Raw genomic sequence first — 57,671 nt, forward strand, 5'->3', positions numbered from 1 at the left:
GTATTCGTCGCAATACTCATCAAAGGCGGTTTTGCTAATTTTCTCTGCTTTTTGGTGGGCGAGTTCTGATTGGATTTCTTCGATAACATCCCAAGCGGCGGCGCATTCTTCGGAACGCACACCTTTTTGAGCGCAGACAGCACGGGCTTTTTTAATTTCGTCTTGTAGTTGTTGCTCTAGCACAACTGTTCGGGGTAGTTCCAAAAATTTACTTTGAGCCAGGATGTCTGTCAGAGAAATTATCCCTAACAACTCCCCTTGAATCACAGGAGCGCGGTGTAAATTATAGTCAGCAAATAATCGGGCTACGTATTCTAAACCCAGGTCAGGATTGACGGCTATGCAAGGCTTAGTCATGACTTCGTAGACTCGGACTTTACCAGGGTCTTTCCCATAGGCGATAACTTTATACACAATATCGCTTTCGCTAATAATGCCATAAGCGTCTTGTTCGTGGCGACGATCTACAATTAATGCTCGCCAGTCTCTAGCACGCATTAAATTCACCGCTTCGGCTACAGTGGCGGAACTGCGAATCGTTGCCACATCTTTTGTCATCACATCTGCTGCTTTTAACATAATTACCCCGACAGGAGAATTCAAAATTTACGGGAGTGGGGAGTGGGGGAGATGAGGGAGATGAGGGAGATTTATTCAAAAATTCCAGAATTTTTGAATTTTGAATTTTGAATTTTGAATTTATATCCCCCATTACCCAAACTTAATCAACTCACGCCCTTCTAGGTGTGGTTTTTCTCCTTTTAATAATGGTTCTAATGCGGCGCGAATGCGTGTAGCTGAGGGTGGACAACCGGGTAAATAAATGTCAACTGGTACGATAGCGTGTACAGGTGTCACTTGATCTATTAACGGGGGGACGATACCCGGTTCTTGGGGAATCTGAGCATAAAGATCAGCTGTTTGGATGTAAGAACGTTGTAGAACTGGTTCAGCACTACCGACGGGATTACGTAAGGCGGTAACATTACCAGTTACAGCACAGTCACCAAAAGAAATTAATATTTGAGAACGCTCTCGGACAGTCTGGATTGTTTCCAAGTGTTCTTCATTAGCGATCGCACCTTCTACCAATACCACGTCTACATCCTCTGGATATTTTTTAATATCCGCAAAGGGACTAAATACGACATCTGCCAGAGAGGCTAAATCAATCAGCCATTCGTCTAAATCCAAAAAAGACATGTGACAGCCAGAGCAGCCACCTAACCATACTGTTGCTAATTTCAATCGAGACATAAGAATTTTGTAATTTATAATGTGGGCATTGGTCATTAGTTATTAGTCATTAGTCATTAGTCATTAGTCATTAGCTTTTCCCCTCCGCTTCCCTGCTTCCTCAACCCTCTCCACTCCCTACTCGTTGCCATTCTTGGACGACGCGCAAGGGGACGGAGATGTTAATGGAGCGATCGCCCGGTTGAGGTATGCTTAAGACTAGAGGTTCTGTTGGTAATTTTGGCAAAATATCTTGAAAGTCATACTGACCGATGGTGGGTGCTGGTGCTTCATCTAAGAAAACATCAGCCGCAGACAAGACTTTACCTGTAGCAGTGGTAATTTTTAATGGTTGGGGATGAATGAGTTCGGCGGAACCAGGAAACCCCACCAGCCGCAGGTTTAAAGTTTCGCCTTCACCGGGATAAACTTGTTTAAACAGTATCACCTGCCAAACCTTGCCTGATTGATCATCTAATCGTGTTTGTGAGCGATAAAGAAGTTCTGCTGTTGCTGTTTGTTGTTGCTCAACAGCCGCAATTACCGTTTCTGTAGACAAGCTTCCTAAACCCAGGAACATAAAAAACGTCAATATCCCCAACAACAGTAGCCACCAAAATACACTTTTGATAGAAGTTGGTGACAGACACACAGAAAACCTGGGTAAATTTTTCCGGTTCCTTGTGTACTGGTTCGCTTTGCGTCTGATTTTCATCATCAGATTTACCTCCTAGTGTGCGTAAGAATGGGATGAGGGAGTGGAGGAGCGGAGGAGAAAAACTAATGACCAATGACTAATAACTAATAACTAATGACTAATGACTAATGACTAATCCCCACTATAGATTCCATTGCTGTTTTTCCCGTGCGGTAACTAAGAAATCGAGTTTGGCGCGATCGTGTTTCATTTCGCCGACGCTGGAACCTTGGTAAAATAGCGCACCTGTAGGACAAGCACTTACGCATTTACCGCAGGATGTACAAGTTTGGGAAGTTCCCCAAGGTTGGCTCAAGTCAGTGATAACATGGGAATTTGTTCCCCGTCCTGCCATATCCCAGGTATGTGCGCCTTCTATTTCATCACAAACACGGACGCAACGAGTACAAAGTACACAACGGTTATGGTCTAAGCCGTAACGCTCATGAGATAAATCAACTTTGCGGTCGGGGAAATGGTAGGCTAAACGTACATGATCCATCCCCATTTCAATGGCTAGGTCTTGCAGTTCACAGTTACCGTTAGCTACACACACCGAGCAGATGTGATTTCCCTCTGCAAACAGCATTTCGATAATTGTACGCCGATAACTTTGCAGGCGATCGCTCTTAGTCTTCACCTCCATACTCTCTGTAACTTTCGTCACACAAGCCGGAAGTAATCTATTCATCCCCGCGATTTCTACCAAACACAGACGACACGCACCCACATCTCCCACACCTTCTAAATGACACAGCGTAGGAATATGAATACCTGCTTCTTGTGCCGCCTGTAGTACGGTGTCTTCCTCGCGCGCACTCACCATCTGACCATCAATTGTTAGTGTTTTTACGGTCATAATAAATATCCATTAAAACTTGGGCATTGGGGACTGGGGACTGGAAGGGACTGTTGACTGTTGACTGGGAAAATATCCTCTCTCTCATCCCCCTCATCTCCCTCATCCCGCTCATCTCCCTCATCTCCCCTACTCCCGAACCAAAGCCAAATATTCATCACGGAAGTAGCGCAAGGTACTAAAGACAGGATTGGGTGCAGACTGGCCTAAACCGCATAAGCTGGTGTGCTTCACCATGTCGCACAGTTCTTCTAGGAGTTGTAAATCAGCCTGTGATGCTTTACCTTCGCTAATCTTGGTTAATAATCCATGTAACTGCACAGTTCCGACTCGGCAAGGAATACACTTACCACAGGATTCATCCATGCAAAATTCCATAAAGAAGCGGGCGACATCTACCATGTTAGTAGTTTGATCCATGACGATCATCCCACCGGAACCCATCATCGAACCCAGACTGGTTAAGGATTCATAATCTACAGGAGTATCAAACGCGGAGGCGGGAATACATCCCCCAGAAGGGCCTCCTGTTTGTACTGCTTTGGCAATACCACCATCGGGAATACCGCCACCCATTTCTTCTACTATTTGCCTTAAGGATGTCCCCATTGGCACTTCGATTAAACCTGTGTTGCGGATTTTGCCAGCTAGAGCAAATACTTTTGTGCCTTTGCTTTTGCCAGTGCCGACACTAGCAAACCACTCCGCACCTTTACGGATAATCGGCGCAATATTGGCAAAAGTTTCTACATTGTTAATTAAGGTCGGATGTCCCCATAAACCAGATTCCGCCGGATAGGGGGGACGAGGGCTAGGAAGACCACGTTTACCTTCGATAGAAGCCATTAACGCTGTTTCTTCACCGCAAACATAAGCCCCTGCACCGATGCGGATATCAATTTTAAAATCAAAGGGAGAGTCAAAGATTTGACTGCCTAAAAGACCGAGGCGTTGGGCTTGATGTATGGCAGTTTGTAAGCGTTTGATGGCAATGGGATATTCTGCCCGGACATAAATATAACCTTGACTTGCACCCACCGCATAGGCAGCGATCGCCATTCCTTCTAATACCCGGTGGGGATCACTCTCCAACACACTCCGATCCATGAATGCACCAGGATCTCCCTCATCGGCATTACAGATGACAAATTTGCGCTGTCCTTTCGCCTTAGCAACTGTCGCCCATTTCAAACCTGTGGGATAACCAGCACCACCCCGTCCCCGCAAACCACTGCGGCTAACTGTATCGACAACTTCCGCCGATGTCATCTCCCGCAGGACATGATAAAGAGCCTGATAACCCCCAGTAGCAATATAAGACTGAATCCTTTCTGGGTCAACTTTGCCACTGTTTTCTAACACTATCGGCTTCTGATATGTAAAAAAGGGCTGCTCTAGCTTCACCACCGACAGATGAGACTCTTTTCCTTTCAGCGTCCCAATAATTGATGTTGCATCTTCAGGAGTCACTTTTTCATACAGAGTTTCTTGAGTCTCGCCTTTCGACTCTCCACTCCCCACTTTCTCAACTTCCACTAAAGGCCCCTGACAGCACAAGCGCATACAACCCACGCCTGAAACTTGTACTTCCTTCTCCAAACCTTCTGCTTTTACAGCTGCTTCTAGTTGTTGTTTCACCGCTTGAGAGTTAGAAGAAAGACAACCAGCCGCCGTACAGCAACGTATTTGTACTGGTTTGGCTTGAGAACGTTCTTGTCGAGATATTTCTAATAATTCAGTTAGTTCCATGTTTTATACCAACTCTTCAAAAGCGGTCACGTCGCTGCGCTCCGAATTCTTGCATAGCCTACGGCATCGCGTAGCGTCCCGTAGGGAAGGCTTACGCCTACAAAATTCTTGCATTCAATACCCCCACGGATAAATCCGGGGGCTTGAATTAATGTTGTTTCACTTTTTTTCTTCTCCATAAATCAATTTAGGCGGCTCAGATCCTTGTTTTCTTCGGTCAACAGATGTCAACCTGAGAACCCTTATCATGTCTACTGTTCCGAATTTTGAATTGCTGTTAACCATCCTTGTATATGTTGCTCTACTGTTTCCGGGGTTTGATTACCTAAAACCGCACCATCAAACACCACCGCCGGCGCAATGCCACAAGCACCTAAACAGCGTGCCGTGAGTAGTGATAATTCACCATCAGCAGTAGTTTCACCAGGGTGAATGCAGGTAGATTTTTCCAAATTTGTTAAGATGGCTTGCGCGCCTTTGACATAACAAGCTGTACCTGTACATACCACACAAGTATGCTTACCCTGTGGTGCTAAAGAAAATAAATGATAAAAAGTTGCTACCCCATAAACCCTACTAGGTGGTAGTTTCAAGCTATGGGCGATATACAGTAATAAATCCGTTTCCAAGTAGCCAAAGATTTCTTGAGCTTTATGCAGAATTTCAATCAGGGCATCTTGTTGATATTGATGACGCTTGATAGTTGCATCTAGCATCTTCAATCGTTTATCCCCACTAGGATGAGTTTGGTTTGGTTTGGTTGTAGTTGTCATCAGAACCTCCCAGGAGACTCCCGCTTATCCTGACAAGGAAAGCGGTGAGAGGAATGGGAGGTGAATTGTAAAACGTCCCATGAACACATTTTTGTGTTAACAAAAACAGTGATTGGGACAGTTGAACAATTCACAAATTCTCTACATGGCATAAGCATAACCATCTTTTTTGTGAATAGTTTTACAGTATTTATTGCTTTTTAGTTAGGGAATGAGGACTGGGGATTGGGAACTGGGGATTGGGGATTGGGGATTGGGTAAAAGTTTTTCTTCCTCCGCTCCCTCCGCTCCCCTGCCCCCCTGCCCCTCCGCTCTCCTACACCCCTACACTTTCTTGCGTATCTTCTTTGACAGTGGTTTTGGCTGGATTTGCACAATGGACTATGTGAACTGAACAGGGGGCATGGTGGAGGACATAGTTACTTACACTACCTATAACTAATTCTTTAAATCCAGCTAAACCCCTATGTCCCATCACGATTAAATCCGCATTCCACGTAGTCGCGAATTTACAAATTGTGCGTCCAGGGCTGCCTAAGATTTGTTGAAATTCTGTAGATACATCTGCGGTGTTGGCTTTAGCACTGAAAGCTTGTAACATTCTCAAGCCTTCATCTTTAAAGCGATCCCACTGTTTTTGATATACCTCAAAGGTTTGACCGCTTATTCCTGGATAGTAATCATAATTTGTTACCATAGGTATATTAGGACTACCGTCTTCTTCTGCTGACAACACGTGTAACAAGAATAAGCTGGCTTGTGTGGCTTTTGCTAAGGTTAATGCTTGCTCAAAAACCTGTTGTCCTGTTTCCGAGCGATCCAATGCCACTAAAATTTTTTTGAGCATATAGACCTCTGTTATTATTTATTGAGGTTTTTGGTTTAAAATTAAGTTCTTCTATAGGAATCCGATTTGATTATTGAAATTACTTGTTTAGTTAGGGAACAGGGAACAGGGAACAGGGAAAGAGGGAGCAGGGAACAGGAAAAGAGGGAACAGGGGTGTACTGAGTTGTTTTCAGAAATCAAATATGATTCCTATAGTAGTTAGTTTTAGTGAACTGCTGAAAGGCTAGAGGTTAGATATGAGAGTCTATGAGCTAGGATTTTTTACTGAAAATCAGCATCAGCTATAGTCTGAATATACTAACAGCACTCAGCAAAGACTCATTTGCCTCACACTATTGCTTATAAGACAAAAATTTGAGGAACTTGTGAGGAAAATAGCCACTCTTATTTCATCTATAAAAGATGATTGATGTTGATTTTTTGGAAAATATCTACACAGTTTGTGAATATTGCTCGTAAACAGGTAACAAAAATCTTTTAATATTAAGATGTATTGATTTTATTTGTGGATAACGCCAAAACCCTGCTAGTTAGATATTGATATCTTAAGTGTGAATCTATTTCTAAAGTTTGATAAATATTGATATTTGTTAATTAAAATTAATATTCAAGAGTTCCATCATCTAATATAAGTTTAAGTACCAAATATTACTAATTTAGAGTTATCAGTTAGACCATTTGTTGATGATTGTTTAAATCTTAATTTAATATGAAAATTTTAATAGTAGAGGATGACGAATTAAACGCTTATGCGCTAACAGCCGTTCTCACTAACCAAAACTATGTGGTGGAAGTAGCGGCTGATGGTGATGCAGCTTGGGATTTAGTCCAAACCTATGACTATGATTTAATTCTTTTAGATGTGATGCTGCCAAAGCGGGATGGAATTAGCCTGTGTCGGCAAATTAGGTCAAATGGTAAACAAATGCCTATCCTGTTATTAACAGGTTGCGATAGTAGTCACGAGAAAGCAATAGGTTTAGATGCGGGTGCAGATGACTATGTAGTGAAACCCTTTGATGAGGAGGAATTGGTGGCGCGTGTGCGTGCGCTGTTGCGGCGAGGCGCGACAAATTCCCAACCAATTTTAGAATGTGGCGACTTGCGGCTTGACCCTAGCAGTTGTGAAGTGACTTATGGACAAGAGTTACTCTCTTTAACTCCAAAAGAATATGCGCTATTGGAGTTATTTTTACGCAATCGTCGCCGGGTGTTTAGCTGTTCGATGATTTTAGAGCATCTTTGGTCTTATGAAGATACTCCCGGAGAGGATGCAGTTCGCACCCATATTAAAGGATTGCGAATGAAGTTGAGAAATGTGGGAGTGCCTAGTGATTTAATTGAAACTGTTTATGGGATTGGCTATCGACTCAAGCCACAGGAGGAAAGTAAGGGAACAGGGGAGCAGGGAAATAAGGGAGCAGGAGAGAAGAAAAAATCTCCCACATCTCATAGTAAATCTCAAACAGAAACAACACTCACGGCAATAGCGGGAGTTTGGCAGAAATTTTATGGACGGGTGGATCAGCAAGTTAAAGTTATCGAACAAGCTGCATTAGCAATTACCCAAGAAGCTCCTGATTTAGAATTATATTCGCAAGCTAGACAAGAAGCCCATACTTTAGCCGGTTCTTTGGGGACGTTTGGTTTACCGGAAGGCTCAAAACTAGCACGCCAAATTGAGCAGCTATTGAAATCTGGTACAAGTTGGACACCAAGAGAAATTAGCAAGTTGCAAAATTGGGTGCAAGCATTACGTCAAGAAGTTGCAGCGCCAAAACCCGCAGCATCTTCACCGTCTGTGACTAATTCCCTTCCCTTGGTATTGGTAGTTGATAGGGATGCTACTTTAGCTGAACAGTTAACACAAGCATCTGCTGACTGTGAATTTCAAGTGACTACTAGCACCAGTCTGAAGCAAGCCAGAAAGATACTCTACCAAGAGCATCCAAGTGTAGTGCTGCTTGATCCTCAAGTTGCGCCTCATCAAGAAGATAGTTTGAGTTTCTTAGCAGAACTAGCCCAATGTAAACCGTCTATACCCGTTATAGTGTTTACAGAACAGACAGGTTTTCAACATCGCCTACAACTAGCGCGTCATGGGGAACACACCTTTTTACAGAAACCCCAAGGGATATCTGAGGTATTGGGGGCGATCGCTCACATTTTACAACAAGTTCCCCACGCCGAAGCCAAAGTCTTAGCTGTAGACGACGACCCCAAAATTCTCGCCCTATTGCAAACTCTCCTATGTCCTTGGGGTTTGAAAGTCATTACTTTAGATGATCCCCGGCGGTTTTGGGAAACATTAAAAGCCGAAACACCAGACTTATTAATTCTGGATGTAGAAATGCCCCATACAAATGGTATTGAATTATGCCAAGTAGTGCGTAATGATGCTGAGTGGGGTGAGATACCTATATTATTCCTCACAGTTCACAGCGATGCCGAAATAGTTAACCAAGTCTATAGCGTCGGTGCTGACGACTTCGTGAGTAAACCCATCATCGGCCCGGAATTGGTGACGCGAATTATTAATCGTTTAGAACGAGTGAAATTATTAAGGCGAGTCAGTCAAAGGCATGGAGCAGGGGAGCAGGGGAGCAGAGGAGCAGGGAAGCAAGGGAGCAGAGGGGAAAAATCCCATACCCAATCCCCAATCCCCAGTCCCCAGTCCCCAGTCCCCAGTCCCTTTTTCACCAACGGACGCGCAATTTTTGATACACAACCAGAGTGTGTGACAATTGTGGCGGCTGATGGTACTTTATTAGAAATTAATCCCGCAGGTGTGGCGATACTAGAAGCGGATAACGCCGCCGCATTGGTGGGTAAATCTATATATAATCTGATTGCGCCGGAGTACCAGCCAGCTTTTCGCCAATTGCATCAAAGTGTGTGTCAAGGACAACAAGCTAGTCTGGAATTTGAGTTGATTACTTGTGAAAATCATCGCCGGTGGATGGAAACTCAGGCTGTACCTTTGCATAACGCCGCCGATGGTAGCTTAGTCCAACTAGCAATTACACGGGATATTACTCATTACAAACAAGTAAAAGCAGAAATACAGCGAGTTTATCGCACATTGCAAACCTTGAGTAATTGTAATCAAGTGCTAGTTCGGGCTGAAGACGAGGATGATTTACTACATCAGGTGTGCGACATTATTGTTCACGTTGGGGGTTATCGTTTGGCCTGGGTAGCCTATGCTGAAGATGATACCATGAAAAGTATCCGCCCGGTGGCGCAAGCAGGTTATGAAGAGGGATATTTGCGATCGCTCAATCTCACTTGGGCTGACACAATTCATGGTCAAGGGCCGACAGGAACCGCTATCCGTACCGGAAAAACTACAATTATTCAGAACATTTTGACTGATAGCCGCTATGAGATTTGGCGGTGTCAAGCCATCAGTCGGGGTTATGCTGCTGCAATTGCTCTACCAATGCTGGCTAATGGTCAAGCCTTTGGAGCTTTAAATATTTATGCCGATGAAGCCGATGCTTTTGATGTCAATGAGGTGAAACTGTTAGAAGAGTTAACGGCAGACTTAGCCTATGGGATTTTAGCATTACGCAATCAGCGCGATCGCCAATTAGCAGAAGCCGCCCTCCAAGAAAGTGAAGAAAGTTTAACCCTGGCTCTCGAAGCCGTTAACCTGGGTATTTGGGATTGGAATCTTACCACCAACCACATCACCTGTTCTGATAGTCATGCGCGGTTATTTGGGTTGGAGCCTGGTAAGTTTAATGGTGCTTATGAAATCTTTAAAGCCTGTATTTCTCCAGAAGATTGGCCGGGCTTAGAGCGAGCATTCCAGACAGCCCAACAGCAAAAAACGGATTTTAATCATGAATTTCGCGTAGTTTGGCCTGATGGCAGTATTCACTGGCTGGAGGGTACTGGCAAACTCTACTATAATGAGCAGGGCGCAGCTGTACGCATCCTGGGTACAACCAGAGATATCAGCAATCGTAAACAAATTGAAGCCGCCCTACAAACCGCGAAGAACGAACTAGAGTTAAGAGTAGCAGAACGGACTGTTGAATTAGTCAACGTCAATCAACAGTTGCATTCTGAACTAGAAGAACGTCAGCGAGTAGAAGCAGCATTACGGATTTCTCAAGTCCGACTCGCCCGGATTTTAGATATTGCCGATGATGCCATCATTTCTATTGATGGTAATCAAAAAATTACTATATTTAACCAAGGAGCCGAGAAAATCTTTGGCTACTCGGCTCAAGAAATTATCGGACAACGGCTGGATGTTCTCTTACCCCAGCGTTTTGTCGAGGCTCACCGTCAGCACGTTACCGGCTTTAGACAAGCTCCCAGCTTGGCGCGACGCATGGGAGAACGGCGAGAAATCTATGGTTGTCGCCAGGATGGAACGGAATTCCCCGCCGAGGCTTCTATCTCGAAACTGCATATAGATAACGAATTAATTTATACAGTTATTTTGCGTGATGTTACAGAACGCAAACAAATTGAGCGCATGAAAGATGAGTTTGTGTCTGTAGTTAGTCATGAACTCCGCACCCCTCTAACCTCCATTCATGGCTCCTTGGGAATGCTCACCAGTGGTTTATTACCAGCCGACTCAGAGCAAGGTAAACGCCTGTTGCAAATTGCTACTGATAGTACAGAGCGTTTAGTCCGCCTGATTAATGACATCCTAGACATTGAACGCATCGAGTCAGGTAAGGTAAAAATGGAAAGAGAAACCTGCAACCTGACCGAGTTGATTGAATCAGCCGTCAGTATTATGCAACCCTTGGCGAATAAAGCAGGTGTAAAACTCTCGATTTCTAGCCCATCGGTACAACTATGGGTAGATCCAGACCGCATTGTGCAAACCTTGACAAATTTGCTGAGTAATGCTATTAAGTTCTCTGCACGGGATAAAACTGTTTGGTTAGTGGCTCAACCATACGGCGATGAAGTATTACTGACAGTCAAAGACACCGGGCGTGGGATTCCGTCTGATAAACTCGATACTATCTTTGAACGGTTTCAACAGGTAGATTCTTCAGATTCCCGTAATCATGATGGTACGGGTTTAGGTTTGGCGATTTGTCAGAGTATTGTACAACAACATGGCGGGCGGATTTGGGTAGAAAGTATTGTAGGTGAAGGTAGCACCTTTTACTTTACGCTGCCGATTTTACCAGTTTCCCCCAGTGTAGAGTTAGTAGATTCTTTGCCTTCCCACTCCCCACTTTCCACAACCCACTCCCCACTCGTCTTAGTTTGTGACGATGATCCGGTGATTCGCCTGGAAATACAAACACTGTTAGAAACAGGGGGATATCGAGTCATGACTGTAGCTAGTGGTGAAGATGCGATCGCCTTAGCATCTGAGGAACATCCTGACGTGATTTTACTAGATTTGCTCATGCCAGGGATGAATGGTTGGGAAACAATGGCACTATTGAAAGAACGAAGCGAAACTAAAGACATTCCGATTGTAATTTGCAGTGTCTACAAGCAAACCAGCACTAGCCAAAACAGTGCAGATTTTGTGGATTGGGTGAGTAAACCAGTCCAAGAAAGCTATCTGTTAGATTCTCTCAGAGGCGTGATTACTAAATCTTCTCAGCGAGCCAGGATTTTGATTGTAGAGGATGATCCTGATTTAGCAGAACTACTCACTACCCTGTTTGAACGCCATGATATTGAAACCTTCCAAGCTAGAACCGGACGAGAAGCGATTCGTCTGAGCCAGGAAGTGAAACCAGATTTGTTAATTCTGGATTTGATTTTACCAGAAAGTGATGGCTTTGCGGTAGTAGATTGGCTACAACAACACAATCACCTGTGTAACATTCCTTTGGTAGTATATTCAGCCAAAGATTTGGATGAATCAGAACGGAAAAGGCTTAAGCTAGGAAATACAGAATTTTTGACTAAAGGACGTGTTACCACCCAGGAATTTGAACAACGAGTCATAGAACTACTTCAGCGAATTACGCACAACTCACAAGAGATAAGCCGTCATGAAAACCAAGCGAATTCTAGTAGTTGATAACGAGCAGTATATTCAAGAAGTCGCCAAAATTTGCTTAGAAACAGTCGCAGGCTGGGAAGTAGTAACGGCGAGTTCTGGTAAAGAAGGGATTAACCAAGCCGCAGCTTGTCAACCAGATGTGATTCTTTTAGATGTGATGATGCCAGACATGGATGGTATCACTACCTTTGAGCAACTGCAAGCTAATCCAGATACCAAAGACATCCCCGTGATTTTATTAACCGCCAAAATCCAAGCTAGCGATCGCCGGCGTTACTCACAACTGGGCATGGTGACAGCGATCGCTAAACCATTCAATCCGTTAGAATTAGCTGGACAAGTCGCCACAGCACTCGGTTGGAATTTAGACAACAAAAATTAAAATCTGCATCGATTTCCAGCTGAAAAAACAGAGTTAAGCTAAAATTAAATCAACTAAAACAGGGGGTTAAAAACATTATGTCAGTTAAACTTTTACCCGACCTGGGCGATTTAGTAGAAGGATTAGGAATTACAGGTATTGTCGGGATAGTTCTCATCCCAGTATTGTTACCAGTCATAGGTAGTGCAGGTAGACCAATAGCTAAAGCCATTGTCAAAAAAGGCATTGCTTTCTATGAAAATAATAAACACACCATAGCAGACTTAGGAGAAACCTGGGAAGACATCATTGCCGAAGCTAGGGCGGAAGTTGGCGAAGAACGCATGAAATCAGCCGAACCTACCCCTTAAAATCTTGCTGATATCTCAAAAAATTAGTCAACATAACTCTTGCGTTCTTCTGTACGCCTCTACTTGCTCAAAAATCAATCATTTGAAATTTTGTAGCTTATTTTGCTGCGGAGGGGTAAACCTACCCACAGGGTATTTTGAATTTTGACTCGATATCATTCCTGTTTGCAACCATTGATCCATTTCTGGGGGACGTTGAACACGATAAAGACGCGATCGCAATTCTTCCCCTTCCAAAATTTCTTTCTCTAACAAAATTTCGGCTGTTTCTCGCAACAGTGCTTGATTCACCTGCAAAATTCTCAACGCCATCTGGTGCGCCCCATCCACTATTTCTGTCACTTCTATATCAATAGCTTCAGCAATTTTTTGACTCACAGCCCGGCGAGGATGGCTCAAACCTTCCAAAAATTCTTGTTGTATCTTCTCAAAAGCTACTGGCCCTAATTTATTACTCATACCATAAAGTGTCACAAAACGTTCCGCCAAATCAGTAGCTTTTTGAATATCATCACTCGCCCCAGTGGAAGCCTTACCAAAAGTTAACTCCTCTGCGGAACGTCCACCCAAAAGTGCGACAATTCGCCCCCGGATTTCATCTTCTGTCATCAAAAAGCGGTCTTCTTCGGGTAACTGGAGGGTGTAGCCCAAAGCACCCACACCACGAGGAACTACAGAGATTTTTTCGACAATTCCCGCACCGGGAAGTAAAGCCCCAATTAAGGCGTGACCAACTTCGTGATAGGCAACGGTTTTTTTCTCTGTCTCATTCAACACCCGTGATTTTTTCTCTAACCCTGTAATCAGACGCTCAATAGCCTCATTAAAATCAGCCATTGTCACCGTTTCATGATTGCATCGGGCTGCTAACAATGCCGCTTCATTAACCAAGTTAGCTAAATCTGCGCCAGCAAACCCCGGAGTTCTGGCAGCTAACCTAGATAAATCGACATTTTCCCCTAATTTCACTTGTTTAGCGTGGATTTTAAGAATTGCTTCTCGACCACTTTTATCGGGACGATCTACCATAATTTGGCGGTCAAATCGACCAGGACGACGCAAAGCAGGGTCTAAAACCTCTGGACGGTTGGTTGCAGCCAGGAGAATCACCCCAGTATTGGGATTAAATCCATCCATTTCCGATAGTAATTGATTTAAAGTTTGTTCGCGCTCATCATTACTACCAATCATCGGCCCACTACCAGCACGAGACTTACCCAAAGCATCCAACTCATCAATAAATACAATGCAAGGTGCTTGTTGCTTGGCTTGCTCAAATAAATTTCTTACCCGTGCAGCACCAATCCCCACAAATAATTCAATAAATTCTGAGCCAGAGATACTAAAAAAAGGAACACCCGCCTCACCAGCGATCGCCTTGGCTAATAAAGTTTTACCCGTACCTGGGGGGCCGATTAACAAAACACCTTTCGGGATTTTCGCCCCTAATCGCTTATACTTGGCAGCATTTTTGAGAAAATCTACAATTTCTTGCAATTCAACCTTAGCTTCCTCCACACCAGCCACATCAGCGAAAGTTACGCCTGTAGTGCCTTCGGAATAAATCCGCGCATTACTTTTACCAATATTTAAAGCAGCCGGGCCACTCATTTGACTGCGACTGAGCAAAAAGCCCCAAATACCGAGAAAAATCAATGGTGGTAAAATCCAAGCGAATAAAGTAGAAATCCAACCAGTACGACTAGGAGGTTGAGCAGAATACTCAACATTATGCTGTCGGAGAATTTGAGGTAATTGCGAATCTGTCGGCAGAGGGATAGTAGTAAACACCCGATTGCTTTTGTCCTCAGATGTCTCAGCATTAGGTGCTGGTTTTAATTCATATTCAATTTTGTCAGAACCGATAACAACACGAGCCACCTTACCAGCTTCCACCTGAGAGACAAAATCACTGTAAGGTACTTGGGGATAGCGAGGTGAGCTAAACAGAATGACATTTAAAAATATTAAAAATGCTAACCACAATATAAAACCACCCCCAAACTGTCTAGGTTCTGGTGCTTTAGTATTGCGATCGCCATTAGTTTTCATAGGCATAGTAAATTGCTCCTGTGTTGGGGACTCTTGACTGGGAAAAAAGGGGAAAGTCCTCTCCCCTTGCTCCCTGCTCCCGGCTGTGAAAGCCTCCCCTGCCCTACATCCCGGCTTCACCTCAAAGACATAGAATGTAGATGTAAATCTCGTGGAGCCAAAGAAGAGAGATAATGTTTAAACCATTGACTAGCTAAACGTCCTACTTCTTCCATCGCTCCAGATTCACCAAACTGGTGAGTTGCGCCGGGAATAACTTCTAACTGCTTGTGTTGTGTAGCAATCTGAGCGATCGCATCTTCATTCATCGCAATAATAGGTAAATCATTCTCCCCAACAATTAACAAAGTGGGAGTTTGTACACAAGAAAGTGCCGTACTTACCAAATCAGTTTGTCCACTGCGGGAAACAATCGCCCTTACCGCCATTGGACGGGTTGTAGCTGCCAATAATGCGGCACCACTACCTGTATCTGCGCCAAAGTAGCCAACATTAAGATTGTGAGTAGTAGGATTTTCCAACAACCAATCAGTGATGCCCACAATGCGAGCAGCCAGAAAAGCCATATCACAACGGAAATGTTTAGTACGTTGGTCAATAGCTTCCTCTTCCTTCGTCAGCAGGTCAACTAATAAAGTCGCCAACCTTCCTTCCTGACGCAAAACATGAGCCAAATAATGATTATAGCTACTATATCGACTGCTGCTACCGCTATGTGTAAACAGCACAATTCCCTCAGCATCAGTAGGTAAAACCAATTCTCCTGTCAGATGAATCCTGTCTAATTCCAGAATCACAATTTGCTCTTCAACATTGGATAAAGGTGTCTTATTCATGGCAATATCTCAAAAAATGAAAGTAACCGCAGCAAAAAATCCTATTTTATTCCCTCATCCCACAATTAATTTTGCAACTACCAAACCTTTGCGTTCCTCCGCGTTTCCTCCGCGTCCCTCCGCGTTAAAAAAATCTCCACCTAGAGGATGCTCCTTATTTACTGTAGCTATAAATAACTGCCCAAACCAATTAGCTGTTAGTATGAATAACGAATTGCCAAATTAAACCTTTACCGAATTATTGATAAGTCACTTAGCAATAATTTTCATCCTCAAGATAGATTGCAAATCCTAAAATGAGCATCTAAATCAGATTAAATCTATCTACATAAATGGGAGTCAGCTTTTTCTCTATATTAGCTTTGACTCATATCTACTACCGATATTAGAGGAGACTCTTAATGATGTATCAGAGAATTTTAGTAGCGATAGACCCATCAGAAATAGAAAAGTATATTTTTGAGCAAGGTATATTTGTAGCGAAAGCAACCAATGCAGAAATGATGTTGCTGCATGTGCTTTCACCATTAGAAGAACCTTATGTCAGCCCTATATTCATGCAGCCAGATGCTATATATCCAACCGTACCACCTGAACAGATGGACACATATTTGCAGCAATGGGAAAAACTGAAACAACAAAGACTAGATTGGTTGCGATCGCTCACCAACACCGCCATCAGCGCAGGTGTCAAAACCGGCTTTACCCAAAACGTCGGCGATGCTGGGCGGATCATCTGTGAAGTAGCCCGCAGTTGGCCGGCTGACTTAATTATGCTCGGTCGTCGCGGTCGTGCGGGACTGAGTGAGTTTTTCTTAGGTAGTGTGAGTAACTACGTAGTTCATCATGCACCTTGCTCAGTCATGGTCATCCAAGGAAAAATGCCTACCACAACTGAAATGCTCACATAACCGTACATCTTTGACAGATGGTAAAATGAGTTTTAAATTTTACTCCTCATTAGCCAGGTCTTGGTGATTCCTTAACTATGGACACACTTGCCTACTTGCATCTCGCCGAGAGTTACGCAGCCTCTAGCAATTCAGAACCAGCAACTGTTACTGATTCGGATTTATACATTCCGCAACCAGCTTGGATAAAAAACCACAGTGGAGCAATCATACTAGCGGTTTCTGTAGCTTTGGGTGCGGTGAATTTATCTAACCAAGCTATGGCACTCAAACGAGGTGACAGCAGTTCTCAAGTGGTGTCCCTCCAGCAAAAGTTACAAGCTGCTGGATACTTACAACACAAACCCACAGGATATTTTGGCTCAATCACAGAAACCGCCGTCAGAAATTTTCAGAAAGCCAAAGGTTTAACACCTGATGGCATTGTCGGGCCGAAAACACTGGCGGCTCTAGAGTCTAGTTCTGGGTGGGATAAAATAGCCTCATCTTCCTCCCCACCCACCACCTCGCCAGATGTCGCCCAGCAGCAACAATCACCACCAACATCACAACGATCGCTCAGACAAGGCGACAAAAATGATCAAGTCATCTCCCTACAACAACAATTGCAAGCGATCGGATACTTTAAACAACCCATCACAGGTTACTTTGACGCAGCAACACAAGCCGCAGTCATCAAATTTCAGCAAGCAAAGCGGCTGACTATTGATGGTATCGCAGGGCCGCAGACATTTTCTGCCCTCAAATCCCACTCTAGCAACTTAGCCTCTGCACCTGTTGTCACCACAAAAACTCAAGTGCAAGTCAAACCGCCAACAGCTACTACTTTCAAACGTTCCCAGGGAATGAAGCACATCAAAACCATTTCTGGGAATATTTCCCCTAAATCAGTGGTTTATTCGGGTAATGGGTTATTTTTTGCCCAAAACATGATGTACAACCACACCATCACTGTATACAACCGCAACTATGAATTAGTTAAAGAAATTTCCGATGCAGTAGATTTATCACAATACGGTTATAGCAAGGTCAAAGGGAAATATAGAGGCGCACCAGTTGAGGCGAGTTTTTCCCATAATGGCAAGTATGCTTGGGTGTCTAACTATAAAATGTATGGCCCCGGTTTTAATAACCCTGGTAGCGATAACTGTTATCCTGCTCAAAAAACCGACAAGAGTTTTTTATATCGCATTAATACAGAAACTCTCGATATTGATCAAGTAATTCAAGTGGGTTCTGTCCCCAAATATGTAGCAACCTCAGCCGATGAGCGACTGATATTAGTCAGTAATTGGTGTTCTTGGGATTTGAGCGTCGTTGATGCGGTGAAAAATCAAGAAATCAAACGCATTAAATTAGGTAAATATCCTCGCGGCATTGCCGTAGATGGAAATTCCGAAACAGCCTATGTTGCTGTCATGGGTTCTTATGATATTGCACAAGTCTCTCTCAGAGATTTTTCGGTGAAATGGCTCAAAAATATCGGTCGTTCACCAAGACATCTCAACATAGATCCCAGTGGTGAATATCTCTATGCTTCTTTAAATGGTGAAGGAAAAGTTGTCAAAATTAGTTTACCCCAAAGAAAGGTTATAGATAAAGTCTTTACAGGTAATGCTCCGCGTAGTATGGCGTTATCTGATGATGGTCAAATCCTTTATGTTGTTAACTACAAAGAACATACCGTGAGCAAAGTTCGGACTAGGGATATGAAAGTGTTACAAAAAGTAAATGTAGAAGCTAATCCCATCGGCATTACTTACGATCCAAAAACTAGAGAAGTTTGGGTAGCTTGCTATTCTGGCAACATCATGATTTTTCAAGATTAAAAAGTAGTGGCGTAGCAAATATCAAATAGTGCAGCATTTAAACTTAACTAAACGTGTAAAAACATATAGTGTCAAAACTGTCTATTTCTAAGCCGATAAATACTGCTCAGACGGATATTTGTGAATGCAGTATTTTAAACCAGTCTTGCTCATCCGGTAGTTTTAAAGAAATATCTGCTTGATATTAGATTATTTAAATGATGTTTTAATTAATTTAACGTTATTAGGTTTGATTTTCTGTTTAAATTTGCTTACACGTAATTTTTATTTAATTATAGAAAATATACTAAAATTTATAGTTGTCATTAAGAATTGTAAATATATTAACTAAGTTAGAATTTTTGGAACCATTTGCCCAAAACTCATATATATTGCGGAAGTATATGATTTTTCTTCTCAAGAAAAATCAGAATTTGTACGGATATAAATTAAATTAACAATCTCTACAATAGTTACATCAAATAAATCTATCTGTATATTGGAGTCTAGACAAAGGTGTAACATTTTTTTTTATTTAATAGAGAAAATTTAACGGTAATTTCCACTATTTGAAGAAAAAGTGTTGCATTCTGTTGGCATCAGCAGGATTAATGTCTGGCATTTACAGTTAACTGAATATTTTTACTCTTCAGTCAAGTCTGTTAGATGCCCAGTCAAAGAAAATAAACAGGCTGATATTCAACATATTTAGCCAAATAAACCGATACAGATAAATAATCCTGCTTAAAAAAATGGCTAGGTTGGGTGTTGAAAAGGCTGATGGACAAAGTAAAGGTAGAAGGTATGACCCACCCGGAACTGATGGTATCAAATAACATTTTGAATGAATTTAAAACTTGTACTCAACTACAGTACAACGGACAGTTAGTGATTAGTAGCCCAAAAGGAAACCGATGGGTTTTTTACTATCGCTTAGGCCGGATAGTGTGGGCGACTGGCGGAAAACATCCTTTTCGGCGATGGCGTAGACATATAGCTCAACATTGTCCACAGATTGATGTGGATAAAATGCAGCTACGTCAACAAGATACTGTAACTGAGTATTGGGATTATCGTCTGTTGGAAATTTTGTATAAAAGACAAAAAATTCAACGAGAACAGATTAACACCATTGTAGAGAACACTTTGTCGGAAGTTCTCTTTGACATAGCCCAACAGACAAATTTTGTGTCTGTGAGTTGCACTCGCAACCAAGAGGTGATTCTGGAAACACCCATGAGTTTCACCAGTGCAGATTTGTCAATCAAACAGATGCAGGATTCATGGCAATCGTGGGCAGAGGCTGGTTTGGCGAATGTTTTCCCTGACTTAGCACCAATAATTAGAAGACCAGAACAGCTACAGCAGCTAGTTAGTCCATCTGTTTACAAAAACTTTGTCAGTTTGATTAATGGTAAACAGACATTGCGAGACTTAGCCGCCAGAATGAAGCAGAATGTTGTAGCTATCTCTCGTTCATTGCTGCCTTATGTTCTCAAAGGTATTATCGAATTAATAGAAGTACCTGATTTACCTTTAGCTATATTAGAAACTGCCAACAAGTCTATATCTGCACAACCCAAAAAATCTCATCTGCCGTTGGTGGCTTGTGTGGATGATAGTCCTCAAGTTTGTCAAATCATGGAGGAGATTATCACTTCCCACGGACTGAGGTTTATCAAGATTCAAGATGCGGTACAAGCTTTACCAACTCTCATCCAAGAGAAACCAGACTTAATTTTCTTAGACTTGGTTATGCCTGTGGCTAGTGGTTACGAAATCTGTACTCAGTTGCGGCGTATCTCCTCTTTTGCTAATACGCCTGTGATTATCTTAACTGGCAATGACGGGCTGTTAGATAGAGTCAGGGCGAAAGTGGTCGGTTCTACAGATTTTCTGACTAAACCTGTAGCTACAGATAAAGTATTGAGTATTGTTCGTAAATACTTGCCTGTACAGGCGCAATCTCAAGCCAACAGCAACTCAGGTTTAGGAGTTGTGCGTGAACGTATAGCTTGAGGTTGGCAAAAATCAAGATTTTCATGAGTTGTGGAGATGTTTTCTTCAGCTTTAATTGTTGCGGAATTTTAAAGCTGTGACATATTTTAACAAATATGCGCCAAATCAACCATTTGTAGAGATGCGAGTCATTGTGTCTCTCAAAGTATTTTGGTGATTATTCATGAGATAGGCATTAAATCAAGAAATGTAACAGTCAGTATTTTTACTGAACTAAATTCAGCAGAAACAAATCACAATATAACAAGATAAAAGCCTGTTGGCATCTGGATGCAAGGGCTATTGATTTGATTGTCTGACCACTAATAATTTTTCTAGGTAATGTCTATGACTACTGTTTTAGTAATTGAAGATGGCTTAACTGATATGGAGATTATCAGCCGTTATTTGCAACAAGCTGGCTGTTCTGTAATTAGCGCAACCAGCAGTGAGGAAGCGAAAGTCAAAATCGATAGAACTAAGCCAGATTTAATTTTTCTCGATGTCATTCTGCCGGGTAAAAGTGGATTTGAAATCTGTCGAGAACTAAAAAGTAATCCAGATACGAGCAAAATACCTGTAGTTTTTTGTTCAACCAAAAATACTGATGTCGATAAAATGTGGGGAAATATGCTAGGAGCAGAGGCTTATCTTTCTAAACCGATAAATCAAGAAGAGTTGGCATTAACACTGAAGCAATTCTGTAAATAGGCAGTGTTGTCACTCTAGTAAAGGATAACATCAAAGGACAAATAGCTTTGGATAGTCAGCAAAAGTTTTTAAGTTTTCATTTAGGAGCCAGAGATACAGCAGTAATTTCTTTAGAGAATATCACAGAAGTTTTGCAGGTATCTTTGGGTGATGTATGTAGTATGCCTCAGATGCCTAGTTGTATATTAGGTGTTTATAACTGGCGCGATGAAATGCTGTGGTTAGTGGATTTAGAGGAGATGTTAGGGTATCCGCCTTTGCCACCAGCCACAAATCTGATGACAAAAATGATGACGATTGTATTAGAAAAAAATGGCAAGCATTTAGGGCTATTAGTTAGGCAATTGATGGATATTGAATGGCTAGATATGGAGCAAATGAAAGCACCATCTGCGGAATTATTTTCTCAATCGATATCGCCTTTTTTGCAAGGATACTTTATTAACGACGCAGAGAGAATGATGTTCAATCTCGATGCTGATGCTATTATTCATTCCCCGATGTGGGCTACACATAATTGAGATTTGGGTAATGGCTTTAAAAATTCATTACTAACATTATTAAACTAATAAATGGCTAGAGGTCTATAAAATGACAATTGCGTATCATAACAGTCATGAAAGTGATGATTTAGTTTCTACAGTAGAACCGTTAGAAAAAACTAAAGATGGTGTGAATTTAAGTCATAATTCTCATCATAATGTATCTAGTGCAATTACTCAAGAATTTAAAACTTGGAGACAGCAACTACAAGACATTACTAACCAGATGCGCCTAGCATCAGATAAAGATGCAGTCTTAAAGGTTACGGTAGCGAAAGTTAGAGAAAAAATTACTTGCGATCGCGCGGTAATTTATCAGTTTTTAGCATCAGATTCTGGGACAGTATTATCAGAATCGCGTACTCTCGGTTGGACACCGGCTGTAGGTGAAATTCTCCCTGGGATTCTATTTGGTTTATATACCAATCAAGACTATGTAGAACCAGTCACAATTGATGATGTGAAGCAAGTACAAGTAACTCCCTATCAAAAACAACTGTTCGATAAATTTCAAATCAAAGCCAGTTTAAGTTTACCGATAGTGGTAGAAGGGAAAGTTTGGGGATTACTCGCAGTACATAGTTGTGCTTGTGCCAGACAATGGCAAGAATTAGAAATTACCTTACTATCGCAAGTTACCACAGAATTAACCTACAGACTCCAGAGCTTTGAACTGCATAAAGAATTGCAATTGCAGACTCAGGCTAAACAATCAGTAGCCAAAGTTATCGATAAGATTTTACATATAAATGATATCGAGAAAATTTTCCAAACCACTACCCAAGAAATCAGACAGTTATTGAAGTGCGATCGCGTGGGTATTTATCGCTTCAATCCTGATTGGAGTGGTCAATTTATTGCCGAATCAGTTGGTAGTGGTTGGGTAAAAATAGTGACTCCCGACTATAAAATGGTTTGGGAAGATACTCACCTGCAAGAAACTCAAGGTGGTCGATATGCTAAAGGTGAAAGCTTTGTGGTTAATGATATCTACAAAGCTGGTCATTTTCAGTGCCACATTGAGATTTTAGAACAATTTGAAGTCAAAGCTTACATGATAGTTCCTGTATTTGCAGGTCAACAATTATGGGGATTATTAGCAGCATATCAAAATAGTGGGACTCGTGATTGGCAAGAGTGGGAATTGAGCTTTTTAAATCAGATTGGCTTGCAGTTTGGTGTAGCGATCGCTCACGCCGAATATTTAGACCAAATGCGTTTGCAATCTGAACAATTAAAGCAAATTGCCGAACAAGAAAAAGCCTTTACCAAGATAGTTAACCGCATCCGTCAAGCGCAAGATGTTGATAATATCTTTAAAACCACCACCCAAGAAGTACGGACAGCATTAAAATGCGATCGCGTGGCTGTTTATCAGTTCAAACCAGACTGGGGTGGTATGTTTGTGGCGGAGTCAGTCGGCAACGGTTGGACAAAATTAGTAGGGCCAGATATCAAAACCGTGCTAGACGATACCTACCTGCAAGATACTAAAGGCGGTCGGTATGTCAGAGGTGAAAACTTTGTAGTCAATGATATTTATCAAATAGGTTTAGCCCCCTGTCATATAGAAATATTGGAGCAATTTGAAGCCAAAGCTTACATCATAGTGCCGATATTTTTTGGTGAACAACTCTGGGGTTTATTAGCAGCGTATCAAAATTCTGGCTCACGGGAATGGCAATCATGGGAAGTCAACTTTTTAACTCAAATTGCCTCACAATTTAGTTTAGCCAAATCACAGTTAGACTATCTAGAAGAAGTGCGAATCAAATCTGAGAAACTCGCTCAGATAGCAGAACAAGAAAAAGCCTTGACTAAGATAGTTAACCGCATCCGCCAAGCCGTAGATATAGAAGAAATCTTCAAGATTACCACTCAAGACTTACGGCAATTATTAAGATGCGATCGCGTGGCTGTCTATCGTTTCAACCCTGATTGGAGTGGCGAATTTATTGCCGAATCAGTTGGTCATCTGTGGGTGAAATTAGTCGGGCCAGATATCAAAACCGTCTGGGAAGATACCCACCTGCAAGAAACCCAAGGCGGTCGCTATGCTAAAGGTGAAAGCTTCGTAGTTAATGATATCTACAAAGCTGGTCATTTTCAGTGCCACATTGAGATTTTAGAACAATTTGAAATCAAAGCTTACATGATTGTTCCCATCTTTTTCGGTGAACAATTGTGGGGACTATTAGCAGCTTATCAAAATTCCGGCGTGCGTGATTGGGAAGAGTCACAAGTCACCCTGTTATCCAGAATTGGCGACCAATTAGGACTAGCATTACAACAGACGGAATACCTGCAAAAACTGCAAACACAATCAACCCAACTAGCAGAAGCCGCCGCACGGGATAAAGCCGCCAAAGAGTTATTACAACAACGTTCTATTCAACTGCTGATGGCGGTTAGACCAGCTTTACAGGGGGATTTAACAGTACGTGCGCCGATTACAGAAGATGAATTAGGCACTATCGCCGATGCTTACAACAACACCCTGCAAGCATTGCGCCAGATTGTATTGCAGGTACAGTCATCATCTCAAAAAGTTGCCCAAACTTCTAGCGACAGTAATGCTTCCTTGGCAGAACTAAATAACCTTGCCAAACAACAGTCGGATGAGATTAACATCGCTTTGGGTGAGATTCAACAAATGGTAAACGCTACCCAAGCTGTAGTTAATAGTGCAGATTTGGTACAAGAATCAGTCAAACAAGCCAACCAAACCGTTGAATCTGGCGATGCAGCCATGAACAAGACTGTACAAGCCATTCAAGCGATTCGAGAAACCGTAGCGCAAACTAGCAAAAAGATTAAACGCCTCGGTGAATCCTCACAAAAAATCTCTAAAGTAGTGAATTTGATTAGTAGCTTTGCTACCCAGACAAACGTACTGGCTTTGAACGCTGCCATTGAAGCCACACGCGCCGGAGAATACGGTAAAGGCTTTGCAGTCGTAGCTGATGAAGTGCGTTCTTTGTCTCGCCAATCAGCAGCAGCGACAATTGAGATTGAAAAATTAGTTCAGGAGATTCAAGAGGAAACTGGGGAAGTTGCGGTAGCAATGGAAACAGGAATTCAGCAGGTAGTAGAAGGCACAAACTTTGTTAATGACACCCGTCAAAACTTAAATGCCATTGTGTCTGCAACTGCGGAAATTAGCCAGCTAATTCAACGTATTACTGACGCAACCCAAAAACAAATGGCGCAATCTGTTTCAGTAACTAATTCCATGAAAGATGTTGCAGACATTGCTAACAAAACCTTTGGCGAATCCCAAGAAATTGCGGCTGTATTCCAAGATTTATCAGATATGGCGCAAGAGTTGTTAACAACTGTCAGTAAGTTCAAAGTGAATTAACAATCAGGGAGTGGGGAGTAGGGAATAGGGGAGCGGAGGAAGCGGAGGAAGCAGGGGAAGCGGAGGAAGCGGAGGAAGAAGAATTTTTACCCAGTCCCCAATCCCCAATCCCCTGTTCCCATTCGCAACTCTCCAATACCCAGTCCCCAATACCCAGTCCCCAATACCCAGTCCCAGATTATGATTACAGATACTGAAATTCGTGAGCAGGGCTATATTTATTTCATAGCAGAAGCCCCTGAATTATTGGAAACTATTGAACAGGAATTATTAAATTTATCGACAAGTTATAACAAGGGGACAGTGCATAACTTAATGCGCGCTACCCATACGATTAAAGGTGGTGCTGCTACTGTTGGCTTAGAAGTAATTAAGACCATAGCCCACTCCTTAGAAGATATATTTAAATCTCTATATAATCCAGATGTATTGATAGATTCGGAACTACAAACATTTTTACATCAAGGTTATGAATGCTTGCATTTAGCCTTAACCGCAGAAATCACTGGTAGCGTGATTAATCATGAGGAAATTTTAGAAAGAGCCGCTTCAGTATTTGCCAAAATTCAGGCTAAATTAGGTGATGCTTTTGGTGATGAGCATCATATTCCTACTTCCGAAGAATTGGGTTTTGATATTGTCCAATCTATATTTGAGACTGGTGTTAAACAACGGTTAGAAAATATTGCTGAAGCTATTGAACATAGTTTAAGTCCAACTGAATTCAGCGAGTTGTTAACTGAACAAGCTGAAGTATTTATTGGCTTGGCAGAATCTTTAAATTTACCAGGGTTTGGGGAAATTGCTCAAACAATGCTGTTAGCTTTACAAACTAATCCTGAGCAAGTAGAGCAGATAGCTAAGATTGCTCTGGTTAATTTGCAGGAGGCACAACAAGCAATTTTAGCAGGCGATCGCACCCGTGGCGGTGAACCATCTACGGCGTTACAACAACTCACATTAACTACACAGGCTGTCAATCCTCAATCTTGCGATAGGGAAGCAGAATTTTATCAATTTTTAACAACATCCGGCAAAAATAAGCAGGAGTGCATTCAACCCACAACCGCTAAATTTTATTTAAAAGTTGTGCGCTGTATGCTGGGCTGGTTTAATCATGAAAGGGCAATACCAGAATCAGAATTATCGCTGGAGATGTTGATTACCAATCCTGAAGGCGAAAATTTGCTGAGTTATGTTGATAGCTGGCTGAGTCAATTTTTAGAGTATATTCGTAGTGATGATGATAGTGATAGTCTTTGTCTTTATCGCCACGGAATGATTGCTATTATTCTGCTAGCAGTTGCTAAATTTCACTATTCAACTAAAAAATCTGAGTATATTATTCCTTTTATTCAAGCATTACAAAATAAAATTAGTTTACTAGCAGCAGAATATAAAAAACATCCGCCTGTAAATGCTGAAGATAAAAATTGGTCTGATAGTCCTAAGTTACAAACACTATTAGTTTTTCAACCCATATCAAAGCCTGAATCTATTGCAAATGATCAACTCCTAGAAGAACTATGGGGAGGAGAAACTGAGGAAAACTTAGCAGATGAGCCAGTTAATCAAGATAACAATGAGCAAACAGCTTTAGTGGTGAGTGAACCCACCACTACAGAGATGACAGAAACAGCAATTGATGTTGTGAATGAACCATCAGAAGATAAATCTCTGTCTTATCAAAATAGGAAAAATCAACAGCATACATTTATTCGTGTTGATGTAGACGGACTGCAACGCCTGAATTACTTAGCTGGTGAATCATTAATTTATCAAAAACGACGTACTTTAAATGATGAACAAACTCAAGACATTTTAGAGGGATTGTTGCAACGTCTGAGCAGACATCAAGAAACTTTAAATAAATTACGGGATTTACCGTTACAGATGCAAAGTCTCAATGGACAATATAGCCAAGATTTTGCATCGGTGAAATTTGACGCATTAGAAATGGATGCTTATACAGAATTTCAGTTGACATTACACGAAGCGATAGAAGAGACACTACAATTACAAGAAACTACAGAATCAATTGATTTACTTCTCAAACAAGCTAGCCAAATCAACGACAAGCAACAAAATTTAGCTTTGACAATGATTGATAATTTAGTCGAAGCTAGGATGTTACCTTTAGGTAATATTTTGAATCGCCTTCCTCAGATGGTGCAGAAATTGGGGAATGTTTATCAAAAATCAGTGGAATTGCGCCTGACTGGTACAGGGTTACTGGTAGATAAGGCGATCGCGGAAAAACTTTACGATCCGATTGTACAATTAGTGCGTAATGCTTTTGACCACGGGATCGAATCGCCGCAACTACGCCGGGAACGTGGTAAACCAGAACAAGGTGTGATTGAAATCTGCGCCTACCATCAAGGTAGTCAAACAGTGATTGAAGTTCGAGATGATGGACAAGGATTGAGTTTAGAAAAGATTCGCAAAAAAGCTAATGAACTGAATTTTAACCCAGACAATGAACACTGGCATGAAGCAGATTTATTAGATGTGATGTTTGCGCCCGGATTTTCCACTGCTGAACAGGTGAGTGAAATTTCTGGGCGGGGAATGGGGTTAGATATTGTGCGTTCTCAAATGCAAACTCTTAACGGCTCAATTGCAGTTCAATCCTTACCCAATCAAGGAACAACATTTATCCTGAAAATTCCTTTTTCTATGACTACCGACCAATTAATGTTAGTCCAAGCTGGTGGTACTATTTACGCTTTACTATTAGATAGTATCGACAAAATTGTCATTCCCTTCCCGCAACAAATCAAAGAATTTGAAGGTAAAAAAGTTCTGCACTACCATACAGGGGATGATGAAAATATGGTCAGCCTCTATCAACTATCAGAGTTGATGTCTTATAATAATTCTTTTGATTACAATGTAAATAATCGCTATTTACTGAGTGAGAATAACACAGAAGTTATGAATAATCCTGTGTTAGTGTTGCGGCGAAATCATGGTATTTTTGCTTTAGAAGTTGACCAAATTATCGGCGAACAAGAATTAGTTATTAGACCTTTAGGAAATGCGATCGCACCTCCCAAATACATTTATGGTTGTAGTAGTTTGGCTAATGGTACTCTCATCTTAGTAATTGATGGTGCTTTGTTGCTACAATCTATTGAGATGCAAGCCACACTAGATGTAGGCGCATTACCAGCAGCGAATCCTGCCGATGAGCAAGCCTTACCACAGTCAGAGTCTAACCTAAAACCAATACCACTATTGAGTGCTTCTCAACCGACAAATACTATCAAAGAACCTCCCAACCAATCGATAGAAGCACCGCAGAAAACACCACCAGTAATTTTAGTAGTAGATGATGCTATTAGTCTGCGCCAAACTCTTTCTTTAACGCTGCAAAAATCTGGGTATCAAGTTATAGCAGCACAGCATGGGATAGAAGCTTTAGAACAGTTACAACGACATCCCGAAATTCAAGTTATCATCTCGGATTTAGAAATGCCACGGATGAATGGATTTGAATTATTAAGTAATATTCGGAAAAACCCCAACCTATCCCAACTACCTATAGTTATTCTGACTTCTCGCAGTGCAGAAAAACATCGCCAACTAGCTGAAGAATTGGGTGCTAAGGGTTACTTAACCAAGCCTTATTTAGAACATGAATTGTTAGCTATGATTGAGAAATTACTGCATACAGAACAACAGAAACACCATCAGTTAGTTACTCTGTGAATTATGTAGAGACGTTGCATGCAACGTCTCTACATTTTGTAGATAGTCTCTACTACAAACTTATGCCTTTGGTGTGGCTTCACCAAGTCTAATGAGGAGAGCGATCGCAATACTGACAGCTAAAATTAACGTCATACTCAAAGCTGAACCAAACCCCCAGTTTTGAGTCACGCCCAGAAATTGATTATAAACTAATCGCGCCGCCGTCATACTAGCAGCACCACCTAATAATTCTGGATCGATAAAATCTCCTAATCCTGTGATCAAGACTAGCAAAGAACCAGCCGCAATTCCTGGGAAAATTTGCGGAATCGTCACTTTCCAAAAACTCTGTACTGGATTTGCACCTAAATCGGCTGCTGCTTCTAATAAACGCTTGTCTAACTTTTCCAGGGAAGCATATAAAATTAACACCATGTAGGGTAACAAGCTGTAACTCATGCCAATTAATACAGCCGGCACTCTGTTGAGTAATTCTAGCGTAGGTAAGCCTACACTACTAAGCAAACTATTTAGTAACCCAGTAGGGCGTAAAATTGTAATCCAAGCGTAGGCACGCAGTAGGGAAGAAGTCCACAAAGGTAAAACAAAACCCAATAATAGCAAGTTGCGCCACCGTTGCGGTGCTATTTGAGCTATCCAATAGGCGACAGGGAAACCCAACACTAAACAGATGATAGTTGTACCAACTGCCAACCCAAGCGATCGCACAATCACCTGTAAGTATAAAGGGTCAATTATACGGATATAATTATCAAAACCACTAGGGTTAACTATATCACCTGGTCGAATATTTGGGACTAAACTTAATTGCAAAATTATCAGTGTTGGTAACACCAACAAAAGTAACAACCAAACACCAGCCGGCGCAAGTAATATCAAAGGTTGTAGCCAATTAAATCGGGGGCGATTTAGTTCGTTCTTGTCAAAATTACGAATTTCAGTAGACACGATTTTTAGAAACTAATGACTAATGACTAATGACTAATGACTAATGACTAATGACTAATGACTAATGACTAACTTTAACTGCTAGTTAATTGAGTCCAATATCGCTCATAAACTTCTTCAAAATTACCCAAGGGGCTAATGCGTTCACACTTTTCTAAAATTGCATCGGGAGGAAAAAAATTCACATTATTTTTAATGTTATTTGGCAATAGTTCAAACCCTGCTTGATTAGGTGTAGCAATTTTTAATCTTTGGCTGATGCTAGCTGCTATTTCTGGCTGTAACATAAAGTTAATCCAAGCATAAGCACCATCTATATTTGGTGCTGATTTTAGAATTACCATTGTGTCAGTCCATAATGACGAACCACTGCGAGGAATTACATATTTTAGCTTGGGGTTTTCCTTACTCACTCTGATGGCATCTGCGGAATAACACATTGCGATCATTAAATCACCTGCCAAGATTTGATTTTGCCAAGCGTCAGTATCAAAAGCTGCGATCGCAGGTTTTAATTCTGTTAATTTTTCATAAGCTTGTTTGATTTCATTTTCATTTTGTGAGTTATACGAATAACCCAACATTCGCAATACAGCACCCATAACTTCCCGCACATCATTTAATAATGTCATGCGTTTATTGAGGATATCTTTATTTTGCCAAAGATAATCCCAATCTTCAGGTGCTTGTGGCAAAACTTCCGAGTTATAAAGTAACCCAGTTGTTCCCCAATTAAACGGGATGCTGTAACGGTTGTTAGAGTCATAACTAGGATTTTGAAACTGAGGAAATAAATTCTCTAAACCAATTAGGCGATCATGTTGTAACTCTATTAATAAATTCCTGTCTACCATCTTCTGCACCATATAGTCAGATGGGTAAATCAGGCTATAAGTACCACCACCTCCCGCTAACAATTTTGCTAACATCACTTCATTAGAGTCATAAACATCTACTAATACCTTCAGCCCCGTTTGAGTAGTGAAGGTTTGTAATAGTTTTTGATCAGAATATTGTGTCCAAGTGTATATATATAATTGATCGGTGCGCCCAGAGTTAGTAGAAGCCCGCACATCAGCCAACCTCCAGCCACAACCAGCTAAAGATAAAGTAGAAAGTGCTGTTACTCCTTGGATAAAATTACGTCTTTTAGTCATTAGTTATTAGTCATTAGTTATTAGTCATTAGTCATTAGTCATCTGGAATATTGCCGATAGATTTTAGATAGGCGTTTAATTGAGGTGCTAAATCATTAATGATTAGACTTAGTGCTTTTATTTGTTCAGATGTTAACAGATTACGTCTATATGCTCTTCTTAGCCAGTGTTGTGTCTCATACAAAGAACCTCTTGCCATTCTGACAAATCTTCTATTATCTTGATAACTACCTCGACCTACTCCTTCAGCAATATTTGCACCAATGCTATCTGCTGATCGAATAATTTGTCTACCTATTGTATCTTTCGGTAATGACTCCCACTCATTGACAATTTTCCAGATATTATCAGCTAATTTTTCTGCCAATTGATAAACTCGTAACTCTTAAAACCTCCCATGCGGCATTTTCCAGCTTAACCCATAATTAATGACCAATGACTAATGACTAATGACTAATTGCTAAACAATCTTCTTTTGCCCACCAAGCATAAATGGGGGTGTCACGGTCTGGTAAACTGCCAAAAGTATTGGGTTGTAAAACATTAATATTGATACCGTTAATTAATTCCACAACATAATTAACGTGAGTTCCTAAATACATCACATTTACTAGCCTTCCCTCAAAGCAATTGTTGACTGTGCTAGGCTGATATAAGGAAAGCTGAATTTTTTCTGGACGTACACTTACTGCTACAACTTTTAATAATTCTGTGGGTGTATCTTCAGTACGATGCACTGCAATAGTGAGTCCAGTTTTTGTCACAACTTGCACTGTTGAGGCTTCTACAGATGTAATTTCACCACTAAATAAATTGGTATCGCCAATAAAATCAGCGACAAAAGAGGTTTTGGGACGTTCGTAAATTTCGCAGGGAGTACCAATTTGCTCAATTTTACCTTGATTCATGACAGCGATGCGATCGCTTAATGATAAAGCCTCTTCTTGGTCATGCGTCACCATAATGAAAGTTAAACCCAGGTTTTTGTGTAAATTAGATAATTCAACCTGCATTTCCTTGCGTAGTTTTAAATCTAACGCCCCCAAAGGCTCATCTAACAGCAGCACAGCCGGACGATTGACTATAGCCCTGGCCAATGCTACCCTTTGCTGTTGACCCCCAGACAGTTGACCAGGAAAGCGCGATCGCAAACTTTCCATTTTTACGAGTTGTAAAGCTTCCTTGACGCGACTTTCAATTTCTGCCTTACGGAATTTTTTTAAGCGTAGTCCAAAGGCGATGTTATCCCACACATTCAAATGGTTAAACAAAGCATAACTCTGAAATACTGTATTCACGGGGCGACGGTAAGCAGGTACATTAGTCATCGGCTGACCCTGAATCAATAACTTACCCGCATCAACTGTTTCAAACCCAGCAATCAGACGCAGTGTGGTTGTTTTCCCGCACCCAGAAGGGCCCAAAATACTAAAAAACTCCCCCTGTCTGATGTCCAAATCTACACCGTGTACTGCTGGTTCTTGCTTGAAAAACTTGAACACATTACGCAATTCCACATCAAGCGGCTGAAAAGCCAAAATTCCTTTCTGGTGCTGGGTCACAGTTTGAGCCATAATCTTCAGTAGAATGCCACGAGTTTACGTGAATTTGTCACCTAATGTAGCCTATTAAGTAGAACAAAAATCACACTTGGGTTTATTGTATCTGCCGAAAACCACTGTGCATCAAAGAATGTTCCCAATTGTGTCACACTCAACAGGATATGGCAGTTTCTAGGAACTCTATACAAAGAATAGTGATCACTTGTGCTGTCTTTTGTGGTTGACTTTACCTCTGAGTCATGTTTTGCAATACTAGGCTCACAATTATTAGATTTAGCTCATCTCTCAGTTGATAGACTTGTGGAATAAAGGCAATTCCTGATTTGGCATCATCAATTGAGCCATAATTTTGAGTAAAATCCTAGGGCAGAGCGATCGCAATTTCTTTGATTATCAATAATTGACAGGATGTTAACAGCATCTTACCCAAATCGTAATAACTAATAAATTCTCTCTTATGACTTTGTTACAACCACTTTCTCCACTTGGCGGACAAAAAAATACCCGTACAGTCGGACGTAGTTATCAATCTATATTTTTGATTATCTTTACCCTGTTAATGACGACTGGGATCGGTGTCCGCTTGGCATATTTACAAATTGTGGAAGGAGAATACCACCGCAAGCGAGCCGAAGCTAATCGGATTCGGACACTGCCTAAACAACCAGAAAGAGGTAATATTTTTGACCGAAATGGCAAACTTCTCGCCAGTACACGTTATCCCCATTCTGTATATTTATGGCCAATGGCACATACTAAACCCGCTTGGGCTGTCGTCGGGCCGCGTCTATCCCAGGTTTTGGATATCCCCCAAGCAGAAATCGAAAAGAAACTCGAAGAAGCTGGTGCTAACTCCTCTTCATTGATTCGGATTGCTCGTGATTTAAATGAAGCCCAAATCACAGCCATGAAAGAGTATGAAAACGAACTCCCAGATGTAGAAATACATACAGAAGCCGTGCGCTATTATCCCCACGGTCGAGAATTAGCTCATGTATTGGGATATACACGAGAATTAACTCCCGAACAACTCAAAGAAAAGAGAAAAGAGGGCTATCGTTTGGGAGATGTGATTGGGCAAATGGGGGTAGAGAAAGCCTATGAAACCTTACTGAGAGGAGAATGGGGAGGTCAGCAAGTAGAAGTAGATGGGGCTGGGCGACCATTGCGGGTATTGGGAGAAAAACAAGCCAAAGCTGGTAATGATATTCGCCTCACCATAGATTTAAATGTACAACTGGCAGCAGAGAAAGCCTTGGGAACTCGCAATGGTGCAATTGTCGCCCTTGACCCCAAAAATGGTGCAGTCTTAGCAATGGTGTCTCATCCCACCTTTGATCCCAATATTTTCTCCAAGCAAAAACTCTCACAAAAAGACTGGCAATCTGTACAAGGCGAAGAACATCCTCTAGTTAATCGCGCCCTCAGTGCCTTTCCACCCGCCAGCACCTTTAAAATTGTCACCAAAACCGCAGGGCTGGAGTCCGGGAAGTTTTCTCCCAACACAGTCCTACAAACCTACGGTTCTTTAACTATTGGTGGAACTCGATTTGGTGAATGGAATCATGCTGGTTTCGGCCCATTAGGTTTTGTGGGAGCAATGCAGTGGAGTAGTGATACTTTCTTCTATCAAGTTGGTAAAGCCATCGGCGGCCCTACTTTGATTGAATGGACTCGCAAGTATGGTTTTGGCAAGAAAACAGGCTTTGAGTTTGTCTCAGAAGAATCCAGAGGTTTAGTCCCCGATGACAAATGGAAACAGAAAGCCTGGAAGATGCCTTGGACTGTAGGCGATACGATTAATATGTCTATTGGTCAAGGTGCTTTACTTGCCACACCTTTGCAAGTGGCTGTCATGTTTGCTGTACCTGCTAATGGTGGTTATCGCGTCCAACCACATTTACTTAAAGACAATGAAGAAGCCAGAAGTTGGCGAGAAGCTGTCAAGATGAAGCCATCTACTATCAAACTTCTGCGTGAGGGGTTGCGTAAGGTAATCACTGAAGGGACTGGCAAAGTTTTAAATAAACCCACAGTTCCCCCAGTCGCAGGTAAAAGTGGCACAGCTGAAGCATGGAAGGGTCGGATCAAACAAAATCATGCTTGGTTCGGTGCTTATGCTCCTGCTGATCAGCCAGAAATCCTTATTGTCGCCTTTGCTGAACATTCCGGTGGTGGTGGCGGTAGCGTTGCCGCCCCGATGATTCTCCAAATTATGGAAGACTATTTCCAACGCAAGTACCCTGGCAAGTATCAAAAACCAGCAAGTAATTAGTCATTAGTCATTAGTCATTAGTCATTAGTCATTGGGGAAGGTTGACGGTTGAATGGGTAAAAGTTATTCTCCCTCCGCTTCCCCTGCCTCCCCTGCTCCCATTCCCCACTCCCTGATTACTGCTTTTGAGTGGCGATCGCTAGTTTTGCCCCCTTGACTTGTCTTACCTGATCCATCACGGCTACAACTTTACCGTGTCCTACTCTTTCATCAGCATTAATAATTACCACAACCTCTGAGTTAGAACCAGCTAAATTACGTATCTGTTCGGCTAGAGAATTCACTAAAATTGGTTGACGATTTAGGCTAACTTCTCCTTTTTCGTCCACCGTGATTGTAACTTTTTCAGGTACTTGCTGTTGATTGGCTGTAGCTGCCTTTGGTAAATTAACTGGTAATCCTTCTGACCTAGTTAAAAATAGCGTTGACATAATAAAAAATGTCAAAATCGCAAAAATTACATCAATCATCGGCACAATATTGATTTGTGCTGGCAGATCCGGTTCATCTTGCAGACGCATGGGCTTTTTCTCCTCGTTCATAGCGACGACGATAGAGTAATTCTAACTGTCCTCCGTATTCCTGAAACAAAGCCATCTGTCGGCTATAAAGTCCCCGGAAGGAGTTGGAGAACAACAGTGTAAATATAGCAACCACTAACCCGGCGGCTGTAGACACCAAAGCTTCACTAATCCCAGCAGTCACACCTGCGGTTTTCGTACCTCCGACATCACCAATATCCAAAGAAGCAAAAGACGTAATCAAACCTAATACAGTCCCAAGTAGACCTAATAATGGGGCTAAACCAATGATGGTGTCAAAAATATTTTGAAAGCGTTTGAGTATAGGTATCTCAGCTTGTGCTTCACTTTCTAAAGCTAAACGAAATTCTTCCGGCGTGGGTTCTTCTAATTCCAACGCTGCTAAAAAAATCCGTGCAAGCGGCAAATCTGCATTTTTTTGCAGTTTATCCATTGCACCCACTAAATTGTCTAATCGATAGAGTTTCAATACCTCTTTAATCACACGGCTTTGACGGTTATGGATTCTCAACCAAAACTTAATACGTTCAATAATTAACGCCACTGCCAATATAGAAAATCCCAATAGCGGCCACATGACTATGCCGCCAGCCGTGAACAGATTCTGAATTACCATGCAAAGCCTCGTAATCCCAAACACACAAAAACTACTAGCATCCTCAGCTAAGTTGAGAGATATTGTCAAGATAGTTTCAAGAAATCTGCAAATTTTTTTGCAATTATTTGGGAAGAATTTTCACTAAAAAATCGCTAAAAAACCCTCTATAACTATTTTATAGCCATTTTATACAGCTAAAATCTTAACAAACTAATTACTTGATATTTCTATCTGAGCATTCTACTATGTCTAAGTTAGTAATATTGACTCGCAATAAATCATGACCTTTTCGGGCATAGCTGTTGAACAGCGTTCCAAAGAAACTAACGCTCTCAGGTCTTTTCTGGTTTACAGTCTAATTGGCTCGGTAGCGTTGCATATTGGTATAGTAACTATAGGTATAAGTACGTTATTGCGTAGAACTTCTGAAGTTGAAGTTGAACCTCTAGAGGTAACAATACTTGATTCTCCGATTGAAGAAACAGAACCAACACCACAAGAAATTAAACCAGAACCAAAACCTGAACCAGAAACTCCTTCACGCCCAGTTAAAGCAGATGTCAGCAATAACAGAGAAATTGCATTAGTATCTCCACCACCTACTCCAGTCGCTCCCGTGGCGATCGCTCCTCTAAAATTAAAACCTGAGCCAGTACAAAAGTTTTCTAGTAACCTGAAAACTCCCCCTGTTCAACAGCAACCCGAAAAAACTAGCGTCACACCCGAAAAACCACAGCCAACAACACAACCCAGCCAAGTAACAAAATCTCAACCTGTTAATCCACAGCCAACTACACCGCAAGCTGGAGGAGAAAGCAGTGAAAAATTAAGAAGCTTGTTGAGTGGACTCAGAGATACTAGAGCCAGTCAAGGAAACAACAGTAATACTGCTGGCAGCGCAAGTTCTAACGTTCTTGTCGGTTCCGGCAATGGCGTGAGTCTTGGCACTGGCACAGGAACTGGTAATAATGCTGGGACTGGTAATAATGCTGGTGCGGCAACTGGTAATACCAGAGAAAGTCGTGGCATCATAGCTACAGGGCCAAGACGTAGACGAATAGAAATCCCTCAAACTGGTGATAGTGATAATAGTAAACCTGCCAGCCCAGGAAATGGGCGTGCAGCTTGTCGTGAGTGCGGCACTAAGTACCCTGAAGCAGCTAGAAGAAGAGGCATAGAAGGCAAAGTTGAAGTAGCAGTTGATACTGATGAAAAAGGTAATGTTACTAATGTCAGGATTGTGAACTCCAGTGGTAATCGTGAATTAGATGAGGCAACCCTCAGACAAGCACGTAACTGGAAATTAAAACCTTCTAATTCTGGTAGACAGGGTGTGTCTATAGCTACTGAATATGCTATTACAGGTTCTCGACGTTACCGCGAACTACAAGAACGCAGAAGACAAGCACAAGCAAGAAAACAATCAACCACAGAAGCAGCATCTAGTAGTCGGCAAAGTTCCAGAACATCAAATACATCAAATAATACAGAAGCTGCCGTCAGCAGAAATGCAGAAACTCGCGTCAGACGTAGACGAATAACCCCAACATCATCTTCAAATACCCCGAAATCTCAACCATCAACAGCATCAAGCAGCAACACGAGAACATCCAACAATCAAAGAAGCGTCAGAAATTCTTTACGTAGGGTGCGACGTGAACGTACAGCTACCCAATCATCACCCCCAGCACAACCAACTGCAACTCGGCGACGGCGCAGGATTGAGAAACAAGAAAACTCATCTTCTAGTGCCAGTAGATTACGGAATGCTTTACGTCGTTCTCGTCAGCCATCTCCATCTCAACCGTCATCATCAGAGGCTTCTACCCCTACGGCAAACAATGATTAACAGAATATCATATCATTGTTGACTGTTGACTGTTGACTGTTAACAGTTAACAGTCAGGAACTTTAAGCGGTTGTTTTTATGTTTGGGAGTTCCCTAATTGTGGATCATAAACCAACTGATAAAAAATATAAGTTATCCTTTATTGATTAGCACCCTCTTAGACAACCAATGAATTCTCATATTTTTATAAATTGTTGACGGCAATATTTTTTGTATTTTCATGAAAGTTTGAGAATCATTAATTGTTAGCTCTTGACGGTGACTATTTTGATTTGAGTCCAAATATTTGGATAAATAGGGAAATATATAATAGATAAACGATGTGAATGCAGCTATTGAAATTTTCAAAAGTTGTGTATATAAATCATGTCGTAACAAGGTCATAAAAAAATCTTGTTCTAAACTCTTGTATAAATAATATAAAGTTTCTAAAGATTTGCCAGATACGCTACTTTTACGAGCTATATAAATATAAAAAAGACTACGAGACCATCGGTAAATAGCATGAGGAATTTCAGGATGTTTTTTCTGAACAGCAGTTAAGACAAATTGCTGCGAATTTATCATTGAAGTATAATTGTGAGACATACTATTAATAGTTTGGCGGTAGCCAATGAGAAATTCAGGTACAACTCTTACCTGATAATGTTCGGCAATTCGCAAATAAAGCTCCCAATCCTCACAACCTTGACAGCCTTTAGCTTTCAATTCACTGTCATAACCGCCTACCCTTTGCAAACAACTACGGCGAATTAAGCTGGAACTGGCATTTCCTAAAAAGTTACTATATAGCAATGCCATATAAACTTCACCTTGATATTCAGAGACATGAAAATCACCACTAGGGGCATCATTCTCATCAATTACAATTGACCAAGCATAAACTAAACCGACAGATGAATCAGATTCTTGAAAACATTTAACTTGTTTTTCGAGATTTTCAGGATACCAAATGTCATCAGCATCAATCGGGGCGATAAATTCTCCTTGTGCATATTTGATGGCTAAGTTACGAGCCGCAGCTACACCAGAATTAGGTTGTTGTAATAAGCGGACACGAGCATCTTTCTGGACAATTGATTGCACGATATCAGTTGTCTGATCACGAGAACCATCGTCTACAACTATCACTTCAATATTTGTGTAGGTTTGATTCAACACAGACTTCAAGGTTCTTTCTATAAAAGCTGCTGCATTATAAGCTGGAATAATTACAGAAACTAATGGGAAATTATGAGATGTTTTGGATAATAATGTTTGATGATTTAAAATGACAGATTCACCCATAAATGTTGTCTAAATTGGTTTAAATAAATTGGTAAAAGTCTGTGTTCGTTCCAGCAAAAAATTAGTAACTTTTCGTCACAATCAACTCACGTAGTTGCTGCCCAATAGCAGCTAGAGAAAAACATTGTTCTGCGCGATCGCGGGCGCGTTTACCCAATTCATACCCCCAAGGCTGGTTATCTAGGATAGTACCCAGGGCTTGAGCTAAGGCTGTACTGTCTTCACGGGGTACTATAATACCCCCAGATAACTCGTTGTCTGCCAAAATATCAGGAACACCAGGGGCATCAGTGGCAACAACGGGTAAACCGCAAGACATGGCTTCGATGGGTGCGACAGGAAAACCTTCGTGGCGAGATGGGAGAGTATAGACATCCGCCGCCGACAAGTAACGTTGAATAACCGTGCGATCGCGCACGTATTCGTTTTTCCAAATTATGCCGGGTAGCTGCTTCTGAGTAATCAGTTGTTTGAACTTCTCGGCATCCGAACCTGTACCGACAAGCAGTAAACACAAATTTCTCCCTGGGCGATCGCGACATACTTTTTCCCAAGCATCAACTAGAATATCTAAGCCTTTGCGGTATATTTCTATACGACCATGATACACTACCACCTGAGCATCTAAGGGGATACCCAAAACCTTCCTTGCTTGAGTGCGATCGCTAGCGTGCCAATTCGCCACATCCATTGGGTTAAAAATCCGTGCTATTTTTCCCAGAGGTAATTTGTAGCGAGACTCTAACCTCTCCACCTCGGTTTGGGTGGCGACTATTAAACCAGCACAGGCTGATAGTGTAAGCGGACGTAGCAAACCTTCCCAACGCGACAGTTGAAAGTCTCCGCCTTGAAAAGTGGCAAACACAGGTAGACCGATGATTTTACCCAATAATATGCAACTATCAAAGCGAGCATATTCATACTCTTGACACAAAATAGCTTGGCATCCTTCGCGCCGCAGTTCACGCCCCAGTGCAATCAATGGTGTGGCTAAATAAGATGCAGCATCTTTCACCACTGCCAAAAGATGACGACGAATTCCATGCACATCCCCAAATACCTCAGTAATATTCCAACCATAAGGGTTTAACATGGGACGACGCACAACTTGATACAGTTTAGGCGCAGGTAAAACACAGATAGTTGCACCTGTCGGCTTATGGGTATAGCGCACAGTTGTAGTCACCCGTGCGGAAATGCAAAACAACACCGTCCGCACATTAGCCAGCTTTAAAGCATCGATATAGCCGAACATCCAACCGCCCGTCATCTCATTGCAAAAAGCCTCGAAGCTAACTCCGATGGTGTCCAAAAAATCTTCAATTAAATCACCCCAATGTAAAAGGGCAATGGTAAATTCTGCTTGGTTGCTCATGAGATGATGAAGATTATTTTTGACTAAGGAGAAAAACGTTGTATTTTCATTGCTCAAACTTGAGCCGATTGATTGTGAATAAGTAGCTGGTTGCAATTAAATATAAAATGTGGTATGGGCATACTTCGACAAGACTTCGGCGTGAGCTCAGTCGAACGCTTAGTACAAGTCTTGCCCGTCAACAGGCTAGAAGCCTGTTCCACTATCTAACAATTAATTAAGCCTACTTACTTAGACTTTTTTAAAATTACTAGGTCTTGTGCGCCTACCCAACTTGAAGCACTACCAGACCACAGTCCTGTTACGGGTGCTTGGACAAACTCTAAACCTGCTTGTGTAGCAAACTGTTCCAGCAAGCGCAGACTGTATGCTGTCATATATTCAGGGTTGTCTGGTTTCACCAGGGCAAAATCGCTACCATAACTACCATATTGATAGTCAAAGTTGAAGTCAGGGCGATTAAATCCCAAAGGTCTTGGTTTTCCAGGTTGATAATTGTCAAGTAGAAAAAAACTAAACAAACAACGTCCTTCTGGTTTCAACACCCGCGCCGTCTCTTGGAAGTAATGCGCTGCTATTTCCGGGAGCAGATGGGTAAACACAGAAGCAGCGTAGACAATATCAAAGGAATCATCCGCGTAGGGGAAGCGATAATCACTTGCACGGATTTCTCCATCAGGATTGTAAAAGGTATTATGGATGTTAGCCCAGATGAAACGAAAGTTAGGATAGGCTTTGTGAAAAGTCTGCTCTAGAAATTTGATTTTGTTTTGGCAGATTTCAAAACCATCGTAAGAACCATCAGCAGACAAAATATAGCGGAGAGGAAAAGCTGTGCGACCTAATCCACAGCCTATTTCTAATACAGCACTGTTGTTGGTAATTCCTCCATAAACTCTGAGGAACATACTCCATTCTTCCGCCCAACGAAACCATTCTTCGAGTACACTAATACCTTCCTGACGCATCAAAGCCAAGGGTGGAATTAAGTCTGGTTCATAAGTCACCCAGTCTTTTTGCAGTTTATCTTTTATATGCAGAGTTTGTTTCCAGTGAAATGAACTTTTAACTAAATTTTTCAGGAGACTTTTCATAATAATTATTGCTCTAATTTTTCTGCCAAACGTAAGCTGTTTCTGTTCCTAATGCTTGTGGTTGGTGCAGATAATAACTCAACCATGTTACAGGACTGAGCATCGTACACAAAATGCGCCGACGACGATGGGATAAGTTAGAGAATGCGACATCATGACATAGAACAGTCACAGGATTAATAAAAGTAGCATATTTCTCACAAGGTAACTTGATTAAATCTTTTAATTCTGCTAATGTGTAACCACGTCTTACGTGACCCCATTCCGCCATCACTGCGGCTTCACTGGGACAAAGAGATTTCATAAATTGATAGTAGGGAAACCGCCAATTTTCATTAGGCGTACTAATTAACAGGAAACCATTGGGACGCAATACTCGTAACGCCTCTGATACTGCTTTTTGATCATCTGGGACGTGTTCTAATAGGTCGAACATTGTCACTGCATCAAAGGATTCATCCGCAAAAGGTAAAGCTGTCGCATCTCCACAAACAAAGTTGACTCGCTCTTGCTGGTTGCAAGCAGCTTTGGCATATTCAGGATTAAAGTCTATATTAGTAATTTTGGATTGGGGATATAGTAAAGCTGTTAATCCACTTTGACCACCACCTACCTCTAGAATTGTTTGTAATGGTTGGTTGGGTGCAATATGATGAATAGCACGCATTTTTTCCCGATAAAAAAATCCTTGAGTCAGAGGTTCTGGAAAAGGATTACAGGCTAAAAATTGCGATAAAGGCAGTTTATAATTATCTAGTTTGGTAGATGCTGTCAGCATATTTGATGGTGGTGATTTCCGATTAAGTGATTTTAATTAGCTCAGTTGATGTTAGTTATGAAATATTTTCTAGCTAATTTTATCTGTCCACGCTGGTTTTTTTCGATGATTTATGTAAAACTTAATTCCCGCTAAACAACCAGCAATCTGTACAAATATATAACTAGATTTTGACTCAAAACCATTTTTGACTGTTCGCAAAATTGATGTCAGATAATATTTGGGCAATGTGAGGTACAAACGGCGTAAATTTCCCCAATGTTTGTAATTAGCAAATTGTACTAACAAGGCTGTTACATGACCGCGCATATATTGATAAGCTTGGTCTTGGAAAGCATCAAAATCACGGCGATGATAGTGAAAAACTACTGCTGTTGGTTCATAGCGACATAGCCAACCTTCCGCCAGGATTCTGTACCATATTTCTGAATCTTCACTACATCCAGATGCACCTGCTCCTAGTCGTTCGTCGAAGTATCCCACGATTTCAAAAGCTTGACGACGAAAGGCCATGTTAGCACCTGCTCCAATTCGCCACACAGGGACACCACGATGCTTCATATTTTCAAAGAACTCCATCCCAAAGTTTGTAGCGCGGTATTCCCAACTGGAATCTGCTGAACCTTTATGGAAAATGTATTGCGCTTCTGTTTCGAGTTCAGCCGGTAACATCAGTCCAGTCACAGCGAGGACTTTCGGGTTAACAAAAGCTTGCTGTAAACGCACACACCAGTCTGGGTGAACTTCTACATCATCATCTGTAAAAGCAATAATTTCTCCGGTACAATGGCGAATACCTGTATTACGCGCTACGCTTAGTCCTGGTCGTGGTTCTAAGACATACTCAATCTCAGGCATTTGTGCAACTATCTGGCGTGTGCTATCGTCTGCAGGTGCGTTATCGACGACGATAATTTGTTGCGGAGGTTGGGATAAATTCAGCAGCGATCGCAAGCATCGCGCCAGTTGTTCGGGACGGTTGCGTGTACAAATTACTACAGAGATGCTATTGTTGACTGGCTGGTTGTAAGTTTGTTGCAGTTGCTCCAAGGGTTGCTGCAAAGCCAACAAAGCCTGAAAATCTGGTGGTTTATCCCATGCTGGATCGGGATAAACCACGGGTAGAGGTGCGTTGAAACCGTTTTCTAACAGGCGATCGCCTACAGCTGGTGTAATCGCTGACAATGCTAGATTTCGCAGTGCGCTTGGAGGGATGGGTAAATCTGCTGTAAAAATCTCGCGATCGCCCAGGGGAATACCCCGCCACCAAAACACAGCATATATCCCCTGATACTTTGGTTTAGGTTGCAGTTCTGGTATACCTTTACTCAAGTCAATATGCAAAACTTTCCAAGGAGTAAAATTACTCATGAAAATTTCCTCCGAATCATTTCAATTCGTTTTAAAGAACGGCGATATTCCCCAAAAAATCCCATAATACCACCCCAAAGTTCTGCCCATATCATATTTGAGGGTAAAACATGGCGACCTCGCCAACTATCTCTTAATTGCTTGAGTTGATCCTTAATCCACCACAATATTAAACTGCGTAAACGAGAACGTTGAGTCGGATCAGTTTGATAAGCTTTCATCACAAAAGCCATAAATCCTAAACCCCAACTCCAGTATTGACGATGCAATTTTTCGTATTCCCGACGGTGTTGATGATAGATTAAATATTCAGGTTCATACACTAAGGTATAACCAGCCCGAATTACACGGTAAAAAATATCTAAATCTCCCCCACCCGGTAAGGGCGCGCCTGTATCTAGGGCTTCATCAAATCCCCCGATTTTTAATAAAATTTCTCGCCGAAATGCCATATTACATCCTGCCCCAAATATTCCCGCGCCACAGGGATATAAAGGATTACCTGTGACAATTTGACCATAGCGAATTTTTTCAAAACCCCGACGAAATCCGCCTCGACTTTCAAACAAAATTTGCGCTTCTGTCTCTAATTCATAAGGCAATACTAAACCCGTAAAAGCTGCCGCATCAGGATTTTCTCGCCATGCTGTGATCAGTCCTAACAACCATCTGCGATCTACAACCACATCATCATCTAGAAAGGCGAGGATTTCACCATTTGCTGATTGCAAAGCTTTATTTCTGGCAAAATCTAGCCCTGGTTTCGGTTCTCGCACATAACGCACCCAAGGTAATGACTCAACCAATTTTTGAGTGCGATCATCTGAGGGTGCATTATCTACAACTAAAACTTCTAATCGAGCAGTTTGTTTGGCGAATTCCTGTAAAGATTCTAAACAACGTGCTAAATTGTCCGGGCGGTCTTTGGTACAAATGGCAATAGTTATTGAGGGGAAGGGAGTTTGATTAACACCAACATTTAATTCTGCTTGGAGATATTCTTGAATCAGTTTAGTGCTAATTTCTGGAGCAATTAATTTACCTATTGCTTCGCCATCCAGTACAGTTTTTGCTGGTAATGCTTGTATAACAAACCCAATCGGTTTATCTTGGCGGCGGACAATTAAAGCAATACCCGTCTCATCAGGGGATAGTGATACCGTGGGTAAGGGTTCTGTCAACTCGATTTCTTGAATCTTATAAGGCATAAAAATTTACTTAAATTATTTTAGATATTAGCGTTACGGTGTTGCAAATTATAAAGTTGGGCAAATAATCCTTGTAATTGGAGTAAATCTTGAATATTACCTTGCTCAACTACTTTTCCCTCATTTAGCACAATTATTTTATCTGCTTGTTCGATAGTAGCTAGGCGATGGGCGATTACAATTACTGTGCGATTTTCACTGAGAGTATTGAGAGCTTCTTGAATTAAATGTTCCGAAATACTATCAAGCGCATTTGTGGCTTCATCCAGAATCAGAATCTCTGGATTGCGGACTATCGCCCTAGCTAAAGCAATGCGTTGTCTTTGTCCTCCCGATAAGCGCACGCCGCGATCGCCTACTTTTGTATCATAACCTTGAGGCAATTCACTAATAAATTTATGAGCATTTGCTAGTTTTGCCGCCTCTATAATTTCATTTTCTGTTGCATCTAAACGACCATAAGCGATATTTTCTAAAACTGTGGTGCTAAACATATGCACATCTTGGCTAACAATTGCAATTTGATTGCGCCAGTCAGTTAAGTTGAGTTCTCTAAGCGGATAATCATCAACATATATTTGTCCTGATTCTAGATTATAAAACCGACATATTAAGCCAATCAGTGTAGATTTACCCGCACCTGAAGGGCCTACTATAGCCGTGGTTTTACCTTGAGGAATAAAAATTGAAATATCTTGCAGCGCAGGTTTTTCTGCTACGTTGTAAGCAAAGTTAACTGATTCAAAATAAATTCCTTGCTTTAAACTGTTAAAGTTAATCTTACCTGAACGAATATAAGGTTTATCATCGCTATTTAACAAATATATTACATCTTCTACAGCACTAGACAAAGCAATCAGATTTACCCTAGCCCCATCTAGTTGCTTTACTTGAGGCTGCAAGCGGTAGAGAATAAAAATAAATGTAAGTAGTCTTGGTAGAGATGTTTGGTCTTGCAGTAACGTAATGACTAAAATACACACTAATAAAATTGCCGATAAAACCTCAGAAATCGGATTAACAATTCCGGTGAGTGTATCAAGCTGGAAAAATATATTACGTACCTTTCTAGACACCCTATCAAAACGTTCTTGTTCGTAATCTTCACGCCCAAAGGCGCGAATTACTTTCATTCCAGCTAATCCTTCCCACATCCGGTTAGCCAGTCCAGAATTAGTTTCTACTGCTTGCTGACCTAAGTTTTTGACTTGGCGTGTAACTAGCTGGATAATCACAGATATTAACGCCATCAAAATAGCCACTAATATAGTTAGTTGCCAAGAAAGCAACAGCAGCAAAATTATAAACACAAATATCGTACAACAATTGATGATGATACTCACAAATGCTGATAAAGCCTGACCAGTCCGCCAAGTTTCAGCCGCCAAAGTATTCATCAATTTCCCTGATTCATTCCCTTCTAAAAAACTATAGCTAATGCTTAAAAGTTGCCTGAAAATTTTGGAACGCAAATCATGGCTGATGCGTGAATTAAACCAAGCAAATAAAACACTATTACTATAAATTAGCAGGTTTTTTAAAAAAATACTGCCGAGAATACAAACAGCAATAACTATTAAACGGTTATTCGGAGTAATATCCACAAATAAGCGATTGAGCCAATCAACTAAAAAATTGCTATTTCCTGTTTGTAAATCTGCCTGTTCTAAGCTTTGCAATAATGGAATAAATAAGCTAATACCTATCCCTTCAAAAAAAGATGAGAGAGTTCCCAGTAAGACAATTACAGGAATCGCCCAATAATAACCTTTTAAAATAAATAATATATTGCTATATACATGTTTTTTTTTCATTATTTTTTATGCGAGATTATAGCGTATTTTAAATTTACAATAGAAAATGCACGTAAAAATTATGTTTTTTGCGACATCATTTCTAATCTTTGAGACAAAATCATGTCATATATTTTCCATGTTTTTTGTTGTTGGATTTTGATTTGATTGATATCAGTTATTTGATAGTTAGCACTCAAAGGTTTACTTGCTTCTAACCTAGAATGAGATTTTTCTTTAATTAAAGTTTTCAACTGCTGAATTATAATATTTAATATACATTTATACACGCCAGGATGCAAGAGCAACATCACATCTAACCTAACTGCTTTGTACAACAATAGTAGAGCATTCCCATAGTCATCACACTTGAGAGTTTGCTGTGCTAAATAGTATTGAAAATAGCTAGCAGACCAATTAAATATATTATTTGGAATCTCTGGGTGTTTTTTTTGGGAATCTTGCATGACTAAGTTATAAGATTTCTCCATTGATAGATATGACCTAGACATACTTCCATTTACCTGACGATAGCCCACTAAAAATTCTCGCACTACACGGAATTTATAATGTTCAGCTATTCGGAGATAAATGTCCCAATCTTCACAGCCTTGAGCATTCTGCCGTTTTAGTTCACTATTATAGTAACCAACTTTGTCAAAACACTCTCGCCGGATTAATGGTACACTAGCATTACCTATAAAATTTGTGTACAAAAGTTGTTTGTACACCTCTCCTTCTATACTATTTATATGTCGATAATACCAAAAGTTATATTTGCCAATAATAGCATCATCTTCATCAATGAATGCTGACCAAGCATAGACTAATCCTACAGAATCATCAGCATTTAATAGGCATTGTACTTGTTTTTCGAGTTTTTGAGAATACCATATATCATCAGCATCAATAGGCGCAATATATTCTCCCTCAGACTTAGTAATTGCTAAGTTGCGCGCAATGGCAACTCCTTGATTTTGCTGTTTTAGTAAGATGACACGATGATCAGTTTGAGCAAAAGATTCCACAATTTCAGCCGTTTGATCAAGAGAACCATCATCAACTACTAAAACCTCAATATTTTTGTATGTTTGAGATAACACAGAATGTAAGGTTTTGCCTATAAATTTCTCGGCATTATAGGCAGGGATAATCACCGAAACTAAGGGAGTATGTGATTTCATAGGCTTGAGGTTATCCTAAAATCAACTCAACTAATATTTGGCTTGTAATTTTAGTAGTTTGATAGTCAACATGAGTACGGACATGAACATATTGATTGCTTTGGTTTCCAAAGCAACTCAATATGTATTTGATGCTGAACAGAGTTGATTGTTTGATTGTTTACTACTCTGTAAGTATCTAATGTCAGTATACCGAAAAGGTTTCCCAAAGTTTTACTATTCCCTCATTTCCTCTTGGGAATATAAGGACAAGTTTTTGGTATACCAACTTTCGGTAGTATCAACTATTTTACTTGATGTGTTTTACATTACCACAGGCTTGTCATTTATTTTGATAAAACTTCTGTAAAGTACAAGACAATAATGATTAAGTAAGTGGATAAGAGAGTCAAAGATTAACTCTTTACCACCTCTACCTTAAATGATTATCATTATTTATAAATTTTTCGGTGCTTCTCACTCAGATGATTAAGCATTTTAGTATTTATTCAGTGTCTCAGATAACTTTGTCATCAGCATGCAGACTTTCAGGTTGTATGTGATTCTTTGTATTACGAGTTTACAAGATGAGAAGCCCAATAGCTCTGAGCAGTTGGGCTTCTAGTGGTACATCAACGATTGAACAATATATACGAATGTTATGGAGATATTTTAGCTGGTTTGATATTTCTGGCTTTATAGAATGTTTCTAAGCTATCGCGATCGCCTACAAAACGCCAGTGCCAAGGTTCATAACTTACCCCTTGGGAATTATCTTTCGTAAAAGACATCTCAAAGCCAAAGCGGGCAGCATTCGCTTGTAGCCATTTAAAAGCTCTGGTATTTTCAAAGATAACTTGTAGATTCGTCGCGGGTGCGGCTCCATCCCCAATATCCACAGCGTAACCGGTATGATGTTCACTATACCCAGGTGGCGCACTCAAAGCTGCTCTTTGGGCTGGGGTTTGATTGCGTTGCGCGCCAATGTTAAAAAATAACTGTTCCTGTTCTTTCACAGCACGAAAGCCAGAAATTGGGACTAAAATCACCCCCTCACTCCGTGCCGCTTGAGCCATCGCCTGATACCTTTCGGCGGCAACTTTTCGCAGTCTGACGCGTCTATCGGCGGTAATTGGTACTAATTCCGACTCAGGTGCTTCTGGGTATGCTAAATGTCCTAATACTACCTCACTATTATTGGGGGAATTAGTCGCCATAGGTGTAGGGCTAGGATTAGCTGGTGCAGTTTCAGACTCGGCGGTTGGTTTGGGTGTAGTCAGGGAAAATAAAAAACCGCTAATAATAGCCAGCAGCACAAAGATTGTTACTCCCCCACCCAGCAAAACCCAGGGTTGCAACTTTGATTTAGGCGCGACATCGGGAGTATCGCGTAAAGCTGCTGGAATATCATCATTAGGTTCACTCCATGAGTTTTCCGGTTTTCCAGAATATCCAGCTTTATTCACAGGTCAACTCCTGCTGATGTTCACAATTCATAACAGATTTTAAACTGAATAGAAATAAACTTATTGGGTAGCATTTTACATTTATATCTTCAGACACAACATTGATAAATCTCCTAGAACTATACGTCAAACTTGTGGGATTAGTCTTAGTAGGATTTACGTTGGGACGAAAGTTACCCAATACAGTACCTACCCGTTTAGCTCAATACCTTTTCTGGGTGGGAGTCCCTATCAGTATTATTGCTTTCTTACGTCAAGCTGACTTATCAGGGCAAATTTGGATTGCTCCGGCGATCGCTCATCTTGCTATCCTACTAGGAGCATTGTTAGCATGGCTAGGAATCAAAGTCCAAACATACTACAACAAAACTAGCCCGGAAAAATCCACTCAAGGTAGTCTGCTATTAGCCGCCATGATTGGTAATACCGGTTATCTCGGCTTTCCCGTCACCTTAGCAATGGTAGGTAAAGAATACTTTGCTTGGGCTTTATTTTACGATTTACTCGGTTCTTTTCCCGGTGCTTATGCTTTGGGTGTGGCTTTAGGTGCGCGTTTTGGTGACAATGGCCAACAAAGTCAAATTACTCAAGTCGCTAAAGCTATCTTGATTAACCCCGCTATCTGGAGTTTCGGCGTGGGTTTGCTACTGCGCCAAGTGGCAATTCCTGATGCAGTCGCATTCACTTTAGATAAATTAGCTTGGACTACAGTTGCTTTATCTTTAGTATTAATGGGGATGCGCTTGGCAAAACTTAATACTTCGGTTAACTTGCCCCAGGTGGGCATCAGCTTAATGATTAAAATGCTGATTGTTCCTGTTATTTTAGGCTGGACTTTGCCATTTTGGGGTGTTACCGGGTCTGCTGCTAAGGTCATTATATTACAAATGGCTATGCCTCCCGCTTTCGCTTCTTTGGTGATTGCGGAAACTTTTAATCTTGACCGTAATCTCGCTGTGTCAACTTTGGCTGTGGGAGTTATGCTTTTGTTGGTGACTTTGCCTATGTGGTTGTGGTTATTTTGAGGGAGGAAAGGGAGGGTTTTTTAAACGCAAAGGAGCGCGGAGGAAACGCAAAGGAGCGCGGAGGTTTTATTGGGAGGAGTTACGCAATATTCCAGCATTGTTGACAGTTAACCGTTAACAGTCAACCGTCAACCAGTTTTTGTCTCGTTTTTAACTGTGTTTTGCTGCTAATTCGGCGGGTGTTAGATGTTCATAATGTTCAAATGGTTGATGTATCCAGGGATTATCTGGTAAGTAATCTATGTAATAGTTGGGTGCGATGACTGAGCAAGCTTTATACCAAATTACTGCGCTGCGAATTTCTGCTATTGGGCTGTTGATGTTTTCTTTGAGCCACGGAATTGTTTCTTTTAGGGTGATTCCAGAGTCTACTAGGTCGTCTACAAGTAAAATGTGTGAACCTAGTTTTTCTGTGGTCGTGGTGAGATGACGGGAAAAGGTTAAGTTACTTCTTTCTTGTTTGCCAGGGCCACTGTAAGATGATGTTGCTAAAATTGCCAAAGGTTGTTGATATATGCGGGACAGTATATCACCTACTCGTAGTCCGCCTCTGGCTAAACAGATAATTTGATTAAATTCCCAACCAGAGTGATAAATCTGAGTCGCTAATTGTTCGATTTTATAGTGATATTCTGACCAAGAAACGTAAAGGTCTGGCATAAGGTAAGTATATTTTAGGAGATACTGAAGGCGATCGCAAACTCTATATTGTAGTATGAGCGCAAGACATTATGAGTGATTCTGCTAGTGATGATTATCCCCAAACGGCTCAAGTCACCCAAAAACTAAACTTACAAACTAAGTTGGCTTATGGTGCTGGTGATTTAGGCCCCGCAATTACCGCTAATGTATCCATATTTTTTCTGTTACTTTTTTTTACCAATGTCGCTGGTATTCCGGCGGGTTTGGCTGGTAGTGTTTTATTAATTGGCAAAATTTGGGATGCAGTTAATGACCCCGTAGTGGGGGTACTGACAGATAAAACTCAATCCCGTCGTTGGGGTCGTCGTCTGCCTTGGATGTTGTATGGGGCTATTCCTTTTGGTATTTTCTTTTTCTTACAATGGATTGTACCCCGATTTAGTAGCAACCAGAGTAGTAATGTTTGGGCTTTGTTTTGGTATTATGTGGTGATTGGGTTGATTTCCCAGGTGTTTTACACTGTGGTGAATTTGCCTTACACCGCACTCACCCCAGAACTCACCCAAGATTATGATGAGCGTACCAGTCTGAATAGTTTTCGGTTTGCTTTTTCTATTGGTGGGAGTATTTTATCTTTAATTCTGGCACAGATAGTTTTTTCCCGCATTCCTGACCGCCAACAACAATATTTAGTTTTAGCGGCAATTTGTACTGTCATCTCGGTGATATCATTATATTGGTGCGTTTTTGGAGTGCGCGATCGCGTCCTGGCTTTTGAAGCTAAACGCATTCAACTTGAAGAACCTGAATCTCTCCCCTTTCTCCAACAACTTAAAATAGTATTTACCAACCGTCCCTTCTTATTCGTCATTGGTATATATCTGTGTTCTTGGCTAGCAGTACAAATCACCGCTAGCATTATTCCTTACTTCGTGATTAACTGTATGTCTCTCCCAGAAGCAGATGTACCTACAACCATGATTGCAGTTCAAGGAACGGCTTTACTCATGTTATTTGTTTGGACATCTGTAAGTAAAAAAATCGGCAAAAAATTAGTTTACTTTCTGGGTATGAGTCTATGGATAATTGCAGCTGCTGGACTCTTTTTCTTACAACCCGGTCAAATCAGTTTAATGTATATCATGGCTGTCATGGCGGGGGTTGGTGTTTCCACAGCTTACTTAGTTCCCTGGTCGATGATACCAGATGTAATTGAATTAGATGAACTGCAAACCGGACAACGCCGAGAAGGGATTTTTTATGGTTTTATGGTATTATTGCAGAAATTTGGGTTAGCATTTGGGTTATTTTTAGTAGGTAATGCTTTGCAAGCATCCGGTTTTAAAGAAGCTGTAGCTGGACAAACTGCACTACCCATACAACCTGAATCTGCATTACTCGCTATTCGCATAGCAGTCGGGCCGTTACCCACCATCTGTTTAATTTTAGGTTTAGTCTTAACCTATTTCTACCCCATCACCCGTGAAATGCACGCAGAGATTCTGCTCAAACTCAAACAACGTCAACAACACCACAATTCTTAGTAGGGTGCGTTAAAGCGTAGCGCAACGCACCGTTTATAAATCACCACAAAAAAAGAAAATTTCAAAACCTTGTAGAGACGTTGCATGCAACGTCTCTACACTAAAAGACTGATTGCACTAATTCCGAATTTATACCAATGTTAAAAAAGAATGCAACAGATACACAGGCGCAAACCTTTGTGATATTTATCTTTTTGAATTTTGAATTGGTATAAACCCGTCTTGCCAGATTTCATCATTAACAATTACACTAAACTGTAGCAAGCATCTGAGGGTTTACACGTATCGTGAACACGCTGGCGGGACGCTACGAAATCATACAACAATTAGGCGGTGGTGGTTTTGCTGTCACATTTCTAGCTAGGGATAATTTCCAACCCAGCAAACCTTTGTGTGTCGTTAAACAACTACATCCCCACCAGACAGAACCCCGCGTTATTGATTTCTTTGAAAAAGAAGCTGCTATCCTGGAAAGACTGGGTAAACATCCCCAAATTCCCCAACTCCTCGCCCATTTTAACCAAAACGACAATCTTTATATTGTGCAGGAGTTTATCGAGGGACAAGACCTGAGTCGAGAAATTATCCCCGGTAAGCGACTGAGTGAAGGTTATGTCACCAAACTTTTATATGATGCCCTAGAAGTTTTATCTTTTGTACATAATCAAGGAGTTATTCACCGCGACATCAAACCCCAGAACCTGATGAGACGAAAACAGGATGGTCAGATTATCCTGATTGACTTTGGGGCTGTGAAAGAGCTTACTACATTCATGCTGAATGCTCAAGGTAAACTCAAGACTAGCGTTCTTATTGGTACAACTGGTTATATATCCTATGAGCAATTTCGGGGTAAACCTTGTTTTGCTAGCGATATATATGCGTTAGGAATAATTGCTATTCAAGCTTTGACTGGTCTTCTACCGTCACAATTAGACGAAGACCCCCAAACAGATGAGATTATCTGGCAAAATCAGGCACAGGTGAGTGATTCTCTGGCTGAGGTGTTAACTAAGATGGTGCGCTATCAATCTAGTTCGCGCTATCCCAATGCAGCCGAGGCTTTGCAAGATTTAATGTCAAGAGCATCGCCGATACCGCCCACGATTATAGTCGATATTAACAAGGAATTATATCTGCAAGAAGTCACCCTACGTGCAGAACAACGTCAAGGTAATTTGTCTGTTTTTGCTTTGAGAATACTAGAATCGAAGCGGGTTGAGTTGGGGTTATCTGAGGAGGAAGCAAAAGAAATTCAAGCACAAGTTCTGCAACCCTATCGGGAGTATGAACGGAAGTTAAAGGAGTATGAACAGGCGTTAATTGATGCGGTGAATGTAGAATATCCCTTTAGTCAAGCTACACAAAAGGATTTGCAAGAATATCAGCAATATTTGGGGTTACGAGATGAAGATATTGCAGCGATAGAAGCACGGGTATTTGCGCCGAAACTAGCGGAATTACAGCGTCAGCAGCAAGAAGCGGAAAGGTTACGTCAAGAAAAACAGCGACAAGCTGAATTACAACGTCAGCAAGAAGCGGAAAGGTTACGTCAACAACAGCGACAAGCTGAATTACAACGTCAGCAGGAAGCGGAAAGGTTACGTCAACAACAGCGACAAGCTGAATTACAACGTCAGAAAGAAGCGGCAAGAGAACAACAACGACAACGAGAACGAGAAGCATCTAAACCTAAATCTCCCCCAGGTATTCAAACCGAGACTTTTGAATTTGAAACCGCTACCATTACCCAGAAATTAGGGTTTTTAGGTTTAGGAAAACAAACTTATGAAATTAACCGCAGTCGCAGATATGCTGAGTATTTCCGGGAAGACTTGGGTAATGGTGTCGTTTTAGATATGGTAGCTATTCCTGGCGGTAAATTTCTCATGGGTTCACCAGAAGATGAGGAAGGACGATATGATTCTGAAAGTCCACAGCATAACGTCACTGTGAAACCCTTTTTCATGGGTAAATTTCCCGTCACCCAAGCTCAATGGCAAGCTGTTGCTGCTTTTGCTAAAGTCAAGATTGATTTAAAGCCCGACCCATCTTATTTTAAAGGTGCTAATCTTCCTGTAGAATGTGTGTCTTGGCATCATGCGGTTGAGTTTTGCGCTAGACTATCTCAAAAGACTGGGAGAATCTATCGTTTACCCAGTGAAGCGGAATGGGAATATGCTTGTCGTGCTGGAACAACTACACCATATTACTTTGGCGACGCTATCACGACAGATTTAGCGAATTACAATGGTAATTACACCTATGGTTCTGCTCCCAAGGGTGAATATCGTCAGCAAACAACAGATGTGGGAAAATTTCCTGCAAACTCCTTTGGTTTATTTGATATGTGTGGCAATATATGGGAGTGGTGTCAGGATGAGTGGCACTTAAATTATATAAAAGCACCGGGTGATGGTAGTCCGTGGCTATATGGTAAAAATGAATGCCGAGTGCTGCGCGGTGGTTCGTGGGACTTCTATCCCGGAAGTTGCCGTTCTGCTCTTCGCAACAGGTTCAACCCCGGCATCGACAGCAGCGACAACGGTTTTCGGGTGGTTTGCGTTGGTGCTGCGGCGAGGACTAAGTAGCACTTTATACTCTTGCCCTTTTGCGCTTTACAGTTTTTTCTTTTCCCTTCTTAAGTTCTCGCGCTTGGCGCGATCAAATTTTTTGGCGATTTTTGGATGAGTAATTAACATAATACATGATGCTAGGGATTTTGGCAAGTGATGTAACTCAAGACGCTTCAGGTAAGGGTGATTGCTGGGGATAATTGCTATTTGAGGAGGCGATCAATAGCTTCTCTACAATGTAGGTTGTCGGTGATGTTCGCTTTACCCTATCTCTAACTCACCTACTACCAAAATCCTCAACTCTGTTACTCGTTTCAAAGCTACATCATTAGTCAAAAAAGCATCACAGTTACTGGTTAAAGCGATCGCTATCTGCAAAGCATCGGCTAACTGAAGGTTGTAACGTATTCGGATGTTAGCAGCATCCCGCGCGATCGCCGCATTAATATCAATAAATTTTACCTCATCACTCAGTAAAACATCTATAAAAGCTTGCTCTAAATCCTTTAATCCCCAACGGATAGCACCCACCAAACACTCAGACAATGTTATGGGAGATATTACAGCAGTAATATCAGTTTCCAATCTTGCAAAAATTGGGTCAACTACATTGACAAACTGCGGATTACGCTCTACAAAATAAATGACTGGTGCTGTATCGATAAATATCTGAGAAACACCTGTCAATGCTTCACTAATTTTCATTCTTCCGTTTTTAACAAACCTTCGCGATACTCATCTCCTTCTCGTCTAGTTTGAGAAACCCACTCTTGAGCATCTTTACCCAATAGTGGATAGGAAGCCATACCTTTTAAATCGCTCCATTTACGTTTTGATGGTGCTGGTATTACGTGCTGTTTCATCCGTTCTACTAAGTACCCCATCACTGTCAATTGCTCTTGTGGAGTGAGTTTGTCAATTTCGTTTAACATTTTTTGCAGTGATAGACTCATCAACTTTATCCCAATAAATCTGATGTGTACAGAATGCGGTGTGGCGATCGCTCTACGTCTAATTTAGATTTTATTGATGTACAATAACAGCGTCTCGACTCATTTCAACGCTATATATTTACAACCTATAACTGTCTTCAGGCTGCAAACCATACCAGTTATACCAGTGACGCACCGCTAACCAAATAGCAGACAACAAACCCGCGATACTCAAAGTCAAACCGCTAAAGGTGACTAATAAACCGAAAACTGGTAATACTGCTCCGGCGATGGTACAAATAATTGCAGCTATGGATGCACTGCGATTGTAACCCAATCCCCAGGTTAAGGTCAGCAATATCAAGGATATCATCCCCCAAGCCAACCCAGCATCCATGTAGCGGCTGAGATAGGTTAAAGTTAGTATACAAGCAAAGAAAATGCTAGCGGCGATCGCCACATTTTTTAAACTCATGGGGATAGATAAATACAGCAGCAATATCCACCACAAAAACAAAGCCGGCGTTAGCAACAACAACCGAGGTAAGATACCCGTTTGACGAATGGGGTTAGTGTTGGTAAACACGCCAAAGGGATTTTTTACCGCCACATTATCGTCAAATATCCAAGTAAATTGCGTGGTACGTCCATCAACTTTAGTCTCACTGGGAATTATACCACTAGCAAAATCAGCCCCAGGAAAGTTAGCAATTGCTGTCAGGCGAAAGTTAGATAATAACTGTGAGGTTGCGCTATAAACCCAACGTGAACCCCCTTGTGCTTGATAGGTGACACGAAAGCTCGTTTCTTCACCCGGTTGTAACTGGAAAGCAAAGCTATAATTACCCGGTTCTACTGGTTCTAGTCTGGTGCGATCGCGTTCTACTTTATAGTTAGACAGTAAGGAATAACCGATGGGTGGCGGTGCTTCAAAAAAGAACTTATCAATATTATTCAGGCGGTTAACTACTTTATATTCAGCACTATAGTCTACACGATAAACCGCGCTACGGTTTTGAACATCTGTGCTTTGGTCTAACTTGACTTGAATTTGCGACCCAGCCAAGGACAGCAACCGATTAATTTCTCGCTGATCATTGACTTTGACTATCTTACCATTTACCTGAGTCGTATAACTAAATGGCTCTTGCATCACATAACGCACTTGCGGCGCGATTTGTTCTAACCTATCTCCAGCTACACTTTGAGCTACTTTCGCTACTTTCGCTTGTTCCCAGTGGTGATAACGATTGCTTAAAGTAGAACAAAGCAAAAATCCTGCTACCAACAATACTAATACTAGACTTAAATGCTGTAAACCCTGCAACATTTGCGAGTAACGAATAGCCCAGTCACCAATGACAATTGCTGATTCTGCTTTTTGATGACGTAAAGCAAAACTGATTAAGGCGATCGCTATTCCCAAGGCTACCACTAAAAACACCAATAACAGCAACCCTGGTAGTAATTGCGAACCAATCTGAATTAACTCTGTTGGATGTGTAATATCAGGTAATCCGGGAATACCCTGACTGGTAGGAGACATTAGCAGTTTTTGAAATAATTTACAACTGTAAGACTGCTAAAGCCTCAGTCAAGTTTCTGTAAAAAAACTGTTACTTGTTAAAATTACTGAGGAGTTTTCACAAAA

The 57,671-nt window shown here is 41.2% G+C and carries 42 protein-coding genes and 1 pseudogene; 15 read left to right on the forward strand and 28 right to left on the reverse strand.

The window, feature by feature from the left end; translation table 11 throughout:
• The 7 genes from AACS98_RS10000 to AACS98_RS10030 form a co-directional block, all read right to left on the reverse strand.
• A partial coding sequence (locus AACS98_RS10000; protein WP_066379015.1) for a CBS domain-containing protein occupies nt 1–579 on the reverse strand: 579 nt, incomplete at its 3' end.
• A gap of 132 nt (nt 580–711) precedes the next feature.
• Nucleotides 712–1,257, reverse strand: a complete 546-nt coding sequence (locus AACS98_RS10005) for an oxidoreductase (RefSeq protein WP_066379018.1) — start codon at nt 1,255–1,257, stop codon at nt 712–714.
• Between the two features lie 100 nt (nt 1,258–1,357).
• Nucleotides 1,358–1,954 (reverse strand): DUF3122 domain-containing protein, encoded by a 597-nt coding sequence (locus AACS98_RS10010; protein WP_066379021.1) that lies wholly within the window; start codon nt 1,952–1,954, stop codon nt 1,358–1,360.
• Nucleotides 1,955–2,075: 121 nt separating this feature from the next.
• Entirely contained in the window at nt 2,076–2,792 is a 717-nt protein-coding gene (gene hoxU / locus AACS98_RS10015; protein WP_066379023.1) for a bidirectional hydrogenase complex protein HoxU, read from the reverse strand.
• Nucleotides 2,793–2,921: 129 nt separating this feature from the next.
• A complete protein-coding gene (locus AACS98_RS10020; RefSeq protein WP_066379030.1) occupies nt 2,922–4,541 on the reverse strand; it encodes a NuoF family protein in 1,620 nt (539 codons plus the stop codon).
• A gap of 251 nt (nt 4,542–4,792) precedes the next feature.
• Nucleotides 4,793–5,314, reverse strand: coding sequence for a bidirectional hydrogenase complex protein HoxE (hoxE, locus tag AACS98_RS10025; RefSeq protein ID WP_066379034.1), 522 nt, complete (start codon nt 5,312–5,314; stop codon nt 4,793–4,795).
• A 316-nt stretch (nt 5,315–5,630) separates the two neighbouring features.
• On the reverse strand, nt 5,631–6,161 hold the full coding sequence (locus AACS98_RS10030) for a universal stress protein (protein ID WP_066379035.1): 531 nt from the start codon (nt 6,159–6,161) through the stop codon (nt 5,631–5,633).
• Between the two features lie 711 nt (nt 6,162–6,872).
• On the opposite strand from AACS98_RS10030, the gene AACS98_RS10035 reads away from it, so the two are divergent.
• The 3 genes from AACS98_RS10035 to AACS98_RS10045 all read left to right on the forward strand — a co-directional run bounded on the left by AACS98_RS10035 (nt 6,873) and on the right by AACS98_RS10045 (nt 12,899).
• Nucleotides 6,873–12,185 carry a response regulator gene (locus AACS98_RS10035; RefSeq protein WP_066379038.1) on the forward strand — a complete coding sequence of 1,771 codons (5,313 nt, stop codon included), beginning with the start codon at nt 6,873–6,875 and terminating at the stop codon, nt 12,183–12,185.
• On the forward strand, nt 12,157–12,549 hold the full coding sequence (locus AACS98_RS10040; protein WP_066379040.1) for a response regulator: 393 nt from the start codon (nt 12,157–12,159) through the stop codon (nt 12,547–12,549). Before AACS98_RS10035 ends, AACS98_RS10040 begins: the two co-directional genes overlap by 29 nt.
• A gap of 77 nt (nt 12,550–12,626) precedes the next feature.
• The gene (locus AACS98_RS10045; protein ID WP_066379043.1) at nt 12,627–12,899 is read left to right on the forward strand and encodes a DUF5132 domain-containing protein; all 273 of its coding nucleotides are present in this window, start codon (nt 12,627–12,629) and stop codon (nt 12,897–12,899) included.
• A gap of 78 nt (nt 12,900–12,977) precedes the next feature.
• Here AACS98_RS10045 and ftsH read toward each other — a convergent pair whose 3' ends face one another.
• Together ftsH and AACS98_RS10055 are read right to left on the reverse strand one after the other, a co-directional pair.
• The gene (gene ftsH, locus AACS98_RS10050) at nt 12,978–14,957 is read right to left on the reverse strand and encodes an ATP-dependent zinc metalloprotease FtsH (protein ID WP_232317140.1); all 1,980 of its coding nucleotides are present in this window, start codon (nt 14,955–14,957) and stop codon (nt 12,978–12,980) included.
• 110 nt (nt 14,958–15,067) lie between these two features.
• Nucleotides 15,068–15,787 (reverse strand): dienelactone hydrolase family protein, encoded by a 720-nt coding sequence (locus AACS98_RS10055; RefSeq protein ID WP_066379044.1) that lies wholly within the window; start codon nt 15,785–15,787, stop codon nt 15,068–15,070.
• Nucleotides 15,788–16,191: 404 nt separating this feature from the next.
• Between AACS98_RS10055 and AACS98_RS10060 the strand changes: the two genes are divergently transcribed.
• The 7 genes from AACS98_RS10060 to AACS98_RS10090 all read left to right on the forward strand — a co-directional run bounded on the left by AACS98_RS10060 (nt 16,192) and on the right by AACS98_RS10090 (nt 28,832).
• Complete coding sequence (locus tag AACS98_RS10060) at nt 16,192–16,698, forward strand: universal stress protein (protein ID WP_066379049.1); 507 nt, start codon at nt 16,192–16,194, stop codon at nt 16,696–16,698.
• Between the two features lie 77 nt (nt 16,699–16,775).
• The gene (locus AACS98_RS10065; RefSeq protein ID WP_066379052.1) at nt 16,776–18,527 is read left to right on the forward strand and encodes a peptidoglycan-binding protein; all 1,752 of its coding nucleotides are present in this window, start codon (nt 16,776–16,778) and stop codon (nt 18,525–18,527) included.
• Between the two features lie 783 nt (nt 18,528–19,310).
• A complete protein-coding gene (locus AACS98_RS10070; protein ID WP_066379595.1) occupies nt 19,311–20,525 on the forward strand; it encodes a response regulator in 1,215 nt (404 codons plus the stop codon).
• A gap of 327 nt (nt 20,526–20,852) precedes the next feature.
• Entirely contained in the window at nt 20,853–21,215 is a 363-nt protein-coding gene (locus AACS98_RS10075) for a response regulator transcription factor (protein ID WP_066379054.1), read from the forward strand.
• A gap of 47 nt (nt 21,216–21,262) precedes the next feature.
• A complete protein-coding gene (locus AACS98_RS10080) occupies nt 21,263–21,736 on the forward strand; it encodes a chemotaxis protein CheW (protein ID WP_066379057.1) in 474 nt (157 codons plus the stop codon).
• 70 nt (nt 21,737–21,806) lie between these two features.
• Nucleotides 21,807–25,118, forward strand: coding sequence for a GAF domain-containing protein (locus AACS98_RS10085; protein WP_066379059.1), 3,312 nt, complete (start codon nt 21,807–21,809; stop codon nt 25,116–25,118).
• A gap of 180 nt (nt 25,119–25,298) precedes the next feature.
• A complete protein-coding gene (locus AACS98_RS10090) occupies nt 25,299–28,832 on the forward strand; it encodes a hybrid sensor histidine kinase/response regulator (protein WP_066379061.1) in 3,534 nt (1,177 codons plus the stop codon).
• Nucleotides 28,833–28,892: 60 nt separating this feature from the next.
• Here the strand turns inward: AACS98_RS10090 and AACS98_RS10095 are convergent, their stop codons facing one another.
• The 4 genes and pseudogenes from AACS98_RS10095 to AACS98_RS10110 form a co-directional block, all read right to left on the reverse strand.
• Entirely contained in the window at nt 28,893–29,783 is an 891-nt protein-coding gene (locus AACS98_RS10095) for an ABC transporter permease (protein WP_066379065.1), read from the reverse strand.
• Between the two features lie 74 nt (nt 29,784–29,857).
• Nucleotides 29,858–30,940: a polyamine ABC transporter substrate-binding protein gene (locus AACS98_RS10100; protein WP_066379066.1), complete on the reverse strand. Its 1,083-nt coding sequence runs from the start codon at nt 30,938–30,940 to the stop codon at nt 29,858–29,860.
• Between the two features lie 34 nt (nt 30,941–30,974).
• A pseudogene (locus AACS98_RS10105) lies at nt 30,975–31,325 on the reverse strand (four helix bundle protein); the annotation flags it as partial.
• Nucleotides 31,326–31,386: 61 nt separating this feature from the next.
• A complete protein-coding gene (locus AACS98_RS10110) occupies nt 31,387–32,514 on the reverse strand; it encodes an ABC transporter ATP-binding protein (RefSeq protein WP_066379067.1) in 1,128 nt (375 codons plus the stop codon).
• Between the two features lie 445 nt (nt 32,515–32,959).
• On the opposite strand from AACS98_RS10110, the gene mrdA reads away from it, so the two are divergent.
• Entirely contained in the window at nt 32,960–34,777 is a 1,818-nt protein-coding gene (gene mrdA / locus AACS98_RS10115; protein ID WP_066379069.1) for a penicillin-binding protein 2, read from the forward strand.
• 116 nt (nt 34,778–34,893) lie between these two features.
• Here the strand turns inward: mrdA and AACS98_RS10120 are convergent, their stop codons facing one another.
• Both AACS98_RS10120 and AACS98_RS10125 read right to left on the reverse strand, forming a co-directional pair.
• Nucleotides 34,894–35,298 (reverse strand): ExbD/TolR family protein, encoded by a 405-nt coding sequence (locus AACS98_RS10120; protein WP_066379072.1) that lies wholly within the window; start codon nt 35,296–35,298, stop codon nt 34,894–34,896.
• Nucleotides 35,282–35,935, reverse strand: coding sequence for a MotA/TolQ/ExbB proton channel family protein (locus tag AACS98_RS10125; protein WP_066379074.1), 654 nt, complete (start codon nt 35,933–35,935; stop codon nt 35,282–35,284). The genes AACS98_RS10120 and AACS98_RS10125 overlap by 17 nt, the downstream gene beginning before the upstream one ends.
• Nucleotides 35,936–36,197: 262 nt before the next feature.
• Between AACS98_RS10125 and AACS98_RS10130 the strand changes: the two genes are divergently transcribed.
• Complete coding sequence (locus tag AACS98_RS10130; RefSeq protein WP_066379076.1) at nt 36,198–37,766, forward strand: energy transducer TonB; 1,569 nt, start codon at nt 36,198–36,200, stop codon at nt 37,764–37,766.
• 132 nt (nt 37,767–37,898) lie between these two features.
• Here the strand turns inward: AACS98_RS10130 and AACS98_RS10135 are convergent, their stop codons facing one another.
• From AACS98_RS10135 to AACS98_RS10175, 9 genes are all read right to left on the reverse strand, one after another.
• On the reverse strand, nt 37,899–39,053 hold the full coding sequence (locus AACS98_RS10135) for a glycosyltransferase family 2 protein (protein ID WP_066379079.1): 1,155 nt from the start codon (nt 39,051–39,053) through the stop codon (nt 37,899–37,901).
• A gap of 61 nt (nt 39,054–39,114) precedes the next feature.
• Nucleotides 39,115–40,428, reverse strand: a complete 1,314-nt coding sequence (locus tag AACS98_RS10140; protein ID WP_066379082.1) for a glycosyltransferase family 4 protein — start codon at nt 40,426–40,428, stop codon at nt 39,115–39,117.
• Nucleotides 40,429–40,655: 227 nt separating this feature from the next.
• Nucleotides 40,656–41,522, reverse strand: coding sequence for a class I SAM-dependent methyltransferase (locus AACS98_RS10145; protein ID WP_082803710.1), 867 nt, complete (start codon nt 41,520–41,522; stop codon nt 40,656–40,658).
• Between the two features lie 13 nt (nt 41,523–41,535).
• Nucleotides 41,536–42,300, reverse strand: coding sequence for a class I SAM-dependent methyltransferase (locus AACS98_RS10150; RefSeq protein WP_066379085.1), 765 nt, complete (start codon nt 42,298–42,300; stop codon nt 41,536–41,538).
• A gap of 69 nt (nt 42,301–42,369) precedes the next feature.
• On the reverse strand, nt 42,370–43,671 hold the full coding sequence (locus tag AACS98_RS10155) for a glycosyltransferase family 2 protein (protein ID WP_066379088.1): 1,302 nt from the start codon (nt 43,669–43,671) through the stop codon (nt 42,370–42,372).
• Entirely contained in the window at nt 43,668–44,879 is a 1,212-nt protein-coding gene (locus tag AACS98_RS10160; RefSeq protein ID WP_066379096.1) for a glycosyltransferase family 2 protein, read from the reverse strand. Before AACS98_RS10160 ends, AACS98_RS10155 begins: the two co-directional genes overlap by 4 nt.
• 20 nt (nt 44,880–44,899) lie before the next feature.
• Nucleotides 44,900–46,693: an ABC transporter ATP-binding protein gene (locus AACS98_RS10165; RefSeq protein ID WP_066379098.1), complete on the reverse strand. Its 1,794-nt coding sequence runs from the start codon at nt 46,691–46,693 to the stop codon at nt 44,900–44,902.
• A gap of 59 nt (nt 46,694–46,752) precedes the next feature.
• On the reverse strand, nt 46,753–47,856 hold the full coding sequence (locus AACS98_RS10170; protein WP_198161131.1) for a glycosyltransferase family 2 protein: 1,104 nt from the start codon (nt 47,854–47,856) through the stop codon (nt 46,753–46,755).
• A 638-nt stretch (nt 47,857–48,494) separates the two neighbouring features.
• Entirely contained in the window at nt 48,495–49,301 is an 807-nt protein-coding gene (locus AACS98_RS10175) for a M15 family metallopeptidase (RefSeq protein ID WP_066379100.1), read from the reverse strand.
• A 101-nt stretch (nt 49,302–49,402) separates the two neighbouring features.
• Between AACS98_RS10175 and AACS98_RS10180 the strand changes: the two genes are divergently transcribed.
• Complete coding sequence (locus AACS98_RS10180) at nt 49,403–50,326, forward strand: AEC family transporter (RefSeq protein ID WP_066379102.1); 924 nt, start codon at nt 49,403–49,405, stop codon at nt 50,324–50,326.
• 150 nt (nt 50,327–50,476) lie between these two features.
• Here the strand turns inward: AACS98_RS10180 and AACS98_RS10185 are convergent, their stop codons facing one another.
• Nucleotides 50,477–50,986 carry a phosphoribosyltransferase gene (locus AACS98_RS10185; RefSeq protein WP_066379109.1) on the reverse strand — a complete coding sequence of 170 codons (510 nt, stop codon included), beginning with the start codon at nt 50,984–50,986 and terminating at the stop codon, nt 50,477–50,479.
• A gap of 71 nt (nt 50,987–51,057) precedes the next feature.
• Here AACS98_RS10185 and AACS98_RS10190 point away from each other — a divergent pair, with 71 nt between their 5' ends.
• Nucleotides 51,058–52,512, forward strand: coding sequence for an MFS transporter (locus AACS98_RS10190; RefSeq protein ID WP_066379111.1), 1,455 nt, complete (start codon nt 51,058–51,060; stop codon nt 52,510–52,512).
• A 287-nt stretch (nt 52,513–52,799) separates the two neighbouring features.
• Nucleotides 52,800–55,103, forward strand: a complete 2,304-nt coding sequence (locus AACS98_RS10195; protein WP_066379113.1) for a bifunctional serine/threonine-protein kinase/formylglycine-generating enzyme family protein — start codon at nt 52,800–52,802, stop codon at nt 55,101–55,103.
• A 246-nt stretch (nt 55,104–55,349) separates the two neighbouring features.
• Here the strand turns inward: AACS98_RS10195 and AACS98_RS10200 are convergent, their stop codons facing one another.
• From AACS98_RS10200 to AACS98_RS10210, 3 genes are all read right to left on the reverse strand, one after another.
• Nucleotides 55,350–55,793: a type II toxin-antitoxin system VapC family toxin gene (locus AACS98_RS10200; protein WP_066379115.1), complete on the reverse strand. Its 444-nt coding sequence runs from the start codon at nt 55,791–55,793 to the stop codon at nt 55,350–55,352.
• The gene (locus AACS98_RS10205; protein ID WP_066379121.1) at nt 55,790–56,041 is read right to left on the reverse strand and encodes a hypothetical protein; all 252 of its coding nucleotides are present in this window, start codon (nt 56,039–56,041) and stop codon (nt 55,790–55,792) included. Before AACS98_RS10205 ends, AACS98_RS10200 begins: the two co-directional genes overlap by 4 nt.
• A 118-nt stretch (nt 56,042–56,159) precedes the next feature.
• On the reverse strand, nt 56,160–57,566 hold the full coding sequence (locus AACS98_RS10210; protein ID WP_066379124.1) for a hypothetical protein: 1,407 nt from the start codon (nt 57,564–57,566) through the stop codon (nt 56,160–56,162).
• Nucleotides 57,567–57,671 lie beyond the last annotated feature (105 nt).

The organism is Anabaena sp. CA = ATCC 33047 (genome assembly GCF_963870205.1).
GTDB lineage: Bacteria > Cyanobacteriota > Cyanobacteriia > Cyanobacteriales > Nostocaceae > Trichormus.

What these genes read in the sequence shown, in the direction of transcription:
- AACS98_RS10070 (WP_066379595.1), top strand. Translation starts at nt 19,311, where the DNA reads ATGACCCACCCGGAACTGATGGTATCAAATAACATTTTGAATGAATTT.
- AACS98_RS10110 (WP_066379067.1), bottom strand. Translation starts at nt 32,514, where the DNA reads ATGGCTCAAACTGTGACCCAGCACCAGAAAGGAATTTTGGCTTTTCAG.
- AACS98_RS10030 (WP_066379035.1), bottom strand. Translation starts at nt 6,161, where the DNA reads ATGCTCAAAAAAATTTTAGTGGCATTGGATCGCTCGGAAACAGGACAA.
- AACS98_RS10150 (WP_066379085.1), bottom strand. Translation starts at nt 42,300, where the DNA reads ATGCTGACAGCATCTACCAAACTAGATAATTATAAACTGCCTTTATCG.
- AACS98_RS10040 (WP_066379040.1), top strand. Translation starts at nt 12,157, where the DNA reads ATGAAAACCAAGCGAATTCTAGTAGTTGATAACGAGCAGTATATTCAA.
- AACS98_RS10210 (WP_066379124.1), bottom strand. Translation starts at nt 57,566, where the DNA reads ATGTCTCCTACCAGTCAGGGTATTCCCGGATTACCTGATATTACACAT.
- mrdA (WP_066379069.1), top strand. Translation starts at nt 32,960, where the DNA reads ATGACTTTGTTACAACCACTTTCTCCACTTGGCGGACAAAAAAATACC.
- AACS98_RS10125 (WP_066379074.1), bottom strand. Translation starts at nt 35,935, where the DNA reads ATGGTAATTCAGAATCTGTTCACGGCTGGCGGCATAGTCATGTGGCCG.
- AACS98_RS10130 (WP_066379076.1), top strand. Translation starts at nt 36,198, where the DNA reads ATGACCTTTTCGGGCATAGCTGTTGAACAGCGTTCCAAAGAAACTAAC.
- AACS98_RS10045 (WP_066379043.1), top strand. Translation starts at nt 12,627, where the DNA reads ATGTCAGTTAAACTTTTACCCGACCTGGGCGATTTAGTAGAAGGATTA.
- AACS98_RS10160 (WP_066379096.1), bottom strand. Translation starts at nt 44,879, where the DNA reads ATGCCTTATAAGATTCAAGAAATCGAGTTGACAGAACCCTTACCCACG.
- AACS98_RS10100 (WP_066379066.1), bottom strand. Translation starts at nt 30,940, where the DNA reads ATGACTAAAAGACGTAATTTTATCCAAGGAGTAACAGCACTTTCTACT.
- AACS98_RS10165 (WP_066379098.1), bottom strand. Translation starts at nt 46,693, where the DNA reads ATGAAAAAAAAACATGTATATAGCAATATATTATTTATTTTAAAAGGT.
- AACS98_RS10060 (WP_066379049.1), top strand. Translation starts at nt 16,192, where the DNA reads ATGTATCAGAGAATTTTAGTAGCGATAGACCCATCAGAAATAGAAAAG.
- AACS98_RS10085 (WP_066379059.1), top strand. Translation starts at nt 21,807, where the DNA reads ATGACAATTGCGTATCATAACAGTCATGAAAGTGATGATTTAGTTTCT.
- hoxE (WP_066379034.1), bottom strand. Translation starts at nt 5,314, where the DNA reads ATGACAACTACAACCAAACCAAACCAAACTCATCCTAGTGGGGATAAA.
- AACS98_RS10140 (WP_066379082.1), bottom strand. Translation starts at nt 40,428, where the DNA reads ATGAGCAACCAAGCAGAATTTACCATTGCCCTTTTACATTGGGGTGAT.
- AACS98_RS10055 (WP_066379044.1), bottom strand. Translation starts at nt 15,787, where the DNA reads ATGAATAAGACACCTTTATCCAATGTTGAAGAGCAAATTGTGATTCTG.
- AACS98_RS10185 (WP_066379109.1), bottom strand. Translation starts at nt 50,986, where the DNA reads ATGCCAGACCTTTACGTTTCTTGGTCAGAATATCACTATAAAATCGAA.
- AACS98_RS10065 (WP_066379052.1), top strand. Translation starts at nt 16,776, where the DNA reads ATGGACACACTTGCCTACTTGCATCTCGCCGAGAGTTACGCAGCCTCT.
- AACS98_RS10035 (WP_066379038.1), top strand. Translation starts at nt 6,873, where the DNA reads ATGAAAATTTTAATAGTAGAGGATGACGAATTAAACGCTTATGCGCTA.
- AACS98_RS10170 (WP_198161131.1), bottom strand. Translation starts at nt 47,856, where the DNA reads ATGAAATCACATACTCCCTTAGTTTCGGTGATTATCCCTGCCTATAAT.
- AACS98_RS10205 (WP_066379121.1), bottom strand. Translation starts at nt 56,041, where the DNA reads ATGAGTCTATCACTGCAAAAAATGTTAAACGAAATTGACAAACTCACT.
- AACS98_RS10005 (WP_066379018.1), bottom strand. Translation starts at nt 1,257, where the DNA reads ATGTCTCGATTGAAATTAGCAACAGTATGGTTAGGTGGCTGCTCTGGC.
- AACS98_RS10145 (WP_082803710.1), bottom strand. Translation starts at nt 41,522, where the DNA reads ATGAAAAGTCTCCTGAAAAATTTAGTTAAAAGTTCATTTCACTGGAAA.
- AACS98_RS10120 (WP_066379072.1), bottom strand. Translation starts at nt 35,298, where the DNA reads ATGCGTCTGCAAGATGAACCGGATCTGCCAGCACAAATCAATATTGTG.
- AACS98_RS10075 (WP_066379054.1), top strand. Translation starts at nt 20,853, where the DNA reads ATGACTACTGTTTTAGTAATTGAAGATGGCTTAACTGATATGGAGATT.
- AACS98_RS10135 (WP_066379079.1), bottom strand. Translation starts at nt 39,053, where the DNA reads ATGGGTGAATCTGTCATTTTAAATCATCAAACATTATTATCCAAAACA.
- AACS98_RS10020 (WP_066379030.1), bottom strand. Translation starts at nt 4,541, where the DNA reads ATGGAACTAACTGAATTATTAGAAATATCTCGACAAGAACGTTCTCAA.
- AACS98_RS10200 (WP_066379115.1), bottom strand. Translation starts at nt 55,793, where the DNA reads ATGAAAATTAGTGAAGCATTGACAGGTGTTTCTCAGATATTTATCGAT.
- AACS98_RS10090 (WP_066379061.1), top strand. Translation starts at nt 25,299, where the DNA reads ATGATTACAGATACTGAAATTCGTGAGCAGGGCTATATTTATTTCATA.
- AACS98_RS10155 (WP_066379088.1), bottom strand. Translation starts at nt 43,671, where the DNA reads ATGAGTAATTTTACTCCTTGGAAAGTTTTGCATATTGACTTGAGTAAA.
- hoxU (WP_066379023.1), bottom strand. Translation starts at nt 2,792, where the DNA reads ATGACCGTAAAAACACTAACAATTGATGGTCAGATGGTGAGTGCGCGC.
- AACS98_RS10190 (WP_066379111.1), top strand. Translation starts at nt 51,058, where the DNA reads ATGAGTGATTCTGCTAGTGATGATTATCCCCAAACGGCTCAAGTCACC.
- AACS98_RS10010 (WP_066379021.1), bottom strand. Translation starts at nt 1,954, where the DNA reads ATGATGAAAATCAGACGCAAAGCGAACCAGTACACAAGGAACCGGAAA.
- ftsH (WP_232317140.1), bottom strand. Translation starts at nt 14,957, where the DNA reads ATGCCTATGAAAACTAATGGCGATCGCAATACTAAAGCACCAGAACCT.